Source organism: Vicingus serpentipes, from assembly GCF_007993035.1.
Taxonomy (GTDB): domain Bacteria; phylum Bacteroidota; class Bacteroidia; order Flavobacteriales_E; family Vicingaceae; genus Vicingus; species Vicingus serpentipes.
In genome coordinates this window covers 288,358-346,028 of the sequence record NZ_VOOS01000002.1, presented here as the reverse complement: position 1 = coordinate 346,028, position 57,671 = coordinate 288,358, and the positions used below count along the sequence as shown (strand labels likewise).

General features: G+C 30.6%; 50 protein-coding genes (2 of these 50 only partly in view). 28 read left to right on the top strand and 22 right to left on the bottom strand.

Translation table 11 applies throughout. The annotated features are described in order from the left end of the window. The 5 genes from FRY74_RS05515 to FRY74_RS05495 form a co-directional block, all read left to right on the top strand. On the top strand, window positions 1-2,398 hold the end of the coding sequence (locus FRY74_RS05515; protein WP_147099416.1) for a PD40 domain-containing protein. The gene continues 4,526 nt to the left of window position 1, outside the view; 2,398 of the gene's 6,924 nt are visible here — the last part of the coding sequence; the start codon falls outside the window, past its left edge; the stop codon is at window positions 2,396-2,398. Beyond that, complete coding sequence (locus FRY74_RS05510; RefSeq protein ID WP_147099414.1) at window positions 2,398-2,667, top strand: ATP-dependent Clp protease adaptor ClpS; 270 nt, start codon at window positions 2,398-2,400, stop codon at window positions 2,665-2,667. Before FRY74_RS05515 ends, FRY74_RS05510 begins: the two co-directional genes overlap by 1 nt. A 16-nt stretch (window positions 2,668-2,683) precedes the next feature. After that, window positions 2,684-3,496, top strand: a complete 813-nt coding sequence (locus tag FRY74_RS05505) for a M48 family metallopeptidase (protein WP_147099412.1) — start codon at window positions 2,684-2,686, stop codon at window positions 3,494-3,496. A 9-nt stretch (window positions 3,497-3,505) separates the two neighbouring features. Then, window positions 3,506-4,525 (top strand): AI-2E family transporter, encoded by a 1,020-nt coding sequence (locus tag FRY74_RS05500; RefSeq protein WP_147099410.1) that lies wholly within the window; start codon window positions 3,506-3,508, stop codon window positions 4,523-4,525. A 238-nt stretch (window positions 4,526-4,763) separates the two neighbouring features. Next, the gene (locus FRY74_RS05495; RefSeq protein WP_147099408.1) at window positions 4,764-5,294 is read left to right on the top strand and encodes a hypothetical protein; all 531 of its coding nucleotides are present in this window, start codon (window positions 4,764-4,766) and stop codon (window positions 5,292-5,294) included. Window positions 5,295-5,311: 17 nt separating this feature from the next. On the opposite strand, the gene FRY74_RS05490 is transcribed toward FRY74_RS05495, so the two are convergent. Genes FRY74_RS05490 through FRY74_RS05480 form a run of 3 tightly spaced genes read right to left on the bottom strand, consistent with a single transcriptional unit; the run spans window position 5,312 to window position 12,578 of the window. After that, window positions 5,312-7,582 carry a tetratricopeptide repeat protein gene (locus FRY74_RS05490; protein ID WP_170227958.1) on the bottom strand — a complete coding sequence of 757 codons (2,271 nt, stop codon included), beginning with the start codon at window positions 7,580-7,582 and terminating at the stop codon, window positions 5,312-5,314. 2 nt (window positions 7,583-7,584) lie between these two features. Then, on the bottom strand, window positions 7,585-8,592 hold the full coding sequence (locus FRY74_RS05485) for a PorP/SprF family type IX secretion system membrane protein (protein ID WP_147099404.1): 1,008 nt from the start codon (window positions 8,590-8,592) through the stop codon (window positions 7,585-7,587). Further along, window positions 8,592-12,578, bottom strand: a complete 3,987-nt coding sequence (locus FRY74_RS05480; RefSeq protein ID WP_147099403.1) for a DUF7948 domain-containing protein — start codon at window positions 12,576-12,578, stop codon at window positions 8,592-8,594. The genes FRY74_RS05485 and FRY74_RS05480 overlap by 1 nt, the downstream gene beginning before the upstream one ends. A gap of 139 nt (window positions 12,579-12,717) precedes the next feature. Between FRY74_RS05480 and FRY74_RS05475 the strand changes: the two genes are divergently transcribed. From FRY74_RS05475 to FRY74_RS05445, 7 genes are all read left to right on the top strand, one after another. Continuing rightward, entirely contained in the window at window positions 12,718-13,347 is a 630-nt protein-coding gene (locus tag FRY74_RS05475; RefSeq protein WP_147099401.1) for a response regulator transcription factor, read from the top strand. Between the two features lie 22 nt (window positions 13,348-13,369). Beyond that, window positions 13,370-14,317 carry a sterol desaturase family protein gene (locus FRY74_RS05470; RefSeq protein WP_147099400.1) on the top strand — a complete coding sequence of 316 codons (948 nt, stop codon included), beginning with the start codon at window positions 13,370-13,372 and terminating at the stop codon, window positions 14,315-14,317. Between the two features lie 101 nt (window positions 14,318-14,418). After that, on the top strand, window positions 14,419-15,585 hold the full coding sequence (locus FRY74_RS05465) for a DUF4856 domain-containing protein (protein WP_170227957.1): 1,167 nt from the start codon (window positions 14,419-14,421) through the stop codon (window positions 15,583-15,585). A gap of 69 nt (window positions 15,586-15,654) precedes the next feature. Further along, window positions 15,655-16,800: an imelysin family protein gene (locus FRY74_RS05460; protein WP_147099396.1), complete on the top strand. Its 1,146-nt coding sequence runs from the start codon at window positions 15,655-15,657 to the stop codon at window positions 16,798-16,800. Between the two features lie 17 nt (window positions 16,801-16,817). Further along, a complete protein-coding gene (locus tag FRY74_RS05455) occupies window positions 16,818-19,256 on the top strand; it encodes a TonB-dependent receptor domain-containing protein (RefSeq protein ID WP_170227956.1) in 2,439 nt (812 codons plus the stop codon). A 63-nt stretch (window positions 19,257-19,319) separates the two neighbouring features. Then, complete coding sequence (locus tag FRY74_RS05450) at window positions 19,320-21,791, top strand: PIG-L family deacetylase (protein WP_147099393.1); 2,472 nt, start codon at window positions 19,320-19,322, stop codon at window positions 21,789-21,791. 90 nt (window positions 21,792-21,881) lie between these two features. Then, window positions 21,882-23,591 (top strand): sodium:solute symporter, encoded by a 1,710-nt coding sequence (locus tag FRY74_RS05445; protein ID WP_147099391.1) that lies wholly within the window; start codon window positions 21,882-21,884, stop codon window positions 23,589-23,591. A gap of 133 nt (window positions 23,592-23,724) precedes the next feature. Here the strand turns inward: FRY74_RS05445 and FRY74_RS05440 are convergent, their stop codons facing one another. From FRY74_RS05440 to recR, 8 genes are all read right to left on the bottom strand, one after another. After that, the gene (locus tag FRY74_RS05440; RefSeq protein WP_170227955.1) at window positions 23,725-24,120 is read right to left on the bottom strand and encodes a hypothetical protein; all 396 of its coding nucleotides are present in this window, start codon (window positions 24,118-24,120) and stop codon (window positions 23,725-23,727) included. A gap of 379 nt (window positions 24,121-24,499) precedes the next feature. Beyond that, window positions 24,500-25,153, bottom strand: coding sequence for a YggS family pyridoxal phosphate-dependent enzyme (locus FRY74_RS05435; RefSeq protein ID WP_147099387.1), 654 nt, complete (start codon window positions 25,151-25,153; stop codon window positions 24,500-24,502). A gap of 2 nt (window positions 25,154-25,155) precedes the next feature. Then, window positions 25,156-26,400, bottom strand: a complete 1,245-nt coding sequence (locus tag FRY74_RS05430; RefSeq protein ID WP_170227954.1) for a DUF1015 domain-containing protein — start codon at window positions 26,398-26,400, stop codon at window positions 25,156-25,158. Next, on the bottom strand, window positions 26,400-27,353 hold the full coding sequence (locus FRY74_RS05425; protein ID WP_147099383.1) for a D-2-hydroxyacid dehydrogenase: 954 nt from the start codon (window positions 27,351-27,353) through the stop codon (window positions 26,400-26,402). The genes FRY74_RS05430 and FRY74_RS05425 overlap by 1 nt, the downstream gene beginning before the upstream one ends. A gap of 12 nt (window positions 27,354-27,365) precedes the next feature. Next, complete coding sequence (gene serC, locus FRY74_RS05420) at window positions 27,366-28,439, bottom strand: 3-phosphoserine/phosphohydroxythreonine transaminase (RefSeq protein ID WP_147099381.1); 1,074 nt, start codon at window positions 28,437-28,439, stop codon at window positions 27,366-27,368. A 77-nt stretch (window positions 28,440-28,516) separates the two neighbouring features. Continuing rightward, window positions 28,517-29,332 (bottom strand): porin family protein, encoded by an 816-nt coding sequence (locus FRY74_RS05415; RefSeq protein ID WP_147099379.1) that lies wholly within the window; start codon window positions 29,330-29,332, stop codon window positions 28,517-28,519. 4 nt (window positions 29,333-29,336) lie between these two features. Next, a complete protein-coding gene (locus FRY74_RS05410) occupies window positions 29,337-30,902 on the bottom strand; it encodes a glycosyltransferase family 2 protein (protein WP_170227953.1) in 1,566 nt (521 codons plus the stop codon). 3 nt (window positions 30,903-30,905) lie between these two features. Next, window positions 30,906-31,523 (bottom strand): recombination mediator RecR, encoded by a 618-nt coding sequence (recR, locus tag FRY74_RS05405; RefSeq protein ID WP_147099375.1) that lies wholly within the window; start codon window positions 31,521-31,523, stop codon window positions 30,906-30,908. A 95-nt stretch (window positions 31,524-31,618) separates the two neighbouring features. On the opposite strand from recR, the gene FRY74_RS05400 reads away from it, so the two are divergent. The 9 genes from FRY74_RS05400 (at window position 31,619) to FRY74_RS05360 (ending at window position 39,526) form a co-directional block, all read left to right on the top strand. Beyond that, window positions 31,619-33,058, top strand: a complete 1,440-nt coding sequence (locus FRY74_RS05400; protein WP_147099373.1) for a sodium:solute symporter — start codon at window positions 31,619-31,621, stop codon at window positions 33,056-33,058. Window positions 33,059-33,179: 121 nt separating this feature from the next. After that, window positions 33,180-34,076 (top strand): hypothetical protein, encoded by an 897-nt coding sequence (locus FRY74_RS05395; RefSeq protein ID WP_147099371.1) that lies wholly within the window; start codon window positions 33,180-33,182, stop codon window positions 34,074-34,076. A 25-nt stretch (window positions 34,077-34,101) separates the two neighbouring features. Then, the gene (locus tag FRY74_RS05390) at window positions 34,102-34,806 is read left to right on the top strand and encodes a hypothetical protein (RefSeq protein WP_147099369.1); all 705 of its coding nucleotides are present in this window, start codon (window positions 34,102-34,104) and stop codon (window positions 34,804-34,806) included. Between the two features lie 67 nt (window positions 34,807-34,873). Next, a complete protein-coding gene (locus FRY74_RS05385) occupies window positions 34,874-35,866 on the top strand; it encodes a DHH family phosphoesterase (RefSeq protein WP_317132195.1) in 993 nt (330 codons plus the stop codon). A gap of 5 nt (window positions 35,867-35,871) precedes the next feature. Then, window positions 35,872-36,399 (top strand): FKBP-type peptidyl-prolyl cis-trans isomerase, encoded by a 528-nt coding sequence (locus tag FRY74_RS05380; protein WP_147099366.1) that lies wholly within the window; start codon window positions 35,872-35,874, stop codon window positions 36,397-36,399. A 2-nt stretch (window positions 36,400-36,401) separates the two neighbouring features. Beyond that, window positions 36,402-37,223, top strand: a complete 822-nt coding sequence (locus FRY74_RS05375) for an FKBP-type peptidyl-prolyl cis-trans isomerase (RefSeq protein WP_170227952.1) — start codon at window positions 36,402-36,404, stop codon at window positions 37,221-37,223. 2 nt (window positions 37,224-37,225) lie between these two features. After that, on the top strand, window positions 37,226-37,951 hold the full coding sequence (locus FRY74_RS05370) for an FKBP-type peptidyl-prolyl cis-trans isomerase (protein WP_189765247.1): 726 nt from the start codon (window positions 37,226-37,228) through the stop codon (window positions 37,949-37,951). 14 nt (window positions 37,952-37,965) lie between these two features. Next, window positions 37,966-38,721, top strand: coding sequence for an FKBP-type peptidyl-prolyl cis-trans isomerase (locus FRY74_RS05365; protein ID WP_223265831.1), 756 nt, complete (start codon window positions 37,966-37,968; stop codon window positions 38,719-38,721). A gap of 85 nt (window positions 38,722-38,806) precedes the next feature. Continuing rightward, window positions 38,807-39,526, top strand: a complete 720-nt coding sequence (locus FRY74_RS05360; protein WP_223265830.1) for an FKBP-type peptidyl-prolyl cis-trans isomerase — start codon at window positions 38,807-38,809, stop codon at window positions 39,524-39,526. 53 nt (window positions 39,527-39,579) lie between these two features. On the opposite strand, the gene FRY74_RS05355 is transcribed toward FRY74_RS05360, so the two are convergent. From FRY74_RS05355 to tamL, 10 genes are all read right to left on the bottom strand, one after another. Next, window positions 39,580-40,086 carry a phosphoribosyltransferase family protein gene (locus FRY74_RS05355; RefSeq protein WP_147099360.1) on the bottom strand — a complete coding sequence of 169 codons (507 nt, stop codon included), beginning with the start codon at window positions 40,084-40,086 and terminating at the stop codon, window positions 39,580-39,582. An 11-nt stretch (window positions 40,087-40,097) separates the two neighbouring features. Further along, window positions 40,098-40,310, bottom strand: coding sequence for an RNA-binding S4 domain-containing protein (locus FRY74_RS05350; protein ID WP_147099358.1), 213 nt, complete (start codon window positions 40,308-40,310; stop codon window positions 40,098-40,100). Further along, window positions 40,310-41,299 (bottom strand): proline iminopeptidase-family hydrolase, encoded by a 990-nt coding sequence (locus FRY74_RS05345; protein WP_147099357.1) that lies wholly within the window; start codon window positions 41,297-41,299, stop codon window positions 40,310-40,312. Before FRY74_RS05345 ends, FRY74_RS05350 begins: the two co-directional genes overlap by 1 nt. Window positions 41,300-41,302: 3 nt before the next feature. Next, a complete protein-coding gene (gene rpe / locus FRY74_RS05340) occupies window positions 41,303-41,956 on the bottom strand; it encodes a ribulose-phosphate 3-epimerase (RefSeq protein WP_147099777.1) in 654 nt (217 codons plus the stop codon). A 95-nt stretch (window positions 41,957-42,051) separates the two neighbouring features. Continuing rightward, on the bottom strand, window positions 42,052-42,921 hold the full coding sequence (locus tag FRY74_RS05335; protein WP_147099355.1) for a sigma-70 family RNA polymerase sigma factor: 870 nt from the start codon (window positions 42,919-42,921) through the stop codon (window positions 42,052-42,054). A 136-nt stretch (window positions 42,922-43,057) separates the two neighbouring features. Further along, window positions 43,058-45,196 carry a polyribonucleotide nucleotidyltransferase gene (locus FRY74_RS05330; RefSeq protein ID WP_147099352.1) on the bottom strand — a complete coding sequence of 713 codons (2,139 nt, stop codon included), beginning with the start codon at window positions 45,194-45,196 and terminating at the stop codon, window positions 43,058-43,060. Window positions 45,197-45,349: 153 nt separating this feature from the next. After that, on the bottom strand, window positions 45,350-45,619 hold the full coding sequence (gene rpsO / locus FRY74_RS05325) for a 30S ribosomal protein S15 (protein ID WP_147099350.1): 270 nt from the start codon (window positions 45,617-45,619) through the stop codon (window positions 45,350-45,352). Window positions 45,620-45,709: 90 nt separating this feature from the next. After that, window positions 45,710-46,555, bottom strand: coding sequence for an acetyl-CoA carboxylase, carboxyltransferase subunit beta (accD, locus tag FRY74_RS05320; RefSeq protein ID WP_147099349.1), 846 nt, complete (start codon window positions 46,553-46,555; stop codon window positions 45,710-45,712). Window positions 46,556-46,576: 21 nt separating this feature from the next. After that, on the bottom strand, window positions 46,577-47,644 hold the full coding sequence (gene fbaA, locus FRY74_RS05315; RefSeq protein ID WP_147099346.1) for a class II fructose-bisphosphate aldolase: 1,068 nt from the start codon (window positions 47,642-47,644) through the stop codon (window positions 46,577-46,579). A 79-nt stretch (window positions 47,645-47,723) separates the two neighbouring features. Next, window positions 47,724-50,018: a translocation and assembly module lipoprotein TamL gene (gene tamL / locus FRY74_RS05310; RefSeq protein ID WP_147099344.1), complete on the bottom strand. Its 2,295-nt coding sequence runs from the start codon at window positions 50,016-50,018 to the stop codon at window positions 47,724-47,726. Window positions 50,019-50,098: 80 nt separating this feature from the next. On the opposite strand from tamL, the gene FRY74_RS05305 reads away from it, so the two are divergent. Then, a complete protein-coding gene (locus FRY74_RS05305) occupies window positions 50,099-52,246 on the top strand; it encodes an OmpA family protein (RefSeq protein ID WP_147099343.1) in 2,148 nt (715 codons plus the stop codon). Then, a complete protein-coding gene (locus FRY74_RS05300) occupies window positions 52,246-52,962 on the top strand; it encodes a TrmH family RNA methyltransferase (protein ID WP_147099341.1) in 717 nt (238 codons plus the stop codon). Before FRY74_RS05305 ends, FRY74_RS05300 begins: the two co-directional genes overlap by 1 nt. Here the strand turns inward: FRY74_RS05300 and FRY74_RS05295 are convergent. Continuing rightward, complete coding sequence (locus FRY74_RS05295) at window positions 52,928-53,527, bottom strand: hypothetical protein (protein WP_147099339.1); 600 nt, start codon at window positions 53,525-53,527, stop codon at window positions 52,928-52,930. The two genes, FRY74_RS05300 and FRY74_RS05295, sit on opposite strands and share 35 nt — an antisense overlap. A 259-nt stretch (window positions 53,528-53,786) precedes the next feature. Between FRY74_RS05295 and htpG the strand changes: the two genes are divergently transcribed. The 5 genes from htpG to FRY74_RS05270 form a co-directional block, all read left to right on the top strand. Further along, window positions 53,787-55,679 (top strand): molecular chaperone HtpG, encoded by a 1,893-nt coding sequence (gene htpG, locus FRY74_RS05290; RefSeq protein ID WP_147099337.1) that lies wholly within the window; start codon window positions 53,787-53,789, stop codon window positions 55,677-55,679. An 11-nt stretch (window positions 55,680-55,690) separates the two neighbouring features. Then, the gene (locus FRY74_RS05285; RefSeq protein ID WP_147099335.1) at window positions 55,691-56,281 is read left to right on the top strand and encodes a LemA family protein; all 591 of its coding nucleotides are present in this window, start codon (window positions 55,691-55,693) and stop codon (window positions 56,279-56,281) included. Window positions 56,282-56,351: 70 nt separating this feature from the next. Next, window positions 56,352-56,786: a TPM domain-containing protein gene (locus FRY74_RS05280; RefSeq protein ID WP_147099333.1), complete on the top strand. Its 435-nt coding sequence runs from the start codon at window positions 56,352-56,354 to the stop codon at window positions 56,784-56,786. Window positions 56,787-56,793: 7 nt separating this feature from the next. After that, window positions 56,794-57,582: a TPM domain-containing protein gene (locus tag FRY74_RS05275; RefSeq protein WP_170227951.1), complete on the top strand. Its 789-nt coding sequence runs from the start codon at window positions 56,794-56,796 to the stop codon at window positions 57,580-57,582. Window positions 57,583-57,646: 64 nt separating this feature from the next. Further along, on the top strand, window positions 57,647-57,671 hold the 5' portion of the coding sequence (locus FRY74_RS05270) for a lysophospholipid acyltransferase family protein (RefSeq protein ID WP_147099329.1). 761 nt of this gene lie beyond the right edge of the window; 25 of the gene's 786 nt are visible here — the first part of the coding sequence; its start codon is at window positions 57,647-57,649; the stop codon falls past the right edge of the window.

Here is a 57,671-nt window from a genome sequence, read left to right as displayed (position 1 = left end):
AAGTATTGAGAAAATTACTAAGGAAGATGAAGCGATTATTGCTAGTATTTCTAGTGATGAGTTAGCAACAATAACAAATTCTCCTGACTTTAAAAAATACTCAGAAGCGAAGCAATCATCAAGAAGATTAATAAAAGCTGCTGAAGTAGATTATATACAAGCAGATAAGTTTCAGCAAGAAGCTGAAGACGAAAAAACTTTAGGTATTAGTTTAAATGCATTGGCTGCAGGAGCTCAAGGGGATGCTAAAATTAAACTAGAAGGACAGTTGAAAAAGTTAGAAGCAATGATTGCTGAAAACGAAGCGAAGGCTAATGAAGCTAGAAAATCTGCTACTGAAAAAGAACAAATAGCTCTTCGTAAAACTAAAGAAGCGGAAGTTATTTTAGTTAGTAATAATCAAAATGCGAATAAGCTAGTAGCAATAGAAAAAGCTAAAGCTTATGATGCTAATTTATTAGCAAATGTTGGATCTAACGTAAGAACAAGTAACGAAGTTGAATCAGAAGAATTAGTGACTAATGAGAGTGAAGAAGTAGTTGAAAATAATATAACTGAAACAGTTGGTAATAGTGAAGTAGTTAATGAAGTTGAATCAGAAGAATTAGCAACTAATGAGAGTGAAGAGGTTCTAGCAAATAATACTACTGAATCAGTTGTTAATAATGAAGTAGTTAACGAAATTGAATCTGAAGAATTAGCAACTAATGAGAGTGAAGAAGTAGTTGAAAATAATATAACTGAAACAGTTGGTAATAATGAAGTAGTTAACGAAGTTGAATCAGAAGAAATAGCGACTAATGAGAGTGAAGAAGTAGTTGAAAATAATACAACTGAAACAGTTGGTAATAATGAAGTATTTAACGAAGTTGAATCAGAAGAAATAGCGACTAATGAGAGTGAAGAAGTAGTTGAAAATAATACAACTAAATCTGTTGGTAATAATGAAGTAGTTAATGAAATTGAATCAGAAGAAGCAGTTGTAAATAGTCAAGGAAATAGTTCTGTTAGCAATAACGCTACTAAACAAACTAATGTAAATATTAATGAAATACCTAAAATATTAACTTCTCCGATATTTGTGTTTAATGGTAATAATAAATCTGAATACAGTAATAGTAACCCAATACCAGGAGTTGAAATATTACCTGAAGGATTAGTGTTTAAAGTTCAAATTGGAGCATTTAGAAACCCGATTCCACAAGATCAATTTAAAGGATTTGCACCAATTATGGTTGAAGATGCAGGTAATGGAATTAAGCGATATACAGCTGGTTTCTTTAAAACAATTAATATGGCTGTTGAAGCTAAAAATTCAATTAAATCAATTGGGTATGAAGATGCTTTTGTTGTTGCTTTCTATAATGGTAAAAGAATTTCAATAAATGAAGCTAAAGCTAAATTAGGGGAAACAGTAAGTGAAGAGAATACTGTTGCATCAACAAATAATACTCCTCAAAATAATGTAAATAATAACAATACAAACAATAACCAAACTAATAATAATACACTTCCATTAACAACAACTAAAGCTCCAGAAGTAGCTACTAATTATGAAGAAGTTAAAGATGGTGTTTCTACTGATGTGCATAAAATTGAGGGGACTTTCTTTACAATTCAAGTTGGAGTTTACTCTAAACCAGTTACTGCTGACCAATTAAGCAATGTAACACCTCTTAATAGTGAAAAAACGGCTAACGGATTAATACGTTATACTTCTGGAGTATATAAAAACTTAGATGACGCTAATGTAGCTAAAGATAGAATTAGAGGTTTAGGTATAACCGATGCTTTTGTAATTGCTTATGCAAATGGAAATAGAGTTAAAGTTAGTGAAGCATTAGAATACTTAAAAACACCTGAGAACAATTCATCAACTTCAAATGAAGAAATTGAAAATAACGCTACAAGTTCTGTTGGGAACAATACGATTACAAATTCATCTGAAAATTTACCTGAAGTTAATAATTCAACAACTAATATTGAAGATGAAAATTCGTCAACTTCAGCTGAAGCAAATAATGTGACAAATAGTCCTAATGAAGAATCTACTTCTAATAACACAACTGTTCCAGTTGTTAAAGAGCCAATAGACCAAGTAAAAGTAGGTAAGGAATTAAATATTGAGTTTAAAGTTTTATTGGGAGAGTATGAAGATGATATTCCTGTAGATGAAGCTGCAGTTTATTTAAAGCTATCTGGTAAAGGAATGGAAATTAAAGAAGTTGATGGTAAATCTAGATACACAATTGGTGCTTATCCGGATTATCCTTCTGCATTAGATATGCAATTAGAGATGAAAGAAGAAGGCATTAGAAAACCACAAGTTATTGCCTTTAAAGATGGTATGAAAATTGAGGTTGAAGAAGCTTTAGAATTAGTTAAAAATAACAATTAATGAATACAGAAGTTTTAGAGAAAAAAGAAACGAAATCGGTAAAAACCGAAAAGAAACACCTTGTATTGTTTAATGATAACGACAATACATTTGATCATGTAATTAATTTATTGGTAAAAGTTTGTAAGCATGATGCTATACAAGCTGAACAATGTGCTTTTTTGGTACACCACAAAGGAAAGTGTACGGTTAAAAGTGGAGTAATAGAAGAGTTAAGTATTATCGCTGAAATATTGGCAGATAATGGTTTAACAGTTGAAATAAATTAAGACCAAAAAACACAAAATGAGATTTTTAAAACCTGCTGTTTTAACAGCTATAGTTATTGGTTTGGTTGCTTGTTCTAAAGTGCCAATTTCTGGTAGAAGACAAATGAACTTATTGCCAGAAAGTCAATTGATGAGCATGAGTTTAACTCAATATGGAGCTTTTTTACAAGAAAATCCTCCAATGTCTGATACAAACGAAGATACTAAACGTGTAAAACGAGTTGGTGAACGAATTGCTGCAGCTGTTGAAAAATATATGAATGATGAGGGAATGGGTAATAAGATTAAAAATTACAAATGGGAGTTTAACTTGGTAAACGACAATGCAATAAACGCATGGTGTATGCCTGGGGGTAAAGTTGTTGTTTATACGGGGATTATGCCTGTAGCTCAAACTGATGAAGGTTTGGCAGTAGTTATGGGGCATGAAATAGCTCATGCTATTGCACGACATGGAAATGAGCGAATGAGCCAAGGGTTAGTTGCTGCTGCTGGTGCAGCAGGTTTAGCTGTTGCGTTAAAAGAAAAACCAGCAGAAACACAAGCTTTATTTTTAGGAGCTTATGGTGCAGCATCCAGTACAAGTATTTTGGCTTTTGGTAGAAACCACGAAAGTGAAGCTGATAAATTAGGAATGGTATTTATGGCAATGGCAGGTTATCAACCTAAAGAAGCGATCCCTTTTTGGGAAAGAATGAAAGCTGCTTCAGGTGGAGGTAGTGGAGTACCCGAATTTTTGAGTACACACCCAAATCATGATACACGTATTGCTAGAATTACTGAATGGTTACCTGTAGCGGAATCGTATTATGCTAAAGCAGGAAACTAAAAAACTTAAATGAAAAGCGCTGCCTATTTTTTTATCACCTCAATAGCTATTGTTGTCACATTAATTTATGGCAAAACCTTATTGATTCCTTTTGTGTTTGCTTTGTTGTTATGGTTTTTAGTTCGGAAAATTAGGCAGAGTTTAGACAAAATAAAATTTATTAAAAAGTACCTTCCTTACTGGTTTAAAAATCTATTTACATCTTTAGTTTTAATATTAACTCTAGGTTTTGTTTCTAAGTTATTATTGTCAAATATTAATCAGTTAGCACACTCTTATTTAGTATATGAGGCTAATATTGAGTTGGTTATTTCTAAGGCTAACAATTTATTTAATATTGACTTAATTTCTATATTAAAAGGACATTCTGGAGATTTTGATTATGGTTTAATTCTAAAGAAAATATTCAATTCGCTTACCGATTTATTAAGCAATACTTTTATTATTATTATTTATGCATTATTTATCTTTTTAGAAGAAGCTAATTTTGATTCTAAGTTAAGAGGTATGTTTAAAAATGAATACACTAAACTTTCGGAAATTTTAAATAAAATAGAAAGATCTATTACAAAATATATAGGTCTTAAAACCTTGTTAAGTTTAATAACAGGAACTTTAAGTTATATTGTTTTAGCCATAATAGGAATAGACGCTCCTTTGTTTTGGAGTTTTTTAATATTTGCATTAAATTTTATACCAACAATAGGCTCGTTAATAGCCACTTTATTTCCTGCCATATTTTGTTTGTTACAATTTGGAGAGTTTAATCAAGCATTAATGGTTTTGGTTTTTGTTGGGGCAATACAAGTATTGGTAGGTAATTTATTAGAGCCAAAACTAATGGGGAACTCTTTAAATATAAGTTCGCTGGTAGCAATTTTTGCTCTTTCTTTTTGGGGAGTACTTTGGGGAGTTACAGGTATGATAATTAGTGTGCCTATTACAGTGGTTATGGTTATCATCTTCTCAAATTTTGATAAAACCCGACCAATTGCCATTTTACTTTCTGATAAAGGGAATATTGATTGATAAAAAAACGTAGTTATAAATAAAGTTTAGCGATCGTCCTTTCAGACAACCACGAGTTTTTAACTTGTTTTGATTTGTTAAATGGAACGAGTTACACTGCGCTAAACTCTTACGATCAATTGGGGGATAGATTTTAAAAATGATTTAGAAAAATATTTTATGAAGAAAGGCTTAAATTGAAATCCAATCCTCAATCTGAAAGTTTAGAATCATCTGAGAATAAAAGCTATGAAGAATAATGATAAGGTTAAAGCAAATATGGCAAATTTATAAGTACACTTATTATTGGTTGTATACTTGGCAAAAGAAGCTTTTTGGGAAACAGGATGTCCCTGAGTTTAGCGCTGTAACCATAATGTCTTTGAGTTTTATTTGTAATATTGGTTCATTAGCTGTGCTAATAGATCTGATACTCGATGTTCAACTAATTCCCTTAGGACTTCCAAAAAAAGATATTATATTGCCACTTGTTGTTGTATTAGGGGGGCATTATTTTATGTTTATGTTTATGTTTAATGGTAAATATAAAACAATTGAGGAGGAATTTATAAGCGAAAGTAAAGAAGAGCGTAAATATAAGGGGAAATGGGTGCTACTCTATGATTTTGGTTCAATTTTGCTTTTCATTTTCTTAATTATCTTTGGCGCTTGGTTGAAAAGTTTTTTTAAAAGTCTAATACAAAAAAAACATGAAAAATTTACTATTCTTAATATTCTCATTGGGTGTTTTTCCCCATTCTCTTTCAAGCGCCCGTTTGTGAATTTATAATAAAGGAGTACAGATGATTACTCAAAAACTATAATTCTTTTCTTAATTACATTGGGTATAGTGTTGGTCAGTAGGGTTAACTCACAATAATGTTGAGAAGTTGCTGTACGTTTTATGGTAATGTAAAGCGGAGTTAAAACTGGTATTTCACCAGTAGGGTAAATTATTTCAAAACCATCAGAACAAAACTCAGCAGAGAAAATTTGTAAAGGAGCCTCACCGTTGTTTATTATTTTAAATCGTTTTTCTAATTGGTTTTCACTAAAAGTAAGAATAGTGTCTTTAAAAGTTAGTAAAGGCAATTTTTCTATTTCGCTACCATCTAAGGCAACATTATTACTATCGTTAACCGATATAGCAATAATTTCTATTTTTCGTTCTAACGCAGCTCCAGGACTATAAACAGAGTTTCTTTTGTCGTCTATATCATCACTAATTGTTTTTACTGATTGGTATTCCCCAAAAGGAACTTTTACAAAATTTAGTTTACCACCGTTTTTGGCAGTTCCATTTATATAGGGTAGGAGCATTCCATTTTCGTATTCGCTTAAGTAATTAATTAAGCTTGAAACTCTACGTAAAGTTAAGTTTACATTGTAATCGCTTTTAGATAACGGACTAGCAAATCCTTTAATGGTTAAAGTAATTTCTTTGCCTTTTTCTAATTCTTTAATTAATAGCGGCGTAAACATTTCTAAATCACTTGCACCCTTATCAATGTAGCTGCTAAATAAATCTTCAATATCAACAAAGGCATCTTCTTTTACTTCTCCTTTCAATCCTACTGCATATTCTCTTTTGTATTCATTGTATAAGCGAGTATAACCTTTGTAAGTAGTTAGGTAGTTTAAATCAGTTAAAGTATCTCGTGTTCTAGGGTTAGGGTGGTCGTTATGAAAATATAAACGAACTGGTAAGTATTTGTTTAACTCTTCAAGTGTAGTGAAAACGGTTTTGATGGTGTCAGGTATTTCATAATAATAAATATCGTTACAACAAGTTTCACCTTTTTTAGTGTAAGAGCCTTTTCTGTTAGAAGTAATTAAGGCTGTATTGTTTTTTATGCTGTAATAAAAGTCGTTGGTACTTGTGTTTATTGGATAGCCTAGATTTTCTATTTCTTGCGTTTTAATTAAATCTGTTTTTACTTTAAAAATATCAAAGCCACCCAATCCGTAATGCCAGTTAGAACTGAAATATAAAGATGAATCTTTGTTGTCGTAAAAAGGAGTGATTTCATCTTCTATTGTATTTATTGTTGAACCAATATTTGCAGGAGTTTGAAAATTTCCGTTAATTTTTCTACTGTACCAAATGTCCATTTCACCTTTACCACCTTCACGGTTAGAACTAAAAAATAATACTTCTTGGTTATTTATTTCAGCAATAAAAGGTTGGGTAGCTGTAGAATTTTCTTGATTTACGTTAGGGACTTCTGTTGGCTCTCCCCAAGTGTTATTTTCAAATAAAATGGAATAAATCTTACAGTTAAACGAATTGTCACATTTATTGTAGTAAAATGTAGTCCCTTTTTTGTCAATGCTTCCGTTAGCTATATGAAAACCTTGTTCATTTATTTTTTCTTCCAATTTTGAATCTTGTTGCCATAACTCTCCATTTTTAGTTGCTTTAAATAGGCGTACTAAATATTGAGAAGTATCAGATACTTCGTTGTCATCTTTCATTTTCTCATCTCTTAAAGAAGAGTAAATCAACATGGTGTCATTAATTAATGTTGCGCCTAATTCACTGTTGTAAGTATTTATGCTGTTCCCAATATTTTTTATGTCAAGCGGAAGAGAGTCTTTCATTAGCTTAATGGCTTCTTCACAAGAGTTTATTTCTTGCATTACTTTCTGATAATGATACCCTTTTTTATCTTTTGTAAACAGGCGTTTAGAACGTTTGAAATATTTTTTCGCTTCATTATACTCTCCATTGTATTTAAGCATTGTAGAGTACCAAAAAGGAGCTAATGGAAAGTTTCTTCCATTATCTTTTTTATAGATATAGTAGTATTGGCTTTCTGCCTTTGCATAGTCGTTATATAAACGAAGAGATTCGGCATATTTATATTTCAACTCAAGATATACTGAATCTATCTGTAATGCATCGTTATACCATTTGCTTGCTCCATAATAATCGCCTTCAGCAAATAGTTGATCACCAACTTTTATTAATTGTTTTTGAGATTGAGAATAGGAAAGGGTAGCTGTTAACATTAAAAGCACTGTAAAAACAGCACTTAAAAAAGCCTTAATTATATTTAGTTTACTCAGCAGTTTCAATTTTAAATATAATTAGGGCAAGCTTTATAACGTTTAATTGTAGGTCTATATTTTTCAAAGATGTATATCACAGAAAATTCAAAACCACCACGTCTATTACTAGCTACTTTTAAAGAAGATAAGTTTAAATCGTAACTCGCTCCAAAATGAAAGTTTCCATAATCTAACTCAGCAGTAAAATAAGCTGCGTCTGAATTTCTATACCAAATTCCTAAATAAGCTGCTTTATAATTTCCGTTATTTAAATGGTATTTAGCTGAACCACCAATGATTAATTCTTTAAACTTATGTTGAGTCATAAATGAAATACTCGGAACAGCATCTAATTTGTCACTTACCCTAAATAATCCATTCGTATGGAATGTAAAGCGTTTGTGTAATTGTATATTATCGTCATTAAAAAAACTTTGCTTTGGCGTAAAAATATTGTGAAAAGCGATACCAGCAGCTATTGATTTTCTTGAAGCGATGTTGTAATTCCAACTAATTCCACTATGAACATTTAAGTAGTTTCTTCCTTCATTACTAAATGTTTCGTTGTTATCTAAGTTTGGGTCGTAAATTAATCCATTATACTGGTTGTCAAATTGTAACTTATCGTAGTTAATTTTTCTTTGAGTAAATGTTGGTTGTCCTCCAATGGTAATGGTTTGAGATGAATCTCCTAAAAATATAGTATAACTTAAGCTAGGAGCAATTTGTAACGTGCTAAATTCAGAATCACCAGCTTTGTCGTTGTAAAAACCTAGACCAACATTAAAAGGAGTGTTTAAAATCGTATTGCCTTCAATAGTTAAACCATAAGTAGAGTAGGGAGTAGTTACCGAACTCCACTGGTTTCTTAAATTTGCAACCAATCTAACGTCACCAACAAAACTACCTGTAAGACCAGGGTTTAAGTTTAAAGGAGAGTTGTTGAATTGTGAAAAATGGATATCTTGTCCTCTTAAACTTGTAAAAATTAAAAGAATACTGCTCAGTGTTAATATTTTAATAAAAAAGGATTTCATTATCTAATTACTGTTACATTCCCTTTTTTAAAATATTCTTGACCATCAATACATTTTACAGATAAATGATAAACATAAACAGCAGGATCAACTTTATTACCTTTATAAGTACCATCCCAGCCAACATCTTGTTTTGTAGTTTCAAATAGCAATTCTCCCCATCTGTCATAAATTTTCAATTCCATTTCTTCTACATATCTTCCTCTAACATATAAAACATCATTTTCTAAATCATCGTTAGGTGTAAAAGCATTTGGAATGAAAACATCTGGATCTGCACAATTAATTTCCCATGCATATAAGGTATAGGTTTTATAAAACTGACATCCAGTAACTAATTCAGTAAATAAAGCAATGTAAGTAGTTTCTGTTGTTGGCGTTGCAAATGGATTTGCAATTGTGTTATTGTTTAATGTGTTAGATGGATTCCAAACGTATGTGAAATTATTGTCAGGTATAGCATGTAAAAAAGTTCCTTCGCCATTATATAATGTATCCTTATCGGCAGTAATGCTAATATCGTTTACGCTAATTCCAGAAACTGAAACAATTGAAGAATCAGTCATAGAACAGCCTAATGCATTTTGAGCAGTTACAAAATAGGTAGTTGTAATTACAGGGTTAACAATTGGATTCGCAGTTGTTTCTCCGGAGATAATTTCTGAAATAGGTTGCCAGTTATAGGTTAGCGGTTGACTTGTTAGGTTAATAACAGATAATGTATCTGATTGACCACTACATACTGCTCCATTTGGCACATCAATAATAACTCCAATATGATTAATAGTTATACTTGAATTATTTGAGCAGATGCCATTAGTTGCTAAAAGATAATAAGTTGTTGTGTCAGAAACGATAACTATTAAACTATCTGTTTGTAAGTTAGTGTTTAACGTATCAGTAAAACTTGGATTAGTTGACCAAATATAAGTTGTAGCTCCTGTGCTATTTGAAAATAATAATGCTGTATCACAAGTATTAATAGGGTTGTTAGGAATAGATAAATTTACAGGAGAAGCCACAGTAATAGTTGCTGATTTTACATCTGTTGTTCCACAAATAGAATCTGTAATGGTTAATGATACTGTATAAGTTCCTGGAGTATTATAAGTTATGCTAGGGTTTAAGACTGTAGAAGAAGTATTTCCGTTTCCAAAATCCCATAAATAGAAATCATTTGGCCCACTTGTATTTGTGAAATTAACAGTTAATGGCGCACAACCTTGAATATTATCAAGTAAAAAGTTGGAATTTGAAGGGATATGATATGTAATAGTTACGCTATCGATATCACTACACTCTCCATTGGTTGCCATTACGTAATAAGTTATTGTGTTTCCTCCATACACAGTTAAAGTATCGCTTAAGCTAGGATTTAGAGTGTCAGTAAATTGATTATTGCTAGACCAAATAAAAGAAGTGGCACCAGTAGCTGAAAGATTTAGCAAAACGGGTTCGCATGAAGTAGAATCGTTTGTTATTGCTGTAATATTTATTGGTGGGTTTACAGTTATAACTTGATAGGCTGTATCAATGGTGTTGCAGATGGAATCTTTTATTAAAAGTGAGATTGTGTAAGTTCCAGGAGTGTTGTAAGTTCTTATTGGATTAAAAACTAGAGAAGTGGTATCTCCATTACCAAAATCCCATAAATAAGAGTCGCTACTATTGCTTGTATTGTTAAAAGTAACTGTTAATGGAGAGCAGCCTTCAAAATTGTCTACTGTAAATTGTGCTTTTGGAATAATCTCAAAATCAAATTTAAAAGTACCGTTGTTACAATTATTACTATTGTTAGTGTTTGACCATACTCCTGGGTTTGGATAAGTAGGGAAGTCATCATTACTTCCGCAACCTGCGCAAACCGATTGATAGACTATTCCATTTTTGTCAAATCGACTTGTTCCTCCATCTACATGTTCTCTGGAGGTGGGACCACCAAAATATGTTCCGTAGAGTTGAGAGGCTAGGTTTCTTTCTAACACAATTAAGTAGAAATCAAATCCATTTGGAGAATTTGGAAAAACAGCATTAGAAGTAGTTGGCATATTGAATAAGCTAGCACCAGTTAAGATGTCTCCTCCCCATCCAGAAACATATACATTTTCACATCTATCTACTAAAAATGCTGAGGGGCAAAATTTTGCGTTAATGTTTCCATTACCAAAAACAGTTGAATAATAGATTGTGTTTAAATCATTATTAAGTTTAACGATAAAGCTGCTACTGTTTGGGTTGATGTAAGTAGCATTTACTAATGGAAAAACACCTCTAGTTTGACCTACTGTGTATATACTTCCATGTCTATCTATTTCTATAAAATAACATTGATCATAATTATCTGTACCCAATAATGTTGAAGATAATATTTGAGAACCATTTGTATCAATCTTTGTTATATACCCATCAGCTTTCCCGCCCAAGTATCCTGTATTTATTGTTCCTAGTGTTGTAGGGAAGTTATTAGAAGCTGTTCCACCACACACATAAACAAAGTTATTGGTGTCTACTTTTATAGAATATCCAGCATCTTTGTTGTCTCCACCTAAATATGTACTCCATTTTAACTCAGATAAATCGGAATTAAGCTTAATTATAACCGCATCTTGGTTTCCATTTAAAGTATTATCAAAGCCATTTAAAATTGGAAAGTCGGGTGATTTAGTTGATGAAGTTAAATAACAATTACCTTGTTGGTCTAACATAATCTCGCCTCTATATTGGTCACTATAATTATTCATCAAACTATCATAACTTAAATTAGCTGTTGAGTTTACTCCATCGTTTTGTGAGCCTCCTAAATAAGTAGATCCAAGAAGGTTTGAGCCATTAGCACTTAATTTAGCGATGTAAATATCTGTTCCATTTGTAAAGTTGGAGCCATTACTTACGTAATAAACACTAGTTCCTCCTGAAAAAGTATCTACATAAGAGTTAAGTGTTGTAGGAAAGTCAAGAGAACTAGTAGCACCATATAGATAAAGTTCGTTGTCTTCATTTGCTATTAGACTATGAACAGTTTCTGTAGCAGTTCCACCTATGTATGTTGAGTAAATTAAATTTGTTCCCGTTGAATCATATCTTGTAATACATACATCAGTTATTCCGCTACCTGTAGAACCATTAAATGAAGAATCGTAAGCACCAAGTGTAGTAGGGTAACCATTATTAAATACGGTTCCTCCTGCAAATAAACTTCCATCATAACCATAAGTTGCTGTCATGCCAAAGTTATCAGCAGTAGAACCAGAATAACTTGCAAATATTAATATAGGGTCTATTATTAAAGGAAGAGATTTATTGTAATTTCCAGAAACTTTAAATGAAACTAAATTATCCTTTAGCACATATTTACTTTTTATTTCTACTTTTTTACCATCAATTAATTGGTAGGAGTAAGGTTGTTGTTCAATAACATCACCAACTGATGTTTTTACAATTAAATTTCCAGCGTTATCAATTTTTAATTCATCAACACCTTTATAGTTTAATATAATATCTTCAATATTGCTGTTAGGGTTTAAGATGAAATCATACTTTAAAAAGTTGCCCGAAGAATAAAGGTTTAAGTTAATATTTTTATATAGGTTGTTATATTTAACTATTTGATATGCAGTAATATTTGATTTCCATTTATTTTTATCTTTTCCAAGAATAAAATTATAATACTCACTAAATTTTGATTTGCTACTAATAGCTGGAGATTGTGCATTAATAAATTCAACTTGGTAAGCATGTTGTTTTAAAGGAGTAAATTCTTGAGTAGCAGAAAAATGATTTTTTGAATACTCCTCAGCATTGTATAGGTTAAATGTAAATCGATCTTTTTCAACAAAGAGAGCTCCGTTTCCTAAATTAGCTTTAAATAAAACTTGATTTTCCCATTGTCCTTTATTTTCTATAAATCTAATTCCATCATCACCTCCTCTAACATTATTGTAACAGAGGATGAAAACAATTAGAAGATATAAAATTCGTTTAGTCATAAAGTTCTCAATCAAGTAAATTTAAAGAATATAAAAAAGCAAACAAAACTGGTTTAAACAAAAACAAAAATAACTTGTAATATAAGAATTCTATAACTACTTTTGTTAATTATTTAGAATCAGTCTAAATAAAATTACAATGATTGATATATTAATAGCAAATAACAACCTAATTGTTGGAGAAGGTCTGAAAACCATCCTGCAGAGCCGTCTTAGGAATAGGGTGTTAGGTGTTGTTGATTCTAAACAAGCATTAATAAAATCTAGCAAAAAGTATTTTCCTGATTTGATAGTTATTGATTATTCCAATGAGAAGTTTGGTGTTGATTTTATTGCTGAAATAAAAAAAATATACAAAAACACTAAGATTCTAGCAATAACTAATGTTCAGCCTAAGCAAACAATTATAAAGGCGTTAAAAACTGGTGTTGATAGTTATTTGTTAGATGATTGTCAAAAACCAGAGATTCTTGAAGCCATTGAAGATACTTGTAATGGCAAGCAATTTTATTGTGGGCATGTGATTGATATTTTATCAGATAAAGATGACCAGAAAATTGGCTGTGATGGTATTTCGTTATCTGATAGGGAACTAGAGGTTATTCGTTTAATTTCAGAAGGACAAACAAACAAAGAGATTGCCGATACTCTGTGTTTAAGTACGCACACCGTTAACACTCATCGTAAAAATATCATGGCTAAGCTAGGTATAAAAAATACCGCTGGCATTGTTATTTATGCGATTAAAGAAAATATAATCAATACATAATTTTGTATTTATTTCGTTATTAATGACTATTAATGAATTATTTAATCAGTTCAACGAAATAGTTAAAATGCCATTTAGCTATTTATTAAGCCCTGATAAAAGAGTTTTTATTCTTTATCTATTTACCTCTTTACTTTTAGCATATATTGTTTATGTAAAGTCCGGTTTAAAAAAGTCTTTTTTAGGGTATTTGTTTAAAAAACAAATCTGGATTGGAAAGTCAGCTATCATTGATTATGGGTTTATATTTTTTAATAGTTTAATCAAGGTTTTTTTTATTGCACCTATGTTGGTGTACGCACTATATCTAACTCTTTTTATAAGTGAATACTTAACAAGTCAATTTGGAATTAGCAAATTAAATTGGTCCGTAACTACATTGTTGGCAACTTATACGCTAACTATTATTGTTGTTAACGATTTTATGAGTTTTATTGTACATTATCTAATGCACAAAATTCCTTTTTTATGGCAGTTTCATAAAATCCATCATTCTGCAACAGTTTTAAATCCATTTACGCAATATAGAATACATCCTGTTGAGTTAATTATTAATAATGTTAGGGGGATTTTTGTAAAAGGATGTTTAACGGGAATTTTTATTTATTTGGCAAATGGACAAGTTTCTTTAATTACTTTTTTAGGAATTAATATCTTTAATTTTATTTTTTTAGCTTTTGGCTCAAACCTCCGTCATTCTCATGTTCAATTCAAGTATTATAATTTTTTGGAATATATTTTTATTAGTCCCTTCCAACATCAAATACATCATAGTAATAAAAAAGAGCATTATGATAAGAATATGGGGTCTAGGTTTGCTATTTGGGATTGGATTTTTGGTACTTTAGTTCGATCCGAGAAGGTTGTTCAATTGCGCTTTGGTTTGGGAAAAAGTGAAGATAATAACTACGATTCCTTTCTCAAAAATTTAATTAATCCTTTTATTAATTTTTTAAAATACCTTAAATGAGGTATTGTTCTATTATCCTATGTGTTATACTTTTGCTTTGCTATTTAGAATAAGTCTAAATAAAAACAGTATAAGTATATTAATTATTTAAAAAAGACATGATGGTTAATTTAAAATTAGTTAAAGCTTTATTTATAATTTCAATTGTAATTTTTTCAATTGGTTGCTCTAAAGATGATGAGTCACCTATACCTGTGGTTGAAATACCAAACCCAATAGAGCCAAGTTATAGTGTTCCCTCTACATACAATTTTGTAAACGCTTCTGGAGCTAGCACTGTCGATTTTAATGGTCAGAAGCAGCGTTTAGAAATGGCAATGGAATTGATAGATTATATAAAAACTGCAAATACATTAGGAGTAAGTATTAGCGCTTCAACTCTTAATAATATGTATGCTAATACTGGGTACACTTGGTTAGATGTTCCTGCTTTAGGGTTAACGGGTTCAACTAAGCAATTAAAAGATAAAACAGCGGAAGGTGATGTTGGTGTTCAAAATATGGTTGAAAATTACTTTGACTCTCTAGAGGTATTAAGTAATCTTAATTATGATAATAGTGCTGGTACATACGGATTTGGTGGTGTTTGGGATAATGGTGTTAAAAGTTATTTACAAGCGGGTTCAGGAATAGAATATAAAGAAATGGTTGAGAAAGTGTTGATCTGTGCTGTGTTTATGAATCAAATGACAATTAATTATTTAGGGTCAATTGCTAATGATGATAATGATAATATCCTTTCAGGAAAAACTTACACTGAAATGCAACATCACTGGGATGAAGCATATGGATATTTTACTTCTGAAATTAATTATCCAACTGAAGGTACTGATAGGTTTTGGGGTAAGTATACTTTTGCAAGAGAAGCTGTTTTAGGGTCTGCAACGACAATTTCTCAAGCTTTTAGAACAGGAAGGGCAGCTATAGATAATAAAGATTATTTAACAAGAGATGTTCAAATAGCAATAATTAGAAATGAAATGGAAAAAATTTGTGCCGGAACAGCAATTAATTATTTAAATCAAGCTAAATCGAACCTTACAAACTCTGTTTTAAAAAATCATCAGCTTTCTGAAGCCAAGGGGTTAATTGATGGGTTAAGGTATGGTTATAATTCAGTTTCAGGAAATGGCATGACTTCAACTGAAATTGACACAGCTTTAGTTTATCTAAACGATTTTGAAAATATTACTGTTTCAGATATTAATACTCTAATAGATTTAGTTGCTTCAAAAACTGGATTAACTTCTGTTAAGACAAGTTTGTAAGTTGCCATAAGGAAAAGAATTTATAAATATATTTTTATTCTCATTAAATATTTACTCGATAAAAACGATATGAAAAATAATCTATTAATAAATATTGTATATGTTTTTTTAGCGCTAATATTAGTTTCTCTTTTTGCATGTAAAAAAGAGAATAAAGTAAAGTTTGATGATGAAACTATTAGTGTTGATGATTATAATCGTCAATTGATGTTAACGAATTATACCAATTCTTATATTTTACCAGCCTATAGTGTTTATAAAACTGATTTGCTAGAGTTGTATAATGAAACACAAACTTTTACAGCAACTCCAACTTTATCTAATTTACAACAATTAAGAGTTAAATGGAAAGACGCGCTACTTGTATGGCAAGATGTAGCTTTTTTAGAATTTGGTCCAGCTGAATATATTGCATTAAGAAGTCAAACCAATGTTTACCCTGCTGATACATCCTTGATTTTGAATAATATTAATGTTGGGTCTTATAATTTACAATCAGCTTCTAATTATTCAGCTAAAGGTTTTCAAAGTGTTGACTACTTAATAAATGGAATTGGTGGAAATGATCAAGAAATAGTTGATTATTTTACTTCTAACACAAATGCAAAAACATATTTAAAAGATGTGGTAAATGAATTAAAAACTAATGCTGACTATGTTTATTCTGAATGGTCAAATAGTTATGCTTCAACATTTATAGGTAATAGCTCAAGCAATGCGCAAGGTAGTTCTGTAAGTGATTTGGTTAATGCTTTAAATTTGCATTTTGAAACTTATATTCGAAAAGGTAAAATTGGATTACCATCTGGTGTTTTTAATGGCTTTACTCAAACACCGATGCCTAATCATGTTGAAGCTATGTATATTCAAGAATCTTTACCATACGTTTATCGTTCTCTAAGTTCTTTTCATAAATTTATTAATGGTAATAGTTATATAACAAATATGGCAGGTGAAGGCTTTGATGATTATTTAATATTTATAAATGCAACATCAAGTGGAATAGGATTGGAAACGGCTATAAATAATCAAATTAGTTCAATAAATGATAAACTTAATTTAATTAATGATCCATTAAGTAATGAAGTATTGACAAATAATCAAGCAGTTAAAGATGTTTATCAGCAAATGCAAATGTTGGTTCCTAAGATGAAAATAGAATTAACTGATGCTTTAGGTGTTTTAATTACTTATCAAGATAACGACGGAGATTGATAGTGTAAATGAGGTTTTTGACATTTATTTTTTTTATTTTCTTTTTTAGTATAGCTTTTTCTCAAAATAAAGGTCGTATTGCTGGTAGCGTAAAATCAACTTCTAATGAAGCTTTGCCTTATTGTAGTATTTACCTTTCTGAATTAAATAAATCTACACAAACAAATGAGAAAGGAGAGTTTTCTTTTGAAAATGTTGAGTATGGAAATTATACAATTTCCTATTTTTTGTTAGGTTATCATAAAGTTCAAAATAAAATTGAACTTAACGAATCATTAAAAATCATTAAAGTTAAGTTAGAAGTTAAATCAGAACAGCTTAAATCTTTTCAATTGGAAGGAGAAAAAGAAGGTGTAGGAGATGTTCAACGTATGAGGTCTATTGAAGGCTTAACTATAAGTCAAGGTAAGAAAAATGAAGTAATTAATTTATCCGAAATAAATGCGAATAAAGCAACTAATCAAGGTCGTCAGATTTACTCAAGAGTACCTGGTTTAAATATATGGGAAAGTGATGGTGCTGGAATTCAATTAGGTATTGGAGGAAGAGGTTTGAATCCAAGCAGAACTTCTAATTTTAATACTAGACAAAATGGATATGATATTAGTGCCGATGCACTTGGTTATCCAGAAAGTTATTATACCCCACCAACAGAAGCTATAAAAGAAATTCAACTGATTAGAGGTGCTGCTTCGTTGCAATTTGGAACTCAATTTGGAGGTTTACTCAATTTTGTTTTGCATGATGAACCTACAACTTCTGGTAAAGCTTTTGAAGTTACTGCTCGTCAAACAATAGGTTCGTTTGATTTAAATAATACTTTTTTGAGTGTTGGTTTTAATTCGAGTAACTGGAAGGGGTATAGTTATTTTCAACATAAAAAAGGGAATGATTGGCGTCCTAATTCAAATTTCGAGGTTTTTTCTGGAGCGGTTAATGTTGGGAAATATTTATCTGAAAAAACATTTGTAAATATTGAGCTTACCAAAATGTATTATTTAGCTCGTCAACCTGGAGGATTAACAGATAAAGAATTTTATACAGACCCATATCAATCAAAAAGAGGGAGGAATTGGTTTGAAGTAGATTGGAATTTGTTTGCATTTAATATTACTCACGAATTTTCAAGTAAAACAAAAATAAAAACTCAATTTTTTGGTCTAAGTGCATCTCGAAAAGCTCTTGGTACTTTAGGTAATATAAGTCGTCCAGATAGGACTTATGAAAATCGTAATTTAATTACTGGTGAGTTTAAAAATATTGGAAATGAGACGCGCTTTTTGCAGTTGTATGATGTTGGTAAAAATTCCTGGGCAATTTTATTAGGAGCTAGAATTTACAAAGGATACAATAGAAGCAGACAAGGGGATGCTGATTCTACAGATCTACCTAATTTCACTTTTAATGAAAAGCAAACTCAGGGGTCTGATTATGAGTTTCCTAGTCAAAATATTGCTTTTTTTGCTGAACATATTTTTAGAATAGGTCAAAAGTTCAGTATTACTCCTGGGGTAAGATATGAAAATATCATAACTAATGCTGATGGAAGTTATAATGATATTGTTTATGATTTAGCTGGAAATATTGTTTTTGATACTACTTTTTTTGAAGAAAAAACTAGTAAACGATCATTTGTAATTGGAGGGATAGGATTGAATTTTAAAGCTTCAAATAAGCTAGATATTTACACCAATTTTTCTCAGAATTATAAAAGCATCAATTTTTCTGATATGCAAATTCAGAACAAAAACTTTAAAATCGATCCAAATTTAAGAGATGAAACAGGATTCAATTTTGATTTAGGCTTTAGAGGCGTTATTCAAAACAAGTTAAATTATGATATATCAGGATTTATGTTGTTATATGATAATCGTATTGGTGAAATAGATCAAGTAGATGAGCAAACTTTTATTCCTTATAGATATCGTACTAATGTTTCAAAAGCATTAATAAGAGGTGTAGAATCTATGGTTGAAGTAGATTTATGGAAAATATTTGTTTCAGACTCCAGTGATTTTTCATTTAGAACTTTTGTCAATGTAGCATTTACAGATGCTAGATATACTGAGTCTCAAAGCTCTGCTTTTAAAGATAAAAATGTGGAATTTGTACCAGCTTTAAACTTTAAAACAGGACTAAATATTTCTTACAAAAAATTTGGACTATCATATCAATATTCATTTGTAGATGAACAATATAGTGATGCAACAAATGCAGGAAAAGATTCTGAAGGCTACCTAGTGTTTGTTCCAAATGCAATAATTGGAGTTATTCCATCTTATCATGTTATGGACTTATCAGGTAAGTATGATTTAGGTCAATTAAAATTTGAGTTAGGAGTTAATAATTTAACTAACGAAGTTTATTTTACAAGAAGAGCAACAGGATATCCTGGACCAGGAATTATTCCTTCTGCAATCAGAAATTTTTATTTTACTATACAATTTAAAATATAAGACACCAATTCATTAGTTGATTTTATATTAAAAAATTCTCATGTTTTAAGTAGTTTTGAAACTATGAAAAAAATAGGTTTAATTGTTTCTCTTTTTGTTGTTTTAGTTGGCTTTGCTCAGCAACCAAAACAACTATCATCATCAGAGATTTATCAAAAAATTCAAAAGTTAAATGTATTAGGAAATGTATTGTATTTAGCTGCTCATCCAGATGATGAGAATACTCGTTTTATTGCATATTCGGCAAACGAAAAATTATACAATACAGCTTACTTATCTTTAACGAGAGGTGATGGAGGTCAAAATTTAATTGGAACAGAAATTCGTGAAGAGCTTGGTATTATAAGAACACAAGAGCTATTGGCAGCTCGAAGAACAGATGGTGGACAACAATTTTTTAGTAGAGCAAATGATTTTGGATATTCTAAAAACCCTGAAGAAACGCTTGAAATTTGGGATAAAGATAAAATATTAGCTGATGTAGTTTGGGTAATTAGAAAATTCAGACCGGATGTAATTGTTTGTCGTTTCCCAACTGATGGTGGTGGTGGTCATGGTCATCATACTTCATCTGCATTATTAGGTGTTGAGGCTTTTGATTTAGCTGCTGACAAAACAAAATATCCAGAGCAATTAAAATATGTTGATGTATGGCAACCCAAGAGAATTGTTGTTAATACTGGTCGTTGGTGGAATGATAAAATATCGGTAAATGATCCAGGTGTTGTTGCAGAAGATATTGGTTTATATAATAACACATTAGGAATTTCATATAACGAACTGGCTGCGAAAAGTAGAACAATGCACAAAAGTCAAGGTTTTGGTTCAACAGGTAGTAGAGGAGAATTGATTGAGTATTTTGAGCATTTAAAAGGTGAAGAAGCTAAACATTCTCTTTTTGAAGGTTATAAAACTGATTGGACTAGAGTTAAAGGATCTGAAAAAATAGAATCGTTAATTAATGAGCTTGTTTCTAATTATAATGTTGAACAACCTCATTTATCAGTACCTCAATTAATCAATTTAAAAAAGGAAATCAATCAAATAAACGATAAATTTTGGAAAGAAATTAAGTTGAAAGAAATTGATGAATTGATTCGTAACTGTATGGGAATTTATTTTGAAGCAAGAGCTCAAGATTATTTAACTGTACCTGGTGATTCAATAAAAGTTGATTTTGAATTTATTACAAGAACTTATTCAAATTTTAAAATAAAAAAGATTTTTTCAAAAGAATTAAATCTTGAAATGAAAATGGACTCTGTTTTAAGTCAAAACAAAAAGATTGATTACAACCATACATTTTTTGTTCCAAGAAATATTGAAATATCTCAACCTTACTGGTTAAAAGAAGAAGGTACTTTAGGTACTTATAAGGTAGATGATCAATTAAATATAGGTAAACCAGAAAATGATTCAGCAATTAACTTTAAGTTAGTTTGCGAGTTAGATGGTGTAGAAATTACTTATCAAATACCATTAATTTATAAATGGAACGATCCGGTAAAAGGTGAGTCATATCGTCCATTTGTAATTGTACCTCCTGTTTTTGTAAACTTCTCAGAGCAATTACAGTTGTTTTCAAATTTAAATTCTAGGGAGATAGAATTAACAATCAAATCAAACTCAACAAACGTTAATACTAAGCTAAAGTTAGATACACCTAAAGGGTGGGAATTGTCGCAGAATAGCTTTGATATTAAGTTAGCAAAAAAAGGAGAAGAGCAGAAAATGAAAGTGATGTTAACTCCTTCCGTAGAAGCTGAAATAGGTGATTTAAAAGCTATGCTTACCGTTAATGAAAAAACTTATGATAAGTCTATAAATGAAATTATTTATGATCATATCCCTACACAAATTTATATGCCAAAAGCTAAGTCAAAGTTGGTTTTTGTTGATTTAAAAACAAAAGGAAATAAGATTGGTTATTTTAATGGTGCTGGAGATAAAATTCCAGAAGCTTTAACAAGTATCGGATATAATGTTGATGAGATTTTAGAGTCGGATTTAGCATTAGATAATTTAAAACAGTACAATGCAATAGTAGTTGGAATAAGAGCAGTAAATGTTAACGATAGAATGGAGTTTATTATGCCAAAATTATTAGCTTATGCTGAAAATGGCGGTACTTTAATAATGCAATACAATACAAGTCATCGTTTAAAAACAGATGCTTTTGCTCCTTACAATTTAAAACTTTCGAGAGATAGAGTTACAGAAGAAGATGCAGAGGTTACTTTTTTAAAGCCAGAGCACCCAGTTTTAAATGCGCCAAATAAAATTACAAAAGCTGATTTTGAAGGTTGGGTGCAGGAAAGAGGCTTGTATTTTCCGAATGAATGGGATGAGAAATACGATGCCGTTTTGAGTTGGCACGATAAAAATGAACCTGCTAAAAATGGTAGTTTGTTGGTAGCTAAATATGGAAAGGGACATTATGTTTATACTGGAATATCTTTCTTTAGAGAATTGCCAGCAGCAGTTCCGGGTGCTTACCGTTTATTTGTTAACTTAATAAGTTTAGGTAATGAGTAATGAAATAAATTGGAATAAATGGTATTTTGCTTTAATAGGCACTTTAACCGTTTTGATTGTATTGTTTTATCTTTTTACTAAGCATTTTTCATGAGTACGATAGATTGGATAGTATTATTAGGAACACTCGCTTTTATTGTAATTTATGGTGTTTGGAAAACACGTGGTAGTAAAAATTTAGAAAGCTATTTAAAGGGGGATAATGATGCAAAATGGTGGGGAATAGGTATTTCTATAATGGCAACTCAGGCGAGTGCCATTACTTTTTTATCTACTCCAGGGCAAGCTTATACCGATGGAATGCAATTTTTGCAGTTCTATTTTGGTTTGCCAATTGCAATGATAATTCTTTCGGTAACCTTTATACCTATTTTTTATAAGCTAAAAGTGTTTACTGCTTATGAGTTTTTAGAGAGTAGATTTGATTTAAAAACTCGCTCTTTGGCAGCAATTTTATTTTTGGTACAAAGAGGTTTGGCAGCAGGAATAACCATTTATGCGCCGGCAATTATACTATCAACTTTGTTGGGATGGAATTTAGGCTTAACTAATGTTTTTATAGGAGTTTTGGTAATTGCTTATACCGTATCTGGAGGAACAAAAGCGGTTACACAAACCCAAAAACAGCAAATGGCTGTAATGATGGGAGGAATGATTTTGGCCGGTATTATGGTGATATCGATGTTGCCTCAAGATATTCGTTTTAGCGATGCTTTGCATGTTGCAGGTAAAATGGAAAAATTGAATGTAGTTAATTTTAATTTCGACTTTAACGACCGTTACAATTTTTGGAGTGGTATAACAGCAGCCTTGTTTTTGTTTATGAGTTATTTTGGTACTGATCAATCTCAGGTGCAGCGCTATTTAACTGGTAAATCGATTAGAGAAAGTAGGTTAGGGCTAATGATGAATGGTTTGTTAAAAGTACCTATGCAATTTATTATTTTATTTATAGGAGTAATGGTTTTTGTGTTTTATCAATTTAACCAACCACCTATATTTTTTAATAAAGTGCAAAAGCAAAATGTAGAACAATCTGTTTATGCTGATGATTTTAAAGCAATAGAAGAGGAGTATACAGCTGTTTTTGAACAAAAGAAAGAAGCGTTAAAGTTAATGGTTGCGGCTGTAAACTCAGAAGATGAAAAAGGTGTAGATGAAAACAAAACCAAAGCAATGAATTTACAAACTAGAGTAAATGAATTGCGAGAAGAAACCAAGGCATTAGTGTTGCGAGTTGACCCTAAAGCAGAAACCAACGATAAGGATTATATTTTTATGACCTATGTAATGGATTATTTACCAATAGGAATGATAGGCTTGCTGTTTGCTGTAATGTTCTCTGCAGCAATGAGTAGTACAGCAAGTGAGTTAAATGCTTTAGCTAGTACAACAACTATCGATTTGTATAAGCGTTCGATAAATAAAAAAGCAGATGAAACACATTACCTAAAATCGAGTAAATGGTTTACTTTTTTGTGGGGAGCTTTGGCAATACTTTTTGCAACTACAGCATCGTTGTTTGAGAACTTAATACAGGCAGTAAACTATTTAGGCTCTATATTTTATGGAACCATTTTAGGAATATTTGTTGTGGCTTTTTATGCAAAAAAAATAAAAGGAAATGCTGTGTTTGTAGCAGCTTTATTGGCTGAAATTTCTGTAATAACAATAGATTTGTTGAACCGTTATGAAATGGCACCGAACTGGTTGCAAATGGGGTATTTGTGGTATAATGTTGTGGGTTGTTTGTTAGTTGTAATTTTTGGGTATATAATACAAGCTATAATAAAGAAATAAGTGTTTCGTTTAACGTGTTGCAAATATGGCCCGTAGCCGTTCAATTGCAATTTGTTTATTGATTACTTATATGTTTATGTTTCTTCTCATTTGTCTTGAAAGAACTAATGCGGCTATGGGCTATGATTTGCTGTTAGGCATTGTTATTCTTCTTCAAGATTAATATCTTTCCTTCTTCAGTCATATACATTGCATTAATATATTTTAATATTGAACTATTATTTGTCCGTGTTGAGTTTATTTTAATTCCTTTTGTCACTATTTTATTCCCAACAATTTCAAATAAGTTTTTTTGTGGAATTAAAAAGTCATTATTCGGAAAATCTCCAAAATCAATACTAAAGTCCTGTTGTCTAATAATTGCAATTTTATTTTGTCCAATATCAAAGATATTGTAGTCAATGTTATTTTCCGAGTAACTAATACATTGGTTTGTTATAATTCTAGTAACTGGATATTTACCTTCTTTTAAAATTCTATTATAAAACTTATGAAGTCGCCAAGCAGGAATTCTTTTTTTTAAGTACAAGTATGTTATGGAAATAATTAACCAAAGGGGTATCACAATCAATAGTTTTAAGACAATTGAAAATCCGTAATCTTCGTATAAATAAATTAGATACAATATTCCAAACTCAATGAATAACAATAGCAAAACTGTATACTTGCTAAATTTGATGTCAAGAATCTTTTTTATCTCTGAAATCCTAGATATTAGAATGTCTTGTTGATTCTTGTTAAGTTTTATGTAATCGGTTTGGATTATTCAAATTAATAATGCCTAACGCAGTTCTTGGAAACGTTTCAATCCTTCGACAAGCTCAGGATAAATTCATCTTAAAACTTTTGTTAAACGAAGTTCGAGTATTTTTGGGTTTAAATCAAGGGTTGTTAATTAAAAACAATAACTAATTTCTGTTTCCAAAAATTGAACTACCAACCCTAATCATAGTGCTTCCACATTCAATAGCTAATTGGTAGTCGCCACTCATACCCATGCTTAATGTGTTAAGTTTTGGGTGTTGGTTTTTTAGTTTCGTAAATAGTGTTTGAAGTGAGCTAAACTCTTTTTTTATTTGAGCTTCATTATCTGTAAATGTTGCCATTCCCATTAAACCTATCACATTTACATTTTGTAATCCCTTGAATTTTTCACTTTCAATTAATTCAGTTACTTCAGTAGAATCAAACCCAAACTTTGTTTCTTCTTCAGCAATATGTATCTGCAATAAGCAATTAATTGTTCTATTGTTTTGAGCAGCTCTTTTATTAATCTCTTTCAGTAATTTAAAACTATCAACCCCATGTATTAAACTTACAAAAGGAGCAATGTATTTTACTTTGTTACTTTGTAGGTGGCCAATCATGTGCCATTCAATATCTTTAGGTAGGCTTTCAAATTTGTCAGTAAGTTCTTGTACTTTGTTTTCACCAAAAATACGTTGACCAGTTTGGTAAGCTTCTAAAATAGCTTCGTTAGGTTTTGTTTTAGAAACCGCAACAAGGGTTACGTTTTCTGGTATGGCTAATTGTATTTGTTTTAGGTTGGTGGTAATCGACATAATTAATCTTCCAAGCTGTAAATAGTTAAACCACTACGCATTTTAGGTTCAATCCAAGTGCTTTTAGGTGGCATAATATCATTTGCATCAGCTACAGCTTTTAATTGCTCTATAGATACAGGGTATAAACCAAAAGCAACAATAGCTTCTTCACTATCTACTTTTTGTTGTAAACCTTCAGCTCCTTTAGTTCCTTCCATAAAAGAAATTCTATTGTCAGTTTTTAAATCAACAATATCTAAAATAGGAGTTAAAATGTTTTGTGTAAGTATTCGAGCATCTAAATTCCCTACATTATCATTCTCATTATAGGTTCCTTTTTTTGCAGTTAGCGAATACCATTTTCCACCAATGTACATTGAAAAGTTGTGTCTATGAGTAGGGGAGTATAATGTTTCTTTTTCTTCTAGTTCAAATTGAATTTTAATTTTTTCTAAAAAGTCTTCAATACTTAATTCATTTAAGCTACTAACAGTTCTGTTATATTCAATAATATTTAATTTGCTTTCTGGTATTAAATAAGATAAAAAATAGTTGAACTTATCTTCTGGTTTATGTTCTGGGTTTTCTTCTCTTTTACTTTGAGCATAAAGCACAGAAGAAGCCGAACGATGATGTCCGTCAGCTACATAAATATCGTTGATGTTTTCAAAAGCATCGGTTAATGTTTTAATGTCTTCGCTATCGTTAACTAACCATAAATCTTGTTTTATATGATGAGTTGTACAGAATTCATATTCTGAACGCGTTTTCATATACTTATTAATTATAGCGTCAACAATTGGATTATCTTTATAGGTAAGTAAAACAGGCTCTGCATTAAATTGACACACGTCTAAATAAAGCTTAAATGTTTCTTCTCGCTGAGTTAGCGTATGTTCATGTATTTTAATATTCCCATTCAAATAATCATCAACCGAAATACCAGTAATTAAACCAATGTAAGTGTTGGTTTTAGTTATTTGTCGATAGATGTAAAAACTCTCTTTTTCGTCTTGAAGAAAAATTTTATTGTTACAGAATTCATCAAACTTTTCTTTTACATTTTCAAATCGTTCTACTGAATTAGGTTGCGTTTTATTATCAGCTCTAAATTCAGGATTTATAACATGTAAAAAGGTATAAGGATTACTTTCTAGTTTGGCTTCAAGCAAATGCTTTGGATAAATATACGCAGGCATTGATGAAACCAAATAGGCTTTATCTCTTGTAGGTCTAATTGCTTTAAAAGGAATAATTTTAGCCACTATCCCAATAATTCTTTAATCTGACTAGCTAATTCTTCTCCAATTCTATCTTGAGCTTCTAAAGTAGCTGCTCCAGTGTGTGGTGTTAAAGATAGTTTAGGATGTTTCATTAAGTCTTCTCTTGGTGTAGGTTCGTTTACAAAAACATCAAGAGCAGCAGCTGCAACTTTACCAGAGTTAAGATTTGCAATTAATGCGTCTTCATCAATAACTCCACCACGAGCAGCATTTGCAATCATAACTCCATCTTTCATTTTTGCAAATTCATCATTTCCAATTACTGGCTTACCATCTGCTTGTGCAGGAATGTGAAGAGTAATAAAATCAGCTTGCGTTAATAATTCATCTTTAGAAATAGTTTTAATATCAACACTTACAGTTTGGTTTGCAACCTGAACATCAATAGTTACTTTGTCAATAAATGGATCAAAAGCAATAACGTTCATTCCACAACCTAAAGCATATTTAGCAGTAGCTTGTCCAATTCTTCCAATACCTAAAACACCAAGTGTTTTGCCTCTTAATTCTATTCCTTTACCATATTTCTTTTTTAATGCTTTAAAGTCAGAATTACCTCCATTTGGCATTTGTCTGTTCGAATCATACAATCCTCTAGCTAACCCAAATAAATGAGCCATAACTTGTTCTGCAACAGATTGAGACGAGGCTGCCGGAGTATTAATAACATGTAATCCTTTTTCACGAGCATATGCAACATCAATATTATCCATACCAACACCTCCACGTCCAATTAATTTTAAATTAGGACAAGCATCTATTACTTCTTTTCTAACGGTTGTAGCACTTCTAACTAATACGGCAACATAATTATTTTCATTAATTGCATTTGCTAATTCGTTTTGAGGCACAGTCTCTGTAATTACTTCAAATCCTGCTGCTTCTAATTGAGTTTTACCAATCGGTGCAATTCCGTCGTTTGCTAAAATTTTCATTTAATATCTTTTTTAAGAATGTTTTTTTGCTAATTCTTTCATTACGTCAACAAGTGCTTGAACACTTTCTAATGGTAAAGCATTGTACATTGATGCTCTGTAGCCTCCTACATCTCTATGACCTTTTATTCCACTAATATTAGCAGCTTGCCACATGCTATCAAATTCATCTTTTAAATCGTCGTTCGTTAAAACAAAAGTAGCATTCATGTTACTTCTACTATCAACTTCTGCAGTACCTTTAAATAAAGGGTTGTTGTCGATTTCATTGTACAATAAGTCTGCTTTTTGTTGGTTAATACCTTCAATCCATTCAACACCACCATTATTTTTTAACCATTGTAAGGTTAGCATTGAAACATAAATTGGATAAACAGGAGGGGTGTTGAACATAGAGTCTTTACTGATGTGAACTTCTAAATCTAACATAGAAGGTATTGTTCTACCAGTTTTTCCTAAAGCACTTTTCTTAACAATATAAAGTGTTGTTCCAGCTGGTCCCATATTTTTTTGAGCTCCAGCATAAATTAAATCATAATCACTTACATTTATTTTTTTGCTAAAAATATCAGAAGACATATCAGCAATAATTGGAATACGGCTGATTGGTGTTTTTTTAAGTTGAGTTCCAAAAATGGTATTATTTGTAGTAATGTGAAGATAATCAGCATTACCTGGTATTTGATAGTTTTTAGGTATGTAATTGTAGTTTTTATCTTTAGAAGAAGCAACCTCTAATACTCCGCCTAATAATTTAGCTTCTTTTAAAGCTTTGTTAGCCCAAGTTCCAGTATTTAAATAAGCAGCAGAACCATCAATTTTCATAAAATTGTAAGCAGCAGTTAAAAAACCTAAACTTGCTCCACCTTGTAAAAATAATACTTCATAATTGTCAGGAACATTTAATAACTCTCTTACTAAGTTTCTTGCATTTTCCATTACTTCAATAAAATCTTTACTTCTATGAGAAATTTCTAATAGTGAAAGATTTAAATTGTTGAAATTAATTACAGCTTCTGAAGCTTGTTTTAACACCTCTTGAGGTAAGATGCAAGGACCAGCACTAAAATTGTGAACTTTTGACATGTTTGTACACTTTAAAGATTAAAATTAGAGTACAAATGTAGCACAAATATTAGGTTGATAAAAAATAATAGCTGGAATTATTCAATATCTAAATCATACCTGTTTTTGAGACCTTTACTTCCTCCAATGTTGAATAAATAAGCAATGGAAAATTGAACTGAATTATGTGTATCAATACTTTCATTGCCTTTATCTTTTCTATAATCTAAAAAACCCATTGAATAAAAAAGGTTGAAGTTTAGTTTGTCAACTCTATATCCAATTCCAGCTGTTGCGCCAAAATCAATTGTCGCTAAGCCTTCTTTTGACTTAGTAGTTGATGGTTCAGGTTCATTATTTGAAGGTTGTAATAAGTTACCTAAAGCACCAAAGCCAGAAGGAAGAAATGATGATACATCTGTAGCAGTTGATTCAACATTGTATTTTTCTTTTCGTGTAGCACTTAATAAAAGACCAGCATAAGGTCCAGCATAAAAATTAATATTAGCAATTTCATAATTAGCTAAAATTGGTATTTGAAGATATAATTCGGTAACAATTCCTGTAGTAGTAGTGTAAACATTAGCTTCATTGTTTGTAGTTCCACCACCTAGTCCGCCAAGTCCACCTATTAGTCCTCCAAGTGGGTCGGGTGTAGTTGTGGTATCAATTGAAGAGTAAAGTTTCTTTTTTTGAGTAGCATACAATCCAGAACTTAAGCTAAAACTTTCTGAAAAGTGATATTTTATTTGAGCGCCAAGATGAAAACCTAATTGGTAGTTGCTTCCAATATCTGTTTTTTCAGTTGGGATTAAATTTATTCCAACTTCTGGTCCTAAAGAAATTTTTTGTGCAAAAAAATTGTTTGTTAGAATAAGAATTGTGGTTGTTAGTATTAGTTTTAAGTTTTTCATGAGTTTATATTTTTTCAACTGTACTTCCTCCAATTAAGAGTTCGTTTCTAAGTGATATTTTATAGTCTATGTATTTGTTTTTAGGTTGAGACATTTCTTCAATTATATCCTTGTAAGTCATGTTGTTTGAAGAAAATATCACTTCGCTAGTGTTGTAAATTTGAGCAATATCTTTTAGTTGATATTTTTTTCCAATAAAAAAATCTTCATCTTCTGTAGAGCAATTATTTGAGGGGTTAATTTTTAATAACTCAGAAATAGTCTGTTGTTTTTCTACTAAATTGCTTATTTTTTCAATAAAGGGTTTATCTCCAGTAACTATTATACTCTTGTTATTATTTTTTCTAAGTTTTAATTTGTTAAAATAATTTAGTGTGAATCGAGTTGAAGGAATGATGAATATTATACCAGATAAGATGCTGATTAAGAATTTATTAGAAAATGAATATTCTTTTGGAAAAATAGCATTTACTCCAACTAAAAGCACGGTTCCTAAAACCATTCCCCATAAAGTTCTGTTTATTCTAACGGTTTGTGTGTAACCTTTTAAAATTGCCTGTCCCGTAATAAAAGACATAACAACAAGTAGAACGTTTAGTAAACCATATTCATTATTTATTTCAATTTGATTTGGAAAGCCTAAATAAGGTTTTAAAAAATTTAATAAGACTAGAATTAATAATATAAAACCAGTATCAATAAGTGGCAACTTAAAATAATTTATAAAACGAACAATTAAAGCAAGAGCAGCCCTGAGGTATATGGCAATATTTATAAAAAATGAAAAAGCTTTTGCATTTTTTGTAAAGTGTTTTTTTGAGAATATAATCATAGCGTTGTAAAACACAAAAACATAGTTGATACTTCCTTTTTTCGTGCTTTCGCCTTTGTAGTGTATGATTTTAGTCTTAGGAAAATAATAATTTTTATAGCCGGCTTGAATTATTCTGTAGGATAGATCAATGTCTTCTCCGTACATAAAAAAGCCTTCATCTAAATACCCAATTTCATCTAAGACACTTTTTCTCATCCACATATATGCTCCAGACAGTATTTCTATTTCGTTGGTTTCATCTTCATTTAAATAGCCTAAATGATATTTTGCAAATTTTTTAGATTTAGGAAATAAGCTCGACAATCCAAATATTTTATAAAAAGAAACACTAGGTGTAGGAAGTCCTCTTTTTGATTCGGGTAAGAAAATACCATTTCCATCAATCATTTTAACGCCTAGCCCTCCAAGTTCTGTTTGGTTGTCAGAAAACTGAATGCATTTTTCAAATGTATCTTCTTCTACAACAGTGTCGGGGTTAAGTAATAAAATATATTCTCCTTTAGCTATTTTTATTGCTTGGTTATTAGCAATAGAAAATCCTACATTTTTTTCATTGGCAATTAACTTGACTGAAGGGTATTTCTTTTGAACCATTTCAACTGAACCGTCAGTTGAAATATTATCTACAACAAAGACTTCGGCTTCAATTTTTGTAATGCCTTTAAAAACAGAGTTAAGGCATTGATCTAAAAAGTTTTTTACATTATAATTTACTATGATGATGGATAGTTTCAAGATTTATAATGTTAAAGTGTTCTCGAATGGAATACGATTTAAAATAGAACGGCCAAGAGTTAATTCGTCAGTATATTCAAGTTCATCTCCAATACCAATTCCTCGAGCTATAGTAGAAACTTTTATGTTTAAATCTTTTAATTTTTTATAGATGTAAAAATTAGTGGCGTCCCCCTCCATAGTTGTGCTTAATGCCATTATTAATTCTTCAGTACCTTGAGATTTAACACGTTCAATTAACTCATTCACCTTAATGTCACTAGGTCCAATTCCTTCCATTGGAGAAATTATTCCTCCTAAAACATGATATTTGCCTTTATATTGATTTGTGTTTTCTATTGCAATTACATCTAAAGCAGTTTCTACAACGCAAATAATATTTTCCGAACGATTTTCATTGCTGCAAATGGAGCAAGTTTCAGTTTCTGAAATGTAGAAACAATTTTTACAATAATTAATGTGCTCTGCTAAATCAGTAAATGCAGCTCCAAAATCATGAATTTCTTTTCCGTTTTTATTAAGTAGGTGTAAAACAAGACGTAAAGCAGTTTTTTTGCCAATTCCGGGTAAGGATGATAGCTGATCTACTGCATTATGAAAAGAAGAAGATGAAATTTGCATTTGCTGTCAACAATTTAATGTTATCAAAAATACAATCTTAGAACTCAAAATAAAGAAAAAGAGGGCATTTTTGTTATACAATTTATAAACAAACTATGAATCCTTATTTAATTGTTGGGTTAATTTTAATCTATTTTTTGATGTTAATGGTGGTTTCTCACTTTACATCAAAAAAAGCAGATAACGCTGATTTTTTTAGTGGCAAAAATCAATCGCCATGGTATTTGGTTGCTTTCGGTATGATAGGGGCTTCATTATCTGGGGTTACATTTATTTCAGTTCCTGGTTGGGTAGGAGCTAGTCAATTTTCATATATGCAAGTGGTGTTGGGCTACTTTTTTGGTTATATAGTTATTGCTCAAGTTTTAATGCCTTTGTATTATCGATTAAACTTGGTCTCAATATATTCATATTTGGGTTCTCGCTTTGGTCAGTATTCATACAAAACAGGAGCTTCATTTTTTCTGCTTTCTAGAGTTATAGGAGCATCTTTTCGTTTGTTTTTAGTAGCAAATGTGCTTCAGCTGTTGGTTTTTAATCAGTGGGGAGTGCCTTTTTTTGTAACAGTTGCTTTTACAATTTTATTGATTTGGTTGTACACTTTTAAAGGAGGAATTAAAACAATTGTATGGACCGATACGCTTCAAACACTATTTATGTTAATAGCTGTTGGAATAACTATTTATATTATTAGTAGTAGGTTGGGCTTAGGTTTTTCGGAATTAATTTCTGAAGTTGAAAACAGCGATTATTCTCAGATTTTCTTTTTTGATGATTGGAATGATAAACGACATTTTATAAAACAGTTTTTGAGTGGAATGTTTATTACTATTGTAATGACAGGGCTAGATCAAGATATGATGCAAAAAAACTTAACTTGTAAAAACATTGGAGAAGCAAAGAAGAATATGTATTCTTTTAGTGTTGTTTTAATTTTTGTAAATCTTGCCTTTTTAGTTCTAGGTGCACTTTTATTTATTTATGCAAATAAATTGGGCATTGCTGTGCCAGAAAGAACAGATAATTTATTTCCTTTAATAGCATCCGAACATTTGAACTTAGTTGCAAGTATCTTTTTTATTCTAGGGTTAATTGCTGCAGCTTATTCAAGTGCTGATTCTGCGTTAACTTCCTTGACTACTTCTGTTTGTGTAGATTTTTTAGATATTGAAAATAAAGAAGAAAAGACTAGGATTAAACTTAGAAAGCAGACACACCTTACTATTTCGTTTGTGTTGTTTTTGGTTATATTGTTGTTTAACTTAATTAGTGATGAGAGTGTAATTAGTTCGCTTTTTAAAGCTGCAGGTTATACTTATGGTCCATTGTTAGGGCTTTATGCTTTTGGTTTATTTACCAAAAAAAGCGTTAAAGATAAGTTTGTTCCAATTGTTTGTCTTTTATCTCCAATTATCAGTTATTTATTAAACATCTATAGTGTTGAGTTGTTTAATGGATATCAATTTAATTTTGAAATATTAATTGTGAATGGACTAATTACATTTGCAGGACTATTTTTAATTTCTAAAAAGTAAAGATGATTAGAGTTATTCTTTAGGAATAAAAATACTTTTATTATCTTGCTGAATTAATTGAATTATAATTGAGTTTAATATAAAATATTTATATTTTTGGCTAAAGAAAATTTTTAAAATAATGAAGAAACAAACAAAACTAGTATTAGCTTTAATAATAGGCTTTCCTGTATCACTTCTAACTTCATGTTCAGATGATCCGAAACCAACTGAAGAAGTTGTTGAAGTTGTTGAAGAAGTAGTTGAGGAAGAACAAAATAAAAGTTATTATCAAATTCCTTCTCCAGATGAGATGTTTGCGTTTATTAAAGAAAGTGGATTAAAATATAATTCAGCTTCGTTAAACCCAATACAAAACGCAACTAGTTATAATGATCCGAAAAGTCAAGCTTTAAACTTTGGTATTTATTCAGCTGATTTAGCTTATACTGCTGCTTTTGAAGAATATCAAGAATCAATTAAATATTTTGGTAGTATCCAAAAATTAGGAGATCAAATTGGATTGTCTTCAGCTTTTGATAAAGCTTTAGTTGAAAGAATTCAAAACAATTTAGATAATGCTGATTCACTAGTTGCAATTACTAATACATCTTACTTTTCAGTTGTTGATTATTTAGAGCAAAATGAACAAGGAGATAAGTTAGGTTTAGTTGCTTCTGCAGGGTGGTTAGAAACTGTTTATATTGCTGCTAATTCAATTAATTACGATAAAGATAAAGCTGCAGTAGAAAGATTGGCTGATCAAAAATTAACTTTAGATAATTTAATCGCTTATTTAGATAAATATTCTTCAAATGCTGATGTTAAAGAAGTCTTAGGTACTTTTATGGAGTTAGAGGAAGCTTTTGCTAAATTAGACGAGGTAGATTCTGGTGCTGGAATTTCTTTAAAGAAAAAAGAAGGTGGTAAAATGGTTTTAGGTGGAGGAAGCTCGATAAAAATAACTAAAGAGCAGTTTGAAATGCTTAAAGCAAAAATTAGTGAAGTAAGAAACAATATAGTTAAAACAGAAGCTTAAGAAAGCTAAAAAAAATAAAATTAAGATGAAGCATTTTTATAAAAAAATAATTTTAGGTTTAGCAATTTTAGCATTGCCGTCATTGTCTTTTGCCCAGTATTGTAATAATTTTCACGATAGCTATTGTGAGCCTTCTGAAAATGATATGTATAAACCAAATGGACAATCAAAAAGTGCTCTATTTGGAAAAGGGCAAACTTCAGAGTTGAGTGTAATTGTTTACAAAGGACAGGATTATAGAATATCTTTATGTATGGACGAAAATTTGGGTTCAGGTTTAGAATTTAAGGTATATGAAAATAAAAAAGTAAAGGTAGAAAAAGTAACAGAGACTAAGGAAATGGAAGATGTTTTAGCTTCTTGTGATGCTTGTTCTGGTTCAGGAACTAGTGATGGAGATGTATGTTATGATTGTAATGGCTCTGGTCAAGTAGCAACTGGAGAGCAGAAAGAAGTTACGAGTAAACAAACTTCTATTGTTTATGAAAAACAAAAATCTTTATTGTATGATAATACTCAAGATAATTTAGCAACTGAATTAGAATTTTCAGTTGAAACTACTCAAAGACTAATTTTTGAAATTTCTATTCCTAACGAAGGAGGTTCTGGAAAGTCTAGTGTTTCTAAAGGGAAAGGGAAACTAGTTAAATCAAGCGATATGGGTTGTGTAGGTATTTTAATTGAGCATATGACTACACCTAAGACAGGATTCTACGGTACTGGATTTTAATCCAACAATAAATATTAAATTTAGCCCCGCAATTAGCGGGGTTTTTTGCTTATAAAAGAATAAGATGATGAATTTTGAAGAAATTAAGAAAGAGGTAGAGCAAGCAAATTATATTGTAATTACAACACATAAATCTCCTGATGGTGATGCGATAGGTTCATCTTTAGGGCTATATCATTTTTTAAAAAATAAAGGAAAAAAAGTGGTTGTAATTGTTCCTGATGCTTTTCCTGATTTTTTAAAATGGATGTCTTTATCGGATGAGATAGTTTATTTTGATAAAGACAGAGAAATTGGTTTTAATCATATCGATAATTCCGATTTAATATTTTCTCTAGATTATAATGCTTTAGGTAGAATAGGTGAATTAGGAGAGGTCATTGGAGATTCAAAAGCTAGTAAGATTGTAATTGATCATCATCAAAATCCTCAAGAATTTGCTAATCATTATTACGTTGATACAAATTGCTGTTCAACAGCTCAGTTGGTTTATGAATTTATTGATCAATTAGGTGAGCTTGATTCATTAACAAAAGATATCTCAGAATGTTTGTATTGTGGAATTATGACAGATACAGGTTCTTTTAGATTCCCCTCAACAACTGCTAAAACTCATCAAATTATTGCACATTTTTTAGAATTAGGAGCTAATGGGTCTAAAATTCACGAAAAAGTTTATGATACATATTCTGAAAAGCGATTAAGATTGTTAGGCTATGCGTTAACTGAAAAAATGAAGGTTTTTCCAGAATATAATGCGGCATATATATCTTTATCACAAAAGGAACTTAAAGAATTTAATTTTCAAAAAGGAGACACGGAAGGATTGGTTAATTATCCATTATCTATTAATGGAATTAAATTTTCAGCATTAATAACAGAAAAAGAACAAGATATAAGTATGTCTTTTAGATCAAAAGATGATGTTTTTGTGAATGAATTTGCAAATACTCATTTTCAAGGTGGTGGACACATTTATGCCGCAGGAGGAAAATCGGATTTATCGCTAGAGGATACTATAGCTAAATTCGAAGAGTTATTAAAAAACTTTAAAAATTAATTAATGTGAAAAAAAATTGGGTTTTAATTCTATTGGTTTTTTTTATGATTTCATGTCAATCTGACAAGAATAATATTAACCGTATAGATGATTTTTCAGAAAAAGAACTAAAAGAAAAACTAATAGAAGCTAATAAAATTGCTGCTCAAAAAGAATCCATTCAAATTGATGGTTATGTATCCCGAAGAAAATTAGATGTTACAAAAACAGGTACAGGATTGAGGTATCATGTTTATGATGAAGGGAATGGTGAAAAAGCTGAAAATGGGAAAATTGCGGTAGTAAAGTATAGCGTCTCTTTAATTGATGGAACTATTTGTTATTCAACTAAAGATAATGAAGTCGAAGAATTTATTATTGGAAAAGATAATGTTGAAAGTGGTTTACATGAAGGTATTACTTATTTAAAGGTTGGAGATAAAGCTAAAATTATTATTCCTTCTTACCTTGCTCATGGGTTAGCGGGTGATTTTAAAAAAATACCAGTTCGATCAACAATTATTTATGATATTGAGCTAATTGATTTAAAATAAAATTGAAAAAAACAACTTTAATATTATGCATTTTATTTTTAATTAATTCTTGTAAAGAAAGTAAAATTGATGGCTATAACTTGATTAATGATGGTGTTCATTTAAAACTGTATTCTTTTGAAGACAATGTTAAGACTTATCAAAAAGGTGATTTTATTAAAGCAACATTCTTTGTTTATGATGAAGATACAGTTAAATACCTTAATTATAAATACATTCCTTTTTTACCAACGACTAAAAGTTTCGATAATATTTTCACGCTATTAAATGTAGGAGATAGTGCTGAATTATTGGTTTCAAAATTAATTTTTGATGATAATAGTTTTGGGTTTTCTTCGAAAGAGTTTAATGCTGATTGGGTTAAAATAAATGTAAAAATTGAAGACTTCTTAAACGAAAAGGAATACGATAATTTTTTAAAACAAAAAGACAACGAGTTATTGGAGCAATTAATTTTAAAAAGCTATTTAAGTACTGAAGACAAAATTGAAAAAGTAGACAATATCTACTATGTTAAATTGAAAGAGACCTCAAATAATACTATCAAAAATGCTGATATTATAGATATTCGATATACAGGAGGCTTTATCTCTGGTGTTGTCTTTGATACAACTTTCAGTAAAGAACCTTTTGAACTGGTCTATGGCACACCAAATCAAGTCATAGAAGGACTAGATAGGGTGTTAAAAGTTCTTAAAAATGGAGAAAAAGCAAAAATTATCATACCTTCGCAATTCGCTTTTGGAGATAAAGGTTCTAGTACAGGAATTGTACCTCCATACAGTACTGTAATATATAATTTAGAAATAATAAACATTAAATAAAAATGAAAAAAATAACTTTTTACGCATGTTCAGCAACAATACTGTTTGCCTGTGGAGATAATCATTCAAATGAAAACATAACATTAACAAATGAGATTGATTCTGTTAGTTATAGTTTAGGAGCTAATATGGCTACTAATATTGTAAAAGATTTTTCTGAAGCAAATTCAGCTGCTTTTGTTAAAGGTTTTAATGATGTTCTTGATTCAGCAGATATGTTAATTTCTACTGAAGAATTACAAGGAGTTTTACAACCTTTCTTTCAAAGAAAACAAGAGGAAGCGATGAAGAAACAACAAGAAGAAGCTCAGCAAGCTGCTCAAGAACAATTTGGAGATGTAAAATCGGAAGGTGAGAAATTTTTAGAAGAAAATAAATCTAAAGAAGGAGTTCAAGTTACTGCTAGTGGATTACAATACATCGTATTAAAAGAAGGTAAAGGAGCTCAACCTAATGAAGCTTCAAATGTAACTGTTCATTACCATGGTACTACTCCTGATGGTACAGTATTTGATAGTTCTGTTGAAAGAGGAGAACCAATTCCATTATTTCTTAACCAAGTAATTCCAGGTTGGACTGAAGGGTTACAATTAATGAAAGAAGGTGCTAAATATAAATTTTTTATTCCTCAAGAATTGGCTTATGGTGCTAATCCTCGTCCAGGAGGACCTATTAAACCATTTATGCCATTAGTATTTGAGGTTGAGTTAATTAAGATTAATAACTAAAAAAATATTCTGTTATGAGTAAATTTTTAATTAGAACATTTTTACTTTCTTCATTCGTTATTTTTGGAATGAATTCAGTAAGTGCTCAAAAAAAAGGTAAAAAGAAGGGAAAGGATGTTGAATCTAAAGTGGAATCTTTTGTGTTAGCAAATGAGATTGATTCAGTTAGTTATGGAGTTGGATTAAATATGGCTATTAGTTTAAAAAAAGATTTTTCTGAAGCTAATTTAGAAGCTGTAATCGAAGGGTTAACAGATGGGTTAAAAAAAGATAGTACATTAATATCTGCTGAAAAAATGCAAATGATAGTAATGTCTTATTTTAAGGCTAAATCTGATAAAGCTACTAAAGAAAAACATGAAAAATTAAAAGTGGTTTTAAATGAAGGGCTTGCTTTTTTAGAAGAGAATAAATCAAAAGAAGGTGTGCAAGTTACTGAAAGTGGGTTGCAATATATTGTTTTAAATGAAGGTACAGGAAAACAACCAACAGCAACATCAAGTGTAACTGTTCACTATCATGGTACAACTCCAAAAGGTGTTGTTTTTGATAGTTCTGTAAATAGAGGTAAACCAGCTACTTTTGGATTAAATCAAGTTATAAAAGGTTGGACAGAAGGATTACAGTTGATGAAAGAAGGTTCAAAATATAGATTTTTTATACCTCAAGATTTAGCTTATGGTTCAAACGCTCCTCAAAATGGAGAGGGACCAATAAAACCCTTTATGCCTTTAATTTTTGAAGTAGAATTAATTAAAGTAAATGATTAATATTTTTAACAAATGGATTTATATGATTATTCTGAGCGTTTTCACGCTGATATCATGTAAAACTATACAAACTAAAAGAAGTATTGTGGGAAAAGAATTTACAACAGAATCAGGGTTACGTTATATAATAACTCAAGAAGGAACTGGTGCTCGAGCAAAATCGGGAGATAAGGTAGTTGTTCATTATACGGGGAAATTGACAAATGATTCAGTATTTGATAGTTCAGTTAATAGAGGACAACCATTTAGCTTTAAATTAGGAGTTGGTCAAGTTATAAAAGGATGGGATGAAGGTGTTGCATTATTAAATGTTGGAGATAAAGCAACTTTTACAATTCCTTCAGATTTAGCATACGGAGAAAGAGGTGCTGGAGGTGTTATTGGACCAAATGAAACATTAATCTTTGATGTTGAACTATTAGAGATTCAAGAGGGACCAAAACCTTTCGATGTTTCTAGTAAAGATACTTTAACTACTGATTCCGGGTTAAAGTATATAAAGTTAAATTCAACTGATGGAGTTCAGGCAGAAGCTAATAAAACAGTTAAAGTTCATTATTCTGGATATTTAGAAGATGGAAGCATGTTTGATTCTTCAGTTGAAAGAGGTCAACCATTAGATTTTCCTTTAGGTCAAGGTCGTGTAATTAAAGGCTGGGATGAAGGAATAGCATTGCTAAAGGTAGGAGAGAAGGCTCGTTTAATTATACCGCATGATTTAGGGTATGGAGAGAGAGGTCATCCACCTGTTATACCTGCTAAGGCTACATTAATATTTGATGTAGAATTGATAGATGTAAAATAAAACACAACAAAAAAGCTTTGATAATATCAAAGCTTTTTTGTTGTGTTTTATTTTTAGCTTAAATAGGCACTCATTTCTCCTTTTGTAAACTCTACAGAAATATTATTTTTTAAAGTAGTAGAAAGCGCTAATCCAGTATAATGTGTTCCTATAGGGTACCTTTTATTATTGCGATCAACCAAAACTGCAGTAGACATTCTTTTTATAGGGTAATCAAGCAAATATTTAACTCCATAAATTAAAGCTCTACCCGAGTTTAATACATCATCAACTAATATTATTACTTGATTGGATAAAATATTAGTAGGCTTGTCAATTACAATGTCTTGACTTAAAGGATTCTCTTTGTTAAGCGTCAATTTCACCAATGTGATTTTAACATCAGAAATTTTCTTTAACTTTTTTGCCAATTTATCTGCAAACAAATATCCATTGTTTGAAATTCCAACAATTATTATTTCTTCTTCTAAGTGATTGTCCTCTAATATTTGAAAAGAAATTCGATCAATTTTTTGAGAAATTTCAAGATTGTTTAATATTAGTGTTTTTGTAGTTGGCATAAATTAGTCTATTATAAAATTCTAATTTCAGTATTATTAAAATGAACGGTATCATTTTTTCTTAATTTCTTCCTGCGTTGATATTCAATTACATCATTAAATTTGACTAAGCCTTCATCAACAACTAGTTTTGCTTCACTCCCTGATTCACAAAGATTTAATAACTTTAATAGCTTTATTAATTCTATATACTCTTGTGTAAGCTCAAAATCTATTTTTTCCATTATTCGTATTCAGGAGTGATAAAACTTTTTACAGCAGCATTAAATTCTTTAGGAGTTTCAAAAAATGGATAATGAGATGCTGGCTTCAATACTTCTATTCTTGCATTCAAACTTTCTTGTAATTTTTGGTGAGAAGCGAAAGGAACATTGTCTAAATCACCTACAATAATAAGTGTTGGACAAGTTATCGTTTCAATTCCTTCAGTGATGTTGTAATCAAAAAAGTTTTTTTCCATTAAACTATTTACTAATAAAAAATTATTAGCAGTAGTAGATGTAAAAGACATTGAGTTGTATAACTCATCAACGGTATTTTTGTTCGCTAAGTTTACTTTATTTTCTATGCAAATAGCTTTTAGAAATGTAGAAGGTTCTCTATTCTCAAATTCTTTAGAGCTCATCAATTTTACTAATTCCTTCATGTCATCTTCTGTTCTCTTGTTTTGGATGTTTTTAAACATTTGGTCATAATATTCAGAAGTAGATGGAGAAGGAGAAATTAAAATAAGTTTATTTAAAAGGAGTGGGTATTTTTTACCATACTCGATTGCCAATGCTGCACCCCAAGAATGTCCAGCTAAGTTTAATTTTTCAATTTTTAAATGTGCTCTTATACTTTCTAAATCTTCAACAAAATTTTCAGTTGAGATAGTTGTGGTGTCTTGAGGGAAATCAGTTTTTCCACAACCGCGTTGATCATAAAAAATAATTTGATAATCTTGAGCTAATTTTTCAAAGTGAGGAGTTAAATAATTATGAAACATACCTGGACCTCCATGAAGTACCAGTATAGGTTCTCCATTACCTATCTTTTTAATGTAATGGTTAACGCCATTTATTTCAATAGTTTCTTCTTCAATTGCTAAATCATCTGAAGTAATTTCTTGTTCAGTTAAAGATTCACTTTTAGATTCATTTTTATTTCCACATCCAATGGTTGTAAGTAAAACAGTTATATAAGAAATAATAAAAAGAGTTGTTATTTTCATTGGTTAAATATTTTTTAATTCTTTTATTGTGTTTATTGGGTTTTCTGAGTTAAAGACAAAACTTCCTGCTACTAAAACGTCTGCTCCAGCATCGATTAGTTGTCTTGCGTTTTTGGAAGTAACACCTCCATCAATTTCAATTAAGGCAGTAGAGCCATAACGAACAATCATTTCTTTTAAAGCTTTTACTTTTTTGTAAGTATTTTCTATAAATGATTGTCCACCAAACCCAGGATTAACACTCATTATTAGTACTAAATCTAAATCTGTAATTATGTCTTCTAAAACATTTATGTTTGTATGTGGGTTTAAGGCAACTCCAGTTTTCATTCCTTCCGCCTTAATTGCTTGTATTGTTCGGTGTAAATGGTTACAAGCTTCGTAATGTACAGTTAAAATATCCGCACCAGCAGCTTTGAAATCTTTTATAAACTTATCTGGTTCAACAATCATTAAGTGAACATCAAATGTTTTGTTGGAGTGTTTTTTTATTGCTTTTATAACAGGCATTCCAAAAGTTAAATTTGGAACAAATACACCATCCATTACATCAATGTGAAACCAATCTGCCTCACTATTATTTAGCATTTCACTTTCGGCTTGTAGGTTAGCAAAATCGGATGATAAAATTGAAGGGGCTATTAAATGCGACATAATAATATTTAAGTTGAGCAAAGTTACCAAAAGAGTTGAGTAAATAAAAAAAGCGGATGTTAAAACATCCGCTTTTTGTAAACAAAAATGACAATTTATTAACCTAAATAAGGTTTAAGTAATTTACATCTAGAAGTATGTTTTAGTCTTCTTAATGCTTTTTCTTTTATCTGTCGAACTCGTTCTCTGGTTAATTCAAAAGTTTCGCCAATTTCTTCAAGCGTCATGGGAGCTTTACAATTTATTCCATAATACAATCTTAAAACTTCAGCTTCTCTAAATGAAAGTGTAGAAAGGGATCGTTCTATTTCATTTCGCAATGATTCATTCATTAATTCATTATCTGGATTTAATGTAATCTCATTATCTTCCATAACATCTATCATGCTATTGCTTTCTTCATCTTTTGATAAAGGAGCATCCATAGACATGTGCTTGCCAGAAATTTTCAACGACTCATTAACTTCTTTAGCTGAGATTTGTAATAATTCAGCAACTTCATCTGCTGAAGGTTCTCTTTCATATAATTGCTCTAATTCAGAAAATGTACGGTTAACTTTTGTAATGTTTCCTATTTTATTTAATGGTAACCTTACAATTCTAGCTTGCTCAGCTATTGCTTGCATAATCGACTGTCTAATCCACCAAACTGCATAAGAAATAAATTTAAATCCTCTCGTTTCATCAAAACGTTGAGCTGCTTTAATTAAACCAATATTTCCTTCATTAATTAAGTCAGAAAGTGTCAATCCTTGGTTTTGATATTGCTTAGCTACAGAAACAACAAACCTTAAGTTTGCTTTAGTTAATTTTTCTAGGGCTAATTTATCACCAGATCTTATTTTCTGTGCAAGTTCAGTTTCTTCCTCTGCTGTTACTAATCCTACTTTAGATATGTCATGTAAATATTTGTCAAGAGAAATTGTTTCTCTATTTGTTACTTGTTTCGTAATCTTTAGTTGTCTCATAGAATAAATTTAGGTATTTATCTAAGACTTTTTACGATTCGTCTAATAAATGGTTTCAAAAAAGATTATAATATTTTAATAAAAATAAAAAAGCCTAGCAATAGCTAGGCTTTAATACAAATAATAAAATTATTTATTATGCATTCTCTTTTTGAGGCTTCTCTAAAAGAACTTTTCTAGATAATTTAAGTTTACCAGTTTTTGCATCAACTTCAATTAACTTAACATCTATCATTTCTCCTTCTTTAAGAACATCTTCTACTTTTTCTACTCTTTCCCAGTTAATTTCTGAGATGTGAAGTAATCCATCTTTTCCTGGAATAATCTCAACAAAAGCACCAAAGTTTGTGATTGATTTTACTTTTCCTTTGTAAACTTCACCAACTTCAGGCACTGCAGTAATAGCTTTAATTCTAGCTAAAGCAGCATTCATTGCATCACCATCATTTGTCATAATAGAAACAACGCCTTTGTTATCAACTTCTTCAATAGTAATTGTAGCTCCAGTAGTAGCTTGTATGTCTTGGATAATTTTTCCTCCAGGTCCAATTACCGCACCAATCATTTCTTTAGGAATTGACATTTGGTGTATTCTTGGTGTGTGAGGTTTATAATCTTCGTTAGGTTTGGATATAGTTTTAGCCATCTCATTTAAGATATGTAATCTACCATCTCTAGCTTGAGCTAAAGCTTGCTCCATAATATCATAAGATAAACCGTCAACTTTAATATCCATTTGACAAGCTGTAATTCCATCTACCGTACCAGTAACTTTAAAGTCCATATCTCCTAAATGATCTTCATCACCTAAAATATCTGATAATACTGCAAAATTCTGGTTCCCTGGTTCAGTAATTAAACCCATGGCAATACCAGAAACTGGTTTTTTAATTTTAACCCCAGCATCCATTAATGCTAACGTACCTGCACAAACTGTTGCCATAGATGATGATCCATTAGATTCTAATATTTCAGAAACAACTCTTACTGTATAAGGGTTTGTTGCATCAAAAGGAATCATTGGTTTTAATGCTCTTAAAGCTAAATTACCATGTCCAATTTCTCTTCTACTCGTTCCTCTGTTAGGTCTAGCTTCTCCTGTAGAGAAAGAAGGGAAGTTGTAATGTAACATGAATTTTTCAGTTCCACCAGTAGTTACTTCGTCAACTAATTTCTCATCCATTTTGTTACCTAAGGTAACTGTAGTTAGTGATTGTGTTTCACCTCTTGTGAATATAGAAGAACCATGAGCTCCCGGTAAGTAATCAACCTCACTCCAGATAGGTCTGATTTCGTTCATTTTTCTACCATCTAATCTAACTCTTTCTTTTAGCATTACGTCTCTTACAGCTGCTTTTTGAACTGATTTAAAGTATTGTCCAATTAAGAATTTGTCATTTTGGTCTTCTTCAGAAAGTGTAGCAACAAATTCGTCTTTTACAGCTCCAAATTTTTGACCTCTTATTGCTTTGTCAGCAATCGATTCTGCAGCAATAGCATAACATTTGTCGTAACATGCTGCTTTCAATTTAGCTTTTAAATCTTCGTTACTTCTTTCGTGATTGTAAACTCTTTTCACCTTAGATTTTTCAACTTCAGCAGCTAAATCCAATTGTAATTGACATTGTTTCTTTATTTCAGTGTGTGCAACTTTAATTCCTTCTAGCATTTCTGCTTCAGAAATTTCTAACATTTCACCTTCAACCATCATTATATTATCCATAGTTGCAGCAACTATTAAATCTAATGAAGATTCTTTTATTTGAGATGGAGTAGGGTTAATAATCCAGTTTCCATCAATTTTACCAACTCTTACTTCTGATGTAGGTCCGTTAAAAGGAATGTCAGATACTGCAATACAAGCTGAAGCAGCTAAACATGCTAATGCATCAGGTAAAACTTCTTCATCAAACGAAATTAATTGTACTGCAACTTGAGTGTTTGCATGGTAATCATCAGGAAATAAAGGTCTTAATGCTCTATCTATTAATCTACAGATTAATATTTCATTATCATTTGGTCTTGCTTCTCTTTTTAAGAATCCTCCAGGGATTTTTCCTGCAGCAGCAAATTTTTCTTTATAATCGACTGTTAAGGGTAAAAAGTCCATGTCTTCACCGGCATCTTTATCAGATACAACTGTTGCTAATAACATAGTGTTACCCATTCTTACTACTACTGAACCGTGAGCTTGTTTAGCTAATCTTCCAGTTTCAATTGAGATGGTCCTTCCATCACCTAATTCATAGGATTTTGTAATTCCAATTTTTGACATAATTTATATTTGTTTGCACAACTTTGTGCGATTTATATTGAGGAAACCATTTCCTCTTTCTTATTGTTTATATGCTTTTTAAATAAAAAAGGGGAGTGCAATCACTTGCGAGCCCCCCTTTAAATTGATGTTAATTGTATCGTGTGTTCAATTTTATTTTCTGATACCTAAATCTTTAATCAATTCACGATACTTAACGATATCTTTCTTTTTGTAATAATCAAGTAATTTTCTTCTTTTCCCTACTAAGTCAAGTAATGCTTTTTGAGTTCCGAAATCTTTACGATTATTTTTTAAATGTCCTGTTAAGTGGTTAATTCTGTAAGAAAATAATGCTATTTTACCTTCTGTAGAACCAGTATTTTTAGCGTCTCCGCCATACTGTTTGAAAATCTCTTGTTTTTTTTCTGCTGATAAATACATGCCAAAATTATTTTAATGTTTATTATGTATGCTTAATTGCGGCTGCAAATGTAGCCATTTATTTGTTAGTTTAATCTTTTATCTAAAAAATTAGTTGTTGAACATTTTTATAGATTGAGATATTTTTTGTTTTAATTCACTTCTACTTACTATATAATCTAAGAAGCCGTGTTCTAATACAAACTCAGAAGTTTGAAAACCTTCTGGTAAATCTCTACCTATTGTTTCTTTTACAACTCTGGGTCCTGCAAAACCAATTAAAGCTCCTGGTTCAGCAATGTTTAAATCGCCAAGCATTGCGTAAGAAGCGGTAACACCTCCAGTTGTAGGGTCAGTTAATAAGGAAATGTAAGGAACCTTTTCTTTTGCTAATAAACCAAGTTTTGCAGATGTTTTAGCCATCTGCATCAAAGAAAATGCAGCTTCCATCATTCTTGCTCCACCAGATTTAGAAATCATTAAAAATGGAATTTTGTGTTTAATTGAGTGGTCAATTGCTCTAGCAATTTTTTCACCAACTACAGATCCCATAGAGCCTCCTATAAAAGCAAAATCCATACAAGCAATAACTAAATCTTGTCCATCTATTTTACCAACACCACTTCTTAATGCATCTTTAAGACCAGTCTTTTTTTGTGTTGCAACTATTCTGTCAGTGTATTTCTTCGTGTCTTCAAAAGTTAATGGGTCTCCAGAAGTTAGCTCAGCATCTAATTCTTTATATTTATTATCGTCAAATAATAATTCAAAGTACTCTTTAGAGTTCATCCTGTCGTGATAATTACACTCAGGACATACATTAAGATTTGCAGAATGATCTTCAGTACTTACAACATGATTGCACTTAGGACATTTATACCACAATCCTTCTGGCGTTTCTTTTTTTTCTGTAGTAGGAGTAACAATCCCTTGTTTTATTCTTTTAAACCATCCCATATCATCCAATAATTTTTGTTACTATAAAGTGTTAACGTTATTTAAATCTTCAAATGCTTTTTTTAATCTTGCTTTGAAGGTTAATTCACCATCTCTCATCCAAGCTCTTGGGTCGTAATATTTTTTATTTGGTTTATCAACACCTTCAGGGTTCCCAATTTGAGTTTTTAAATAATCAATATTTTTGGTTACATAATCTCTAACACCTTCAGTAAATGCAAACTGCATGTCAGTATCAATATTCATTTTAATAACTCCGTATCCAATAGCTTCTCTAATTTCTTCTAGTGTAGAACCTGATCCTCCATGAAATACAAAATCAACAGGGTTTTCTCCAGTATTGTACTTTGCTTGAATAAATTCTTGTGAGTTTTTTAAAATTTTAGGAGTTAAAACTACATTTCCAGGTTTGTAAACACCATGAACATTTCCAAATGCAGCAGCTATAGTAAAACGATTACTAATTTTGGATAGTTCTTCATAAGCATAAGCAACTTCTTCAGGTTGAGTGTAAAGTAAGCTATTATCTACATTGGAATTATCCACACCATCTTCTTCTCCTCCTGTAATTCCTAATTCTATTTCTAAGGTCATTCCAATCTTACTCATTCTTTCTAAGTAAGATTTACATATTTCTATATTTTCTTCAATAGGCTCTTCAGATAGGTCAATCATGTGAGAACTATATAAAGGAATTCCATTTTCTTTATAAAACTTTTCTCCAGCATCTAAAAGTCCATCAATCCAAGGTAATAATTTTTTAGCACAGTGATCGGTATGCAAAATAACAGGCACCTTATATACTTTAGCTAATTCATGAATGTGTTTTGCACCAGCTATTGCACCAGCTATTGCAGCTTGTTGGTTTTCATTGTTAAGTCCTTTTCCAGCGTTAAAATGAGCTCCACCATTAGAAAACTGAATAATAACAGGTCCATTAACTTCTTTTGCTGTTTCCATAACAGCATTAACTGTACTAGAACTAGTAACATTTACTGCTGGAAGAGCAAACTTTTTAAGTTTTGCTAGTTTGAAAATTTCTTGAACAGCGTCTCCTGTAATTACACCATAATTCATAGTCTCAACCATTTTTAATTTTTAAAAGAAGACAAATTTACTATAAAATAAGAAAGAGCCATAGCTCTTAATAATAAAAATTGAGGATTGACTAGAAAGGATATCCAATTCCTAAATTTAGAGTAGTATTTTTTATCAATACTTCATATTTTTTAGGATTATCAGAAGAAGGGTCTTTTAAAGGTGTTGCAAGGTCAAATCGTATAATAAAAAAATTAAAATCTAGTCTTAATCCTGTTCCAAAGCCAATTGCTAAATCTTGATAAAACCTACTTAAATTTATTTCAGCATTTGGTCGTTGACTATCTTTTTTTAATATCCATATATTACCAGCATCAATAAAAAAGGCACCTTCAAATATTTTTGTTATATCGAATCTATATTCAATGTTTGCTTCTATTTTTAATTCTCCTATTTGATTAACTGTTGAAGTAAGCGAGTCGGGAAGTGAACCAGGCCCTAATGTTCTTGCTTGCCATGCTCTTATCCCATTAGAACCTCCAGCAAAGAAACTTTTTTCGAAAGGTAAAACATCTAAATTGCCATAAGGTTTTCCAACTCCTAAAGCAATTCTTTGAACAAATGAACTGTATTTTTTATTTAAATAATGACGAAAATCGAATTCAGTTTTAAAGTATTCTGCATATCTAATCCCCAGAAAATCATATGCACCTGTTGATTCATTTGCAGGAGTATTAGATATTCGATTAATTGAACTTAAAAGATTTCCTGCAGTTTCGAAATTAAATCTGAAGTAAGAGAAATCTTTTAGTTTGTTGATTTCTTGATTATTCAAAATAAAACTATACTGAATAGCACTAATGAAATGGTCGGTATAACTGTTTTTTAGGAATGGATTATTCTCAGCATCAATTTTTGTTTGAAATTCTGGAGTAAGGTTAAGTTTAATATAACTTACGTTTAATGGAGTTACAAAATGTTTTTTGAATATGGTTTCATTCCAAAAATAACCAAATGAAAATTGAGCTAAACTTCTTGAATATTCAGGTCGTTGCTGAAAGTTTAGTGTGCTTGAAATAGTTGTTTTTGGGTTTGCTCTTTTTGAGAACTTCTCTAAGTTAAAGGGGAGAAGAAATCTTGGGAATTCTAATGTAGCTTCAGGACCAAATTCTAAGGTGTTAAAAGGAGAACCAAAAATTTCGTTTTCATTTGTAGAAACACTTACAAGCCTTTGAATTTCAATTCCTCCTTTTAGTTTTAGGGTAAGTCTTTCCCCACCTCTAAAAAGATTTTTATTCTGATATATAACATTTCCTTCAACCCCTAAATCACCACCAGTATTTGTTCCAATTCCTTCAATTGCAAAAGATTTACTGGCTAAAGGTGTTAAAAAGATGTTACTGTTTAATCGATTAGAATCTATTTCGTCATATTGTAGAGATATATTTTTAAATAATCTTAGTTCAGATAGGTGTTTATAAGTTGAATTTTGGTCTGATAAAGAATAGGTGTCTCTTGGTTTAAAATCTATTGAATGACGAATCATTTTAGGTTTAAACTTTAGTTTATTAGTATAGTGAAGTACTATATCATTATATGAAATTGTATCAAAATTATTAAGGCCTTGATTTCTAATATTTTTACTGATAAAAACATTAATATTATTGATAGCGTATTTTTTATGATTAGTTTCATTGTAGCTATTTTCAGAGCTAGGATCTTTTGTTTTATTATTTAATATTTGCAATTCAAGATTAACTTGATTGTTTCCTGTTGTACTGTCAACCTTATATTTTATGAAGTTGTTAGAAAAATAATAGTAACCTCTTTCTTTCAATATTTTTTTTATACGTTCTCTTTCTTTGTCAAGGATATCTACGTCAAAGTTAATTCCTGGCTTTACTAAGCTATTATTTTTTTTATAAAGGATATAGCCTCCTAGTGAAGGGTCTTGAAAATTATAAGTTAATTCGTTTATGGTGTATGGCACTCCTGTCGAAACATCAAAAAATAGTTTCACTTTGTTTTTTCTAAGCTTAGTAGAATATGTAATTTTATTGTGAAAGTAACCTCTATTTTTTAGGTAAAGTCCAATTTGATTAGCGCTATTTTCAGTTAATGTTGAATCGTAAAGTGAAGGAGGTTCACCTATATTCTCTTTGAAGTTATCAACTCTTTTGTAAAAAAGATTGTAAGCTCCTAAATGGAATCTAAAAATTCCAAGGATTTTTTTGTTAGTTTTTTGTTTGTTAATTCGATACAATTCATCTTTATCAATCTTTTTGTTGTCAGTTTTAATTTTAACTTTTTGTAAGAATATTTCATCAGGTTTTAAAGTTTTTGTTGGGTTACAACTGAAAAAGGTAAAAACGCAAAAAATGCTAATGAAAAAAGAGGTTAATATGCTTAAATAATTAGGTTTCAATATTATATTTGAATATTTGTATAATTGCTTATGTTTGCAATACTAATAAATACAAAATAACTATTATTAATTGGAACAGAATGAAAAACAATATTAGATTATTTGCTGTAATAGTTTTACTGATATCCTCAGTTTTTGTCTACGCTCAAGATGATGAAAAATTAACTAATAAAACTGCAAAAGAATTATTAGATAAAGCTGAAGTAAATTTTGAAGAGAAAAATTATATTGATGCCTTAGATAAGTTTAAGCAACTTCATGATTTTAAACCTAGTGACTTGTATTACAAGTTAATGATGGGTATTTGTTATACCTATAGTCCAGAAGAAAAGACCAAGGCTATCGAGATAATTGAACAAGTTAAAATTACAAATCCTGAATATAATTTAGTAAATTTTTATTTGGCTAAAGCCTATGCTGTAAACTATGATTTTGATAAAGCAGTAAATCTTTTTAACATGTATTTAGCAGGTAATATTTCTTCTGAAGAAGAGGAGAAAGGACTTGCTTTACAAATGATACAAAATTGTAAAAATGCTAAAGAAATTTTGGCAGATACAATTACTCAAAATATAGTTGAAAACGTTAAGTATCCTATTAATTCTCAATACTCAGAATACGTTCCTGTTATATCTGCAGATGAATCGGTTATGATTTTTACCTACAGAGGAATTAAATCAAAAGGAGCGGATAAAGTTGATCAATCTATGGGTTCAGTAGATTACAATGAAGATGTATTCATTTCCTATAAAAAGAATGGGGATTGGACTGAGCCTGTAAGTATTGGAGATAATATTAATACAGATGGACATGATGCTGCGATTGCACTTTCTGTTGATGGGCAAACCTTGTTTATTTATAAAAGTGAAGACAATAATTTAGGAGATATTTATGTAAGTCAATTAAAAGGAAGTAATTGGTCAAAACCAGAAAGAATTAAAGGTGATGTAAATAAAAATGATAGTTGGGAAGGAAGTGCAAGTTTATCAGCTAATGGGAAGGTACTTTATTTTGCTAGTGATAGAGAAGGTGGTCGAGGAGGAAGAGATTTATATAAGGCTGAATTGCAAAGTGATGGAAGTTGGGGTAATGTACAAAATTTAGGGTATACAATAAACACAGCTTATAATGATGATGCTCCCTTTATTCATCCAGATAATCAAACTTTATATTTCAGTTCAGAAGGACATACAAGCATAGGAGGTTATGATATTTTTTACAGCAAATTAGATGAGTATGGTAGTTTTGGTGAAGCATTAAATATTGGTTATCCAATAAATACTATCGATGATAACAGATATTTTGTTCTAGCTGCAGATGGTAAAACAGGTTATTATTCTGGAGGTGGAGAAAATAGTATCGGAGAACAAGATATTTTTAAAATTATAACAGGTAAAGTAGGTAAACCAGTCTTAGCCCTTTTACTTGGTAATGTTTATTTTAATGATGTTGCAACAGGTTCGTTCCTGAATTTATACAGGGCAGATAATGGAGAAATGGAGGGTAACTTTAAATCTAATTCTGAGTCAGGTAAGTATGTAATGGCTTTAACTCCTGGTAGATATGAAATTGAAGTAGAACTGGAAACAGGTGAGATAGTAAGGGATTCTATTAATTTGGAAGAGATTACAGAATACATAGAGATGTATAAAGATTTTAGAATTTATAGTGACTCAAATTTGTTAGCTAATAATAATGTTAGCTTGCAAAAAGCCTTAGATGACGCTTTAAAAGGAGAAAATAACAAAACTATAGATACACTATTTACTGATAATGTAGGAAAACCAAAAGATGTAAAACCTTTAGATGCTGGAAGGTCATTTAAATTAGAGAACATCTTTTATGATTTTGATAAATCTACTTTGCGTGCTGAATCGAAAAAAGAGTTAAATCATTTAGTTGCTATTCTTAAAGAAAATACGGCAATTAAAGTTGAAATTTCTAGTCATACAGATGCTTCAAGAAATGTAGAAATGGCAAAGAAAATTTTTGCTAGAAGAGGATTAGTATACTCTAAAGAAGCTCACGATAAAATGAGTCGAAGCTATAATGAAAAACTTTCGCAACGTAGAGCTCAATCGGTTGTTGATTATTTAATTGCTAATGGTATTCCAAAATCAAGATTAGTAGCTAAAGGTTATGGAGAATCTAAGCCTGTAGCAACTAATGATACTGATGAAGGTAAGCAACAAAATAGAAGGACTGAATTTAAAGTGTTGGGTAATTAATGCTAAGTATTAATCAAAAAAAGTACTTAAACTCTTTAAAGCAAAAAAAGTATCGTAATCAATATTCTTCTTTCATTGTAGAAGGAGAAAAAATGGTAAATGAACTTGTAGCTTCTGATTTTGAAATTGAATCTATTTATGGAATTGAGGACTTAATTTCTTATCCGAGCATAATAGAGATTAGCGAAAAAGAATTGGCTTCATTATCATTACTTAAAACACCCAATAAATACCTCGCAGTTGCTAAGCAAAAAAAAGTTCATAACATAGTTCCTAATGGATTAACTATTGTTCTTGATAATATTCAAGATCCAGGTAATTTAGGAACAATTATACGAATTGCAGATTGGTTTGGTATTTCTTCTATTGTTTGTTCTCCAACTTGTGTCGATTTATATAACCCAAAAGTAGTTCAGGCAACTATGGGTTCTTTATTTAGAGTTGATGTTGTTTATTCAGATTTAAAGCTTTTTTTAACTGAGAATAAAGATAGTAATATATATGGTGCTTTATTGGGGGGGGATAATGTATATCAAACAACTATTCAGAAAGATGACGCTATTTTAATAATGGGAAATGAGTCGAAAGGAATTTCAGCTGAATTAATACCTTTTATTAATCATAAAATTGCTATCCCTCAGTTTGGTGGAGCGGAATCCTTAAATGTAGCCATAGCAACAGCTATTCTATGTTCAGAGTATCGGAGAGGTATTTAGTTTCTGCTTGATCAGGATTTATTATTTTTATCTTATAACCTAAAAGAGAGTCATCTTCAGATGCAGTAATAAAGTAATTTCCTGATCTTATTTTACTGTTTAGTGTTTCAGAAACTAACTCATTGTTTTTTTCTTTTATATTAAGCTTTGCGTAAGTTTCAATTCCATTGTTATTTTTTAGAATAACTAAAACATTTAATTTGTTATAATTAATTAAGGTTGGCGGAAGTTTTTTGGTAGCATTTTCTCTTATTGATATCGTTTCACTATAATAATAATTTCCATTATTGTTTATGTACCTTAACCTATAATAAGTTTGATGTTTGTATGGTGAATTATCAACTTCAATAAATGAAGAATATGATTTATTAGTGGTTTCTATTTTTAAAAAGGGTTTAAAATATTTCCCATTTTTTGATTTTTCAATAACATAAAAACTGACATTTTTAATGTCGGAATGGGTCCATGATAATTCAACGCGATTATTGATATATGATGCAGTTATTTGAGCATCAATTTTATTGATAAAAATAGAACTAACAAGCACTAAAAATAATCGGTTCAATGGTTTGGTTTTAAGATGAACAGCTCTAAGATAATATTATTTTAGGTGAATTTTTCTAGATTATTGAAAAAAGTTATAAAATCAATACGATGTTTTTTTTTCAATTTAAATTTAACAATAGAATAGTTGTTTTTGTCAGTATTTAATGTGAATTAATGATTGTCTTAAGTCAAAATGACATATATTTTTTAATGGCATATACTTTGACTAATAGATTTAGTTGAAAAAATAGTAGTAAAAAATATAAAATCAATTAAAAATGGCAAAAGGAAAAATTAAAGTAAACACGGAAAATATCTTTCCTATCATTAAAAAGTTTTTATACTCAGATCACGAAATATTTTTGAGAGAATTAATCGCTAACGCAACAGATGCAACTAAAAAGCTTCATGCTTTAGCGTCTATGGGTGATTTCAAAGGTGAAATAGGAGATGATACAATTGAAATAATTTTAGATAAAAAAGCAAAAACTATTACCGTTAGTGATAAAGGTATAGGGATGAGTCAAGAAGAAGTGAAAAAGTACATTAATCAAATTGCTTTTTCAGGTGCTGAGGAGTTTGTAAATAAATTTAAAGATCAAGCTGAATCGAGTAACATTATCGGGAAATTTGGTTTAGGGTTTTATTCATCTTTTATGGTAGCCGAAAGGGTTGAAATTATCTCTAAAAACTACAAGGATGAAGAGGCTTCTCATTGGGAATGTGATGGGAGTCCTGAGTATTCTTTAAAAGCGGGTAATAAAGAAACAAGAGGAACTGACATAATTTTACATATTGCTGAAGATTCAACTGAATTTTTAGAGGAAGCAAGAATTAATAACTTGCTTACAAAGTATTGTAAGTTTATGCCTGTGGCAATTAAGTTTGGTCAAAAATCAGAATGGGTTGACAATAAAGAAGGCAAGAAAGATAAAGATGGAAATGTAGAAAAGGAAGAAGTTAAAGTTGATAATGTTGTAAATAACCCTTCCCCTGCATGGACTAAAGCACCTTCTAGTCTTGACGATGAAGATTATAAAAGTTTTTATCGTGAATTGTATCCAATGAATTTTGAAGATCCATTGTTTCATATTCATTTAAATGTTGATTACCCGTTTAACCTTACCGGGATATTGTATTTCCCTAAGATTAAACCAAATATGGAAGTACAAAAAGATAAAATTCAATTGTACTCACGTCAAGTTTTTATTACTGATTCAGTAGAAGGGATAGTACCTGATTTCCTAACACTTTTACATGGAGTAATAGATTCTCCAGATATACCATTAAACGTTTCTCGTTCTTACTTACAAAGTGATGGTGCGGTTAAGAAAATCGCAAGTCATATTTCTAAAAAAGTATCGGATAAATTAGAAGAATTATTTAAGAAAGATAGAGCTGATTTTGAGAGTAAATGGGATGATATTAAGGTGTTTATAGAATATGGAATGTTGTCGGATGATAAGTTTTTTGAAAGAGCTCAGAAATTTGCTTTGTACAAAACAACTACAGGGAAATATTATACCTTAGATGAATTAAAAGAAACAATTAAACCTGCACAAACTGACAAGGATGATAAATTAGTTGTTCTTTATGCAAATGATGTTGATGGTCAACATTCATACATAGAATCAGCAACAAATAAAGGGTATGAAGTAATAGTTTTAGATTCTCCATTAACTGCTCATTTGGTTGGTAAGTTGGAGCAAACTCTAGAAAATTCAACTTTTGTTAGGATAGATGCTGATACAATAGATAAGTTAATTGATAAGAATGAGGAAATTCCAAGTAAATTATCAGATGAAGAGAAAGAAAAACTTAAACCAGTAATTGAAGACGTTGTTGAAAAAAGTAAATTCAATGTTCAATTTGAGAGCATGAATGAAACTGATCAACCAATGACAATTGTTCAGCCAGAGTTTATGAGAAGGATGAAAGATATGAGTGCTGTTGGTGGTGGCATGAATATGTTTGGTGGAGCAATGCCAGATTCATATAATTTAGTAGTAAATGTTAATCACCCAGTTATAAGTAAAATGTTGGCTGAAAAAGATGCTGATTTACAAAAACAGATAGCGAAACAAACTGCTGATTTAGCTTTATTATCTCAAAATATGCTAAAAGGCGAAGAATTAACTAATTTTATAAAAAGAAGTATCGAATTAATTTAAACTAAAATTAAATGAAAAAATCATTGATAATACTTGGAGTTGTAGCTTTAATCATAATGATTGCTATTTCTTCAATAGTTGGGTCGTATAATAATATGGTTACAATGGATGAGTCTGTTTCTGGACAGTGGTCACAAGTCGAAAATGTTTATCAACGAAGAGCTGATCTTATTCCAAATTTGGTAAATACTGTAAAAGGTTATGCTTCTCATGAAAAGGAAACATTAGAAGGTGTTATCGAGGCTCGTTCAAAAGCTACACAAACTACTATTGATCCAAGTAAATTAAATGCAGAATCAATTAAGCAATTTGCTGCAGCGCAAGACGGATTAAGTTCTGCATTAAGTAAATTAATGGTTGTTGTAGAACGTTATCCAGATTTAAAAGCAAATCAAAACTTTTTAGAGTTACAAGCTCAATTAGAAGGTACGGAGAACAGGATTTCTGTTGAACGTAAAAAGTTTAATGATACTGCTAAAGAATATAATACATTTATCCGTAAGTTTCCTAAAAATATATGGGCAGGCATGTTTGGCTTTGAGAAAAGAGATTATTTTGAAGCTCAAGCTGGAGCTGAAAAAGCACCAGAAGTTCAATTTTAAAACCAAAAAACGCCATTACTTTTGTAGTGGCGTTTTAATTTTTATTACATAATTATTTAATAATTAAATTATGCCTTCAAAAATATTTACAGAAGAACAAAAAAAACAAATTGTTGATGCGATAAAGCAAGCTGAAAAAAACACTTCTGGTGAAATTAGAGTTCACATAGAAAAAAAGTGTAAAGAAGATGTTTTAGACCATGCAGCTTTTATGTTTGATGAGTTGGAAATGCAAAAAACCGAATTGCGAAATGGAGTGTTAATTTATCTTGCTGTAGAAGATAGAAAATTGGCTATTCTTGGTGATGCTGGAATTAATATGAAAGTGCCTAAAGGCTTTTGGGACGAAACCAAAGATGTTATGATTAATCATTTTAAAAATGGTGATTATGCTAAAGGTTTGAGTGAAGGCATAATTAAAGCAGGAGAACAATTAAAGGAGCATTATCCTTATCAAAGTGACGATACAAATGAATTGTCTGACGAAATTTCATTTGGAAAATAAATCGATTATGAAAAAAATAATTTCAATATTACTTGTTCTTTATTCTTTTGGAGCTTATGCTCAAAATTGTTTACTCGACCAAAAACCTGTTCAGGATTTGGTTCAAGATTACGCAGGTGTTTTAACAGAAGCTGAAGAACAAGGTCTTAGGCAAGCCTTAATCGCTTTTAATGATACGGTTTCTACTCAGGTTTTGTTGGTAACAGTTACTGATTTATGCGGATTTGATAAAGCTGAGTTTACTTATTCGTTAGGAGAGAAATGGGGTGTAGGACAAAAAGGCAAAAATAATGGTGTTGTAATCATGATAAAGCCTAAAGAAATTGATGGTAAAGGTGAAGCTTTTATTGCTCCAGGTTATGGTTTGGAGGGAGTGTTGCCAGATGCTATTGCTAAACGAATTGTTGAGAATGAAATGATTCCTTATTTTAAAGAGAAGAATTATTTCAGTGGCATTTCAAATGCAGTATTTACAGTGATGGAAATTTCTGCAGGTGAGTATTCTGCCGACGATTATGCTAAAAAAGCCAACATTAAAACCTTTATACCTTTTCTTATTATTTTATTAATAATGGGACTAATTTTTTATTCTAGGGCAAAACAAGCTAGAAGTTATGCAGCAACAAATGGCTTAGGGTTTTGGGCTGCATGGTCATTATTGAATGCTGCAAGTCGAAGTCATGGAGGTTCATATAATAACTTTACATCTGGCGGAGGTTCGTTTGGAGGAGGTAGCAGTTTTGGTGGCTTTGGTGGAGGCTCTTTTGGTGGAGGTGGTGCAGGAGGGAGTTGGTAATTGAAAACTAATTAATATCATATCTAAATTAATTTTCGATTATTAATTTTGTAAAAAAAAAGTATTGAACGAATCATATCATACACCTG

What these genes read in the sequence shown, in the direction of transcription:
- FRY74_RS05510 (WP_147099414.1), top strand. Translation starts at nt 2,398, where the DNA reads ATGAATACAGAAGTTTTAGAGAAAAAAGAAACGAAATCGGTAAAAACC.
- FRY74_RS05505 (WP_147099412.1), top strand. Translation starts at nt 2,684, where the DNA reads ATGAGATTTTTAAAACCTGCTGTTTTAACAGCTATAGTTATTGGTTTG.
- FRY74_RS05500 (WP_147099410.1), top strand. Translation starts at nt 3,506, where the DNA reads ATGAAAAGCGCTGCCTATTTTTTTATCACCTCAATAGCTATTGTTGTC.
- FRY74_RS05495 (WP_147099408.1), top strand. Translation starts at nt 4,764, where the DNA reads ATGATAAGGTTAAAGCAAATATGGCAAATTTATAAGTACACTTATTAT.
- FRY74_RS05485 (WP_147099404.1), bottom strand. Translation starts at nt 8,592, where the DNA reads ATGAAATCCTTTTTTATTAAAATATTAACACTGAGCAGTATTCTTTTA.
- FRY74_RS05480 (WP_147099403.1), bottom strand. Translation starts at nt 12,578, where the DNA reads ATGACTAAACGAATTTTATATCTTCTAATTGTTTTCATCCTCTGTTAC.
- FRY74_RS05475 (WP_147099401.1), top strand. Translation starts at nt 12,718, where the DNA reads ATGATTGATATATTAATAGCAAATAACAACCTAATTGTTGGAGAAGGT.
- FRY74_RS05470 (WP_147099400.1), top strand. Translation starts at nt 13,370, where the DNA reads ATGACTATTAATGAATTATTTAATCAGTTCAACGAAATAGTTAAAATG.
- FRY74_RS05465 (WP_170227957.1), top strand. Translation starts at nt 14,419, where the DNA reads ATGGTTAATTTAAAATTAGTTAAAGCTTTATTTATAATTTCAATTGTA.
- FRY74_RS05460 (WP_147099396.1), top strand. Translation starts at nt 15,655, where the DNA reads ATGAAAAATAATCTATTAATAAATATTGTATATGTTTTTTTAGCGCTA.
- FRY74_RS05450 (WP_147099393.1), top strand. Translation starts at nt 19,320, where the DNA reads ATGAAAAAAATAGGTTTAATTGTTTCTCTTTTTGTTGTTTTAGTTGGC.
- FRY74_RS05445 (WP_147099391.1), top strand. Translation starts at nt 21,882, where the DNA reads ATGAGTACGATAGATTGGATAGTATTATTAGGAACACTCGCTTTTATT.
- FRY74_RS05435 (WP_147099387.1), bottom strand. Translation starts at nt 25,153, where the DNA reads ATGTCGATTACCACCAACCTAAAACAAATACAATTAGCCATACCAGAA.
- FRY74_RS05425 (WP_147099383.1), bottom strand. Translation starts at nt 27,353, where the DNA reads ATGAAAATTTTAGCAAACGACGGAATTGCACCGATTGGTAAAACTCAA.
- serC (WP_147099381.1), bottom strand. Translation starts at nt 28,439, where the DNA reads ATGTCAAAAGTTCACAATTTTAGTGCTGGTCCTTGCATCTTACCTCAA.
- FRY74_RS05415 (WP_147099379.1), bottom strand. Translation starts at nt 29,332, where the DNA reads ATGAAAAACTTAAAACTAATACTAACAACCACAATTCTTATTCTAACA.
- recR (WP_147099375.1), bottom strand. Translation starts at nt 31,523, where the DNA reads ATGCAAATTTCATCTTCTTCTTTTCATAATGCAGTAGATCAGCTATCA.
- FRY74_RS05400 (WP_147099373.1), top strand. Translation starts at nt 31,619, where the DNA reads ATGAATCCTTATTTAATTGTTGGGTTAATTTTAATCTATTTTTTGATG.
- FRY74_RS05395 (WP_147099371.1), top strand. Translation starts at nt 33,180, where the DNA reads ATGAAGAAACAAACAAAACTAGTATTAGCTTTAATAATAGGCTTTCCT.
- FRY74_RS05390 (WP_147099369.1), top strand. Translation starts at nt 34,102, where the DNA reads ATGAAGCATTTTTATAAAAAAATAATTTTAGGTTTAGCAATTTTAGCA.
- FRY74_RS05385 (WP_317132195.1), top strand. Translation starts at nt 34,874, where the DNA reads ATGAATTTTGAAGAAATTAAGAAAGAGGTAGAGCAAGCAAATTATATT.
- FRY74_RS05370 (WP_189765247.1), top strand. Translation starts at nt 37,226, where the DNA reads ATGAAAAAAATAACTTTTTACGCATGTTCAGCAACAATACTGTTTGCC.
- FRY74_RS05365 (WP_223265831.1), top strand. Translation starts at nt 37,966, where the DNA reads ATGAGTAAATTTTTAATTAGAACATTTTTACTTTCTTCATTCGTTATT.
- FRY74_RS05355 (WP_147099360.1), bottom strand. Translation starts at nt 40,086, where the DNA reads ATGCCAACTACAAAAACACTAATATTAAACAATCTTGAAATTTCTCAA.
- FRY74_RS05350 (WP_147099358.1), bottom strand. Translation starts at nt 40,310, where the DNA reads ATGGAAAAAATAGATTTTGAGCTTACACAAGAGTATATAGAATTAATA.
- FRY74_RS05345 (WP_147099357.1), bottom strand. Translation starts at nt 41,299, where the DNA reads ATGAAAATAACAACTCTTTTTATTATTTCTTATATAACTGTTTTACTT.
- FRY74_RS05335 (WP_147099355.1), bottom strand. Translation starts at nt 42,921, where the DNA reads ATGAGACAACTAAAGATTACGAAACAAGTAACAAATAGAGAAACAATT.
- FRY74_RS05330 (WP_147099352.1), bottom strand. Translation starts at nt 45,196, where the DNA reads ATGTCAAAAATTGGAATTACAAAATCCTATGAATTAGGTGATGGAAGG.
- rpsO (WP_147099350.1), bottom strand. Translation starts at nt 45,619, where the DNA reads ATGTATTTATCAGCAGAAAAAAAACAAGAGATTTTCAAACAGTATGGC.
- accD (WP_147099349.1), bottom strand. Translation starts at nt 46,555, where the DNA reads ATGGGATGGTTTAAAAGAATAAAACAAGGGATTGTTACTCCTACTACA.
- fbaA (WP_147099346.1), bottom strand. Translation starts at nt 47,644, where the DNA reads ATGGTTGAGACTATGAATTATGGTGTAATTACAGGAGACGCTGTTCAA.
- FRY74_RS05305 (WP_147099343.1), top strand. Translation starts at nt 50,099, where the DNA reads ATGAAAAACAATATTAGATTATTTGCTGTAATAGTTTTACTGATATCC.
- FRY74_RS05300 (WP_147099341.1), top strand. Translation starts at nt 52,246, where the DNA reads ATGCTAAGTATTAATCAAAAAAAGTACTTAAACTCTTTAAAGCAAAAA.
- htpG (WP_147099337.1), top strand. Translation starts at nt 53,787, where the DNA reads ATGGCAAAAGGAAAAATTAAAGTAAACACGGAAAATATCTTTCCTATC.
- FRY74_RS05285 (WP_147099335.1), top strand. Translation starts at nt 55,691, where the DNA reads ATGAAAAAATCATTGATAATACTTGGAGTTGTAGCTTTAATCATAATG.
- FRY74_RS05280 (WP_147099333.1), top strand. Translation starts at nt 56,352, where the DNA reads ATGCCTTCAAAAATATTTACAGAAGAACAAAAAAAACAAATTGTTGAT.
- FRY74_RS05275 (WP_170227951.1), top strand. Translation starts at nt 56,794, where the DNA reads ATGAAAAAAATAATTTCAATATTACTTGTTCTTTATTCTTTTGGAGCT.